This is a genomic window from Variovorax sp. FW301-JW7 (genome assembly GCF_058788795.1).
This window is the reverse complement of sequence record NZ_JBYTBC010000003.1, coordinates 558,065-614,139: the sequence shown is the minus strand read 5'-3', so window position 1 is coordinate 614,139 and position 56,075 is coordinate 558,065. Positions and strand designations below refer to the sequence as shown.

Here is a 56,075-nt window from a genome sequence, read left to right as displayed (position 1 = left end):
CGCGAAGGCCGCCAGGTAGGTCAGGCCGTACCAATGGATGGCCACCGGCCCCAGCTGCAAGGCGATGGGATTGATCTGCGGATACATGAGCATCCGACGATTGTGCCGTGGCGCAATGACGCCGCGGCCGCGGGGGCATTCAGGGCAATGTCAGCGCCCGAACTTCCACCACAGCACCCCCGCCACCAGGGCCGGCACCGCGAAGATGAACAGGAAGATCGGCAGCTCCTCGGCCACCGAGTACCCGGCCTTGAGCACGCCCACGGCCATGTTGATGCCCGCGCCGACGAACCACGCCGGAATGAACCACTTGGCCGCCGCGGCCAGCGCCATCGTCGAGCCGTCGCCCATGAAGCGGCCGGCCAGAAGAAACACCACCAGCAGCGCGAAGCCGCCTCCCATCACCATGACTGTGTGCATCTGCGTTGTCCTCCTGAGCGCATCTTGCCGGATATCGGCGCTTCAGCGCGTGGTGTAGCCACCGTTGGCGAAGATGGTCTGGCCCGTGATCCACCAGCCTTCGGTGACCAGGAAGCGCACGATGGGCGCGATGTCCTCGATGTCGGTGAGGCCCTTCTTCGAGTACTTGCTGAGCGCGGCGGCGCTGCTGTGGTACGCCACGGCCTCGGGGCTTTCCTGGCCGTAGAAGAACGGCGTGTCCATCGGGCCCGGGCCGATGGCGTTCACCGAGATGCCGCGGTCGCCGAACTCCTTGGAGGCCGCGCGCGTGTAGTGCTCCACCGCCGCCTTGGCCGCCGGGTAGATGGCATAGAACGGCGTGTAGGCCGCCAGCAGCGAGCTCACCAGCGTCACGATGCTGCCGCCGTCGGCCATGGTGCGGCCGGCCTGCTGGATGAAGAAGAAGGCCGCCTTGGCGTTGGCGTCGAAGCTCTTGTCGTAGTCGGCTTCGGTGATGTCCAGGATCGGCTTCTTGATCACCACGCCCGCCGTGTTGATCGCCAGGTCGACCTGGCCGAAGTGCTTCACGGCCTGGTCGAACAGCTTCACGTTGTTCTCGACCACCGCGAGGTCGCCCTGCACCAGCAACGTGTCGGCGCCCTTGGCCTTCAGCGCGGCGGCGGTCTGCTCGGCCTCGGCGCGCGAACCGTCGCTGTTGTAGTGGATGGCGATGCCGCGGGCGCCGCCGTCGACCAGCTGGTGGGCGATGAGGGCACCGAGGTTCTTGCCACCGCCGGCGATGACGGCGACCTTGTTCGTGAGCGTGCGTGCGGACATGGATGGATTCCTCTGAATGAGTGAAAGACCCGGGACGGGATGTGTGACGAGCCGCCAGTCTATTGATCGCCAAGTTGCAGATAAATCATTCATTCAAGGCTAGACTGTTCTGAAAACCACGAACAATCAGCCCCGCCGCCATGGACCGCATCGAACTCCTCCAGGTCTTCCTGCGCGTGGCCGAAACCGGCAGCTTCACGCGCGCCGCCGACCGGCTGGCGCTGCCGCGCGCCACCATCTCGACCGCCATCCAGCAGCTCGAGGCGCGCCTGGGCTCGCGCCTGCTGCACCGCACCACGCGCCGCGTCGGCCTCACGCCCGACGGCGAGGTGCTGCTCGAACGGGCGCGCGCTTTGGTGGCCGACATGGAAGACATGGAGCAGCAGTTCCAGCCCGCGCACAGCAGCGTGAGCGGCCGGCTCAAGGTCGACGTGCCCAGCCGCATCGCGCGGCTGCTGATCGCACCGGCGCTGCCGGACTTCTTTGCGCACCACCCGGCGGTCGAACTGGAACTCGGTTCCAGCGACCGCGCGGTCGACCTCGTGCTCGAAGGCGTGGACTGCGCCCTGCGCGTCGGCCCGCTCGCCAGCAGCAGCCTCGTGGCCCGGCCGCTGGGGCACTTCACGCTCATCAACTGCGCCAGCCCCGCCTACCTCGCGCGCCACGGCACGCCGCGCACGACGGCCGACCTGCCGCAGCACATGGCTCTTAACTACGCCTCGCCGACCAGTGGCCGCGCCGCGCCCTGGGAATGGCAGCTGCGCGACGGCGAGACCCAGACGCTGCGCCTGCGCAGCCAGGTGGCGGCGAACAACGCCGAGACCTACATCGCCTGCGCACTGGCGGGGCTGGGGCTGATCCAGATCCCGGCCTACGACGTGCGCGAGCACCTCGCGGCCGGCGAGCTGGTGGAAGTGCTGCCCGACGCACGCGCCGAGCCGCTGCCGGTGCATCTCGTCTACCCGCACCGACGCAATCTGTCGCGGCGGGTGCAGGCCTTCGCGGGCTGGCTCGACGCCCTGCTGGCGGCCTCGCTCGATGCGCCCTCACCCGCCGGCCGGGCGGCACGCAGCGCCTGAGCCTTACGCCGGCACGCGCCCCGCCCGCTCGCGCACGAAGGCCACGAAGCGTGCCAGCGCCGGGTGCGAGGCCTGCGCGGGCCACACGAGGCTGGTCTCGCACACCGGCAGCGTCACGCGCCGGCGCCCCACCCCCTTGAACTCGTGGACCTGCCGGTAGACCACGCCCGCGCGCCGGAACTGCATCACGCTGTGCGGCACCCAGGCCGCGCCGATGCCGCCCGACACGAGGTTGACGATGGTCTGCATCTGGATCGCCTCCTGCGCCACCTGCGGCGTGCGCCCGGCCGCGTGGTAGAGGTCGAAGATCGCGTCGTGCAGCGAGGGCACGATGCGGCGCGGAAAGATCACCAGCGGCTCGTCCAGCACCTCGGCCAGCGGCACGGGCCGCGCCTCGGCCAGCCGGTGCTGGGCGGGCAGCGCGAGCACCAGCGGCTCCACCTCGACCGGCAGGCAGGCCAGCCCCGGCGGCGCGGCGCCCGGCGAATGCAGCATCAGGCCGGCATCGATCTCGCCGCGCGCGAAGGCTTCGAGCTGCACGTCGCCGGTGGCCTCGACCAGTTCGAGCGCCACCTCGGGGCACAGCACGCGGAACTCGCGCACCCAGGCCGGCAGCTGTTCGAAGCCGACCGTCGAAACAAAGGCGATGCGCACGCGCCCCACCTGCCCTGCCGCCGCCGCACGCGCACGCGCCGGCAGCGCCTGGGCGCGCGCCAGCAGCTCGCGCACGTCGGGCAGCAGCGCTTCGCCGGCCGGCGTGAGCGCCACGCGCCTTCGGGTGCGATCGAACAGCACCACGCCCAGCGTCTTTTCGAGCTGGGCAATGGCCTGCGTGACCGGCGGCTGCGTCATGTGCAGGCGCAGGGCGGCGCGACCGAAGTGCAGTTCTTCGGCCACGGCCACGAACTGGCGCCAGGCGCGCAGGTCGATGAGGGCTTCATTCATACGCTGAGCATATCAATCCACGCTTCAAATTGGATTGGAACCAATCAATCAGAAGTCCGATACTTGGCGCTTCCCCTCACGATCTCCCCACGACAGAAGAGACACCATGGACACCAAGACCATCCAGATCAATCGCCGCAGCGCGAACATCACCGAAGGCAAGAGCCGCGCCCCCAACCGCTCGATGTTCTACGCCATGGGCTACGAGGAAGGCGACTTCAAGAAGCCGATGGTCGGCGTCGCCAACGGCCACAGCACCATCACGCCCTGCAACTCGGGCCTGCAGAAGCTGGCCGACGCGGCCATCGCGGGCATCGAGGAAGCCGGCGGCAACGCGCAGGTGTTCGGCACGCCCACCATCTCCGACGGCATGGCCATGGGCACCGAAGGCATGAAGTACTCGCTGGTGAGCCGCGAAGTCATCTCCGACTGCATCGAGACCTGCGTCGGTGGCCAGTGGATGGACGGCGTGCTGGTGGTCGGCGGCTGCGACAAGAACATGCCCGGCGGCCTCATGGGCATGCTGCGCGCCAACGTGCCCGCCATCTACGTGTACGGCGGCACCATCCTGCCGGGCCGCTACAAGGGCCAGGACCTGAACATCGTCAGCGTGTTCGAAGCCGTGGGCCAGAACGCCGCCGGCAACATGAGCGACGAAGACCTGCACGAGATCGAGAAGCGTGCCATTCCCGGCACCGGCTCGTGCGGCGGCATGTACACGGCCAACACCATGTCGAGCGCGTTCGAGGCGCTGGGCATCTCGCTGCCCTACTCGTCGACCATGGCGAACCCGCACGACGAAAAGGCCAACTCGGCCAAGGAATCGGCCAAGGTGCTGATCGAGGCGATCAAGAAGGACCTGAAGCCGCGCGACATCGTGACCAAGAAGGCCATCGAGAACGCCGTGGCGGTCATCATGGCCACCGGCGGTTCGACCAACGCGGTGCTGCACTTCCTGGCCATCGCGCACACGGCCGGTGTGGACTGGACCATCGACGACTTCGAGCGCATGCGCAAGAAGGTGCCCGTGATCTGCGACCTGAAGCCCTCGGGCAAGTACCTCGCGGTCGACCTGCACCAGGCCGGCGGCATTCCGCAAGTGATGAAGGTGCTGCTCAAGGCCGGCCTGCTGCACGGCGACTGCATCACCATCAGCGGTCAGACCATCGAAGAAGTGCTCAAGGACGTGCCCGACGTGCCGCGCGCCGACCAGGACGTGATCCGCCCCATCGACAAGCCGATGTACGACGAAGGCCACCTGGCCATCCTGAAGGGCAACCTGTCGCCCGAAGGCGCAGTCGCCAAGATCACCGGCCTGAAGAACCCGGTCATCACCGGCCCGGCGCGCGTGTTCGACGACGAGCAGTCGGCGCTGCAGGCCATCCTGGCCGGCAAGATCGTGGCCGGCGACGTGATGGTTCTGCGCTACCTCGGTCCCAAGGGCGGCCCGGGCATGCCGGAAATGCTGGCCCCCACGGGCGCACTGATCGGTGCCGGCCTGGGCGAAAGCGTCGGCCTCATCACCGACGGCCGCTTCTCGGGCGGCACCTGGGGCATGGTGGTCGGCCACGTCGCGCCCGAAGCGGCGGCCGGCGGCACCATCGCGTTCGTCAACGAAGGCGACTCGATCACCATCGACGCGCACAAGCTGGTGCTCGAACTGAACGTGCCCGAAGCCGAGCTGGCCAAGCGCCGCGAAGGCTGGACGCCGCCGGCCCCGCGCTACACGCGCGGCGTGCAGGCCAAGTTCGCGTTCAACGCCTCGAGCGCGAGCTCGGGCGCGGTGCTCGACAAGTTCTAAGACGGCATCAGCCCATCATCCACGCGCCGTAGCCGAAGGCGACAAAGCCTAGACCTACGATCGCGAAGATGGCCCGGGCTTCGAAATCCATCGCCGGGGGAAAGCTCTGCACGACGAAGTGCAGCAGCGCCCCCGCGCCGATGGTGAGAAAACCCGCACCGAACTGCTTCATCGCACTGTCGTCGGGATAGAGAAACACCAGCGCGAAGCCGGCCAGGAACACCACGTTCGCCAGCACCGTGCCGCGCGTGCGCCATTTCTTCTGCGTGGGCGTCGGTTCGCGCACCGGCGCCGGCCGGCCCCTGCGGCCTTCCTTGAGCGCCATGCCGGTGAAGAACAGGCCGAACATCGTCGGGAAGCCGCCGAAGAGGCCCAGCCCCCAGACGATGCCCCACATGTTCTGGAAGTCGGCCACCAGGGCCTGGGCCGGGTCGGCGGTGCTGTAGCGCACCTCGACCGCATCGCCCCACTCCTTGTCCGACAGGCTGCCGCCCAGGCCTTTAACGCGGCGCTTCTGCCCGTCGGCGGCGGTGTATTCGACGACAGGCGCGCGCGTGGTGGTGACGTAGCCCTTGCTGTCCTTGCTGCGCTCTTCCACGAACTCGACCAGGCTGCCCTGCGTGCTGACCGTGCCCGCGATCGACTGGTAGCGCTGCCAGCCCACCGTGACCGCGCCGTACAGGCCGGCGCAGCCGATCAGCAAGGCGCCGACGCCGGCGCCCCAGAAGAAGCTCTTGAAACGCCCGACCAGCGCGCCGACGGCCGGCCCGACCAGCAGCGACAGCCCGAAGACGAGCAAGGCGTGGGTGGCGGCTTCGTCGTCCATGGCGCGCGTCCTGTCGGCATGCGGCGCGGGTGACGAGGCCGCGGGGTCAGCGGCGCGGGCGCTGTTGCCCGTTGCTGGTGCGAAGGCCCATGTTGGTCTTATGGCGATCGATGCGCGCCTGCTTGCGCCGCTCTTCGCGCTCGATGACCTTGCGCTTGGTGTAGCCCGACGAATCGGCCCAGGCCCACCATGCCAGCGCCAGCGCGAACGGGCTCAGCACGATCCACCAGCTCCAGCCGGCGACCATGCCCACTTCGAAATATTTGAGGGCTATACCAAGCAGGCCCAAGAGCAGAAACCACATCGCGAATACCCTCCGAGTTGGTCGGTATCGCCGCCGGTGCGTGTGCACCGCGCTACCTACAATCGCGTTGATCGAATGTAACTCAGCCCTTACGAAAACAGCCCCATGAAAAGAACGATGTTGATGGCAGCCCTGGGCCTCGGTCTCGCGGCGCCCGCCTTTGCCGACCTGGCCCTTGCCACGTCGAAGAACTGCATGAGCTGCCACGCGGTCGAACGCAAGGTGCTCGGGCCGTCGTTCAAGGACATCGCGGCCAAGTACAAGGACGACAAGGGTGCGGCCAACACGCTGGCCACCAAGATCATCAAGGGCGGCTCGGGCGTGTGGGGCCCGGTGCCGATGCCGGCCAACAACCAGGTCAGCGAAGCCGATGCGAAGAAGCTCGCGGCCTGGGTGTTGTCGACGAAGTAATCAGAGAAACGAAGCGCGCGACACGCCCGGTCAGATGCTCGGGTTGATGTCGCTGGGCAGCGGGCGGCGCTCGATGCGGTCCTCGAGCTGCCCGATGTGCGCGGCCACCGTGTTGTCGGTCTGGTCCGAACGCAGCTTGACCGCGCTTTCCAGCTGATCCATGCGCGCCAGCAGCGCCGTGTGCCGGTCGGCGTTGTGCGACATGTGCTGCTTCTCCTGCGCTTCCAGGAAGTTGCGCAGCTCGGTGAAGCGCGAGGCCTCGGCCTTGTCGGCGAGGTCGCGCTGGGTCTGCATTTCCTTCGTGTGGCGCTTGGTCTCCAGCAGCACCGAGCTGTGCAGGTACAGCACGTACACGAGGAAGAAGGCCGCGAGCACGGCCGTGAGCCCCAGCATGATCAGCCCCAGCGGCGCCGACACGCTCATGAAGCCGAGCCACACGTCAGTGGGTGCGGACAACGTGCCCCAGTTCAGCGCGGCAAGCCCCGCGATGAGCAGCACGATGACAAAAAGAAAAGCGGATCTCACGCCCATGTGGCGCCTCCTTGCAAACAACCGATCACGATGACAAAGACCGCGCGCCTGTCATGGCACGCGGTGACGACATCGGTTTTACCTCAGCCAGGAGGCCGCTTTGGTGCACATGGCCGCACAAACGGCCATGTCCTACACCTCTGTACAGCGCGTTCGTGACAACTGTTCCGGATTGGCCGGATTCGGCCAACCCAGGGTTCAGTTCGTCTCGGACAACTGGTCGAGGATCGCCGGGTTCTCGAGCGTCGACGTGTCCTGCGTGATCGCCTCGCCCTTGGCAATGCTGCGCAGCAGGCGCCGCATGATCTTGCCGCTGCGCGTCTTGGGCAGGTTGTCGCCGAAGCGGATGTCCTTGGGCTTGGCGATGGGGCCGATTTCCTTGGCGACCCAGGCACGCAGCTCATTCGCGATCTGCTTGGCTTCTTCGCCGGTCGGGCGCGCGCGCTTGAGCACGACGAAGGCGCACACGGCCTCGCCCGTCACGTCGTCGGGACGCCCCACCACCGCGGCTTCGGCCACGAGGTCGGTCTTGGACACCAGCGCCGATTCGATCTCCATCGTGCCCAGGCGGTGGCCCGACACGTTGAGCACGTCGTCAATGCGGCCCGTGATGCGGAAGTAGCCGCGGTCGGCACTGCGCACCGCGCCGTCGCCGGCGAGGTAAATCGTGCCGCCCATCTCTTCGGGGAAGTAGCTCTTCTTGAAGCGCTCGGGGTCGTTCCAGATCGTGCGGATCATCGAGGGCCAGGGTCGCTTGATGACCAGCATGCCGCCCGCGCCGTTGGGCAGGTCCTTGCCCGTCTCGTCGACGATGGCGGCCATGATGCCTGGCAGCGGCAAGGTGCACGAGCCCGGCACCAGCGGCGTGGCGCCCGGCAGCGGCGTGATGACGTGGCCGCCCGTTTCGGTCTGCCAGAAGGTGTCGACGATCGGGCAGCGCTCGCCGCCGATGTTCCGGTGGTACCACATCCACGCTTCGGGATTGATCGGCTCGCCGACCGAGCCGAGGATGCGCAGGCTGGTCAGGTCCCAGTTCTTCGGGTGCACCTTCTCGTCGCCTTCGGCCGCCTTGATGAGCGAGCGGATGGCGGTGGGCGCGGTATAGAAGATCGAGACCTTGTGCTTCTGGATCATTTCCCAGAAGCGGCCCGCATGCGGGAAGGTGGGGATGCCTTCGAACACGACCTGCGTGGCGCCGGCCGCGAGTGGGCCGTAGGCAACGTAGGTGTGGCCGGTGATCCAGCCGATGTCGGCGGTGCACCAGAACAGGTCTTCGGGGCGGATGTCGAAGGTCCAGTCCATCGTGAGCTTGGCCCACAGCAGGTAGCCGCCGGTGGCGTGCTGCACGCCCTTGGGCTTGCCGGTGGAGCCCGAGGTGTAGAGGATGAACAGCGGGTGCTCGGCATTGACCGGCACGGGCGCGCACTCGGTGCTCTGCCCGGCCAGCGCTTCGGTGAAGGTCTTGTCGCGGCCCTCGACGCGGTTCCACGCGCTGGACGTGCGCTCGTACACGAGCACGGTCTTGAGCGTGTCGCAGCCGCCCAGCGCGATGCCGTCGTCCACGATGGCTTTGAGCGGCAGTTCCTTGCCGCCGCGCAGCTGGTAGTTGGCGGTGATGACGGCCACGGCGCCCGCGTCGATGATGCGTTCCTGCAGCGCCTTGGCCGAGAAGCCGCCGAACACCACGCTGTGGGTGGCGCCGATGCGCGCGCAGGCCTGCATGGCGACCACGCCTTCGATGGTCATCGGCATGTAGATGATGACGCGATCGCCCTTTTTAATGCCCTGCGCTTTCAGCGCGTTGGCGAACTGGCTCACGCGGGCCAGCAGTTCCTTGTAGGTGACGCGGGTAACGGTGCCGTCGTCGGCTTCGAAGACGATAGCGGTCTTGTTCTCGACCGGAGTGCCGATGTGCTTGTCCAGGCAGTTGGCGCTGGCGTTGAGTTCACCGTCGCCGAACCATTCGTAGAACGGCGCCTTCGATTCGTCCAGGGTGCGGGTGAAGGGCTTCGTCCACTGCAGGTTGTCCTTGGCCAGCCGGGTCCAGAAGCCTTCGAAGTCCTGTTCGGCTTCCTTGCACAGCGCCTCGTAGGCGGCCATGCCGGCAATGCGGGCGCCTTCGGTGGCGCGGGCGTCGGGCGGGAACACTCGGTTCTCGACCAGGACGGATTCAATGTTCTTCGATGCGCTGCTCATGCTCTTGTCTCCTGATTGAATGCGGCCGTAATGTCGGGGCACGCACTTACGGGCCACTGACGGGGTCGATGTTAGTTCGCAGGGTTATCACGAGTGCGTCACTGGGAGACCTCTAGAATCGCCCGACTTTTTACACCTGTCTTCTTACTCCCCATGTCCGCCCCCGATCCTTTCGACGCCCGGAACGCGCCCGTACCAGCGCGCAGTTCCCCGCTGAAGCCCCTGCCCCGGCTCATCTTCGCGAGCCGCTGGCTGCAGCTGCCGCTGTACCTGGGGCTGATCGTGGCGCAGGGTGTGTACGTGGTGCACTTCCTGGTCGAGCTGCTGCACCTGGTCAAAGCCGCCTTCGGCAACAAGGACGCGCTGCAGGCCCTGATCTCGAGCATCGGCTACAAGACCACCGCCCCCGTCGGCTCGCTCAACGAGACGGTGATCATGCTGGTGGTGCTGGCGCTGATCGACGTGGTGATGATCTCCAACCTGCTGATCATGGTGATCGTGGGCGGCTACGAGACCTTCGTGAGCCGCATGGACCTCGAAGGCCACCAGGACCAGCCCGAGTGGCTGAGCCACGTGAACGCCTCGGTGCTCAAGGTGAAGCTGGCCACCGCCATCATCGGCATCAGCTCGATCCACCTGCTCAAGACCTTCATCAACGCGGACAACTACACCGACAAGGTGCTGATCGCGCAGACCGTGATCCACATCGCGTTCCTGTTCTCGGCCATGGCCATCGCCTACACCGACAAGCTGATGAACGAGGCGGCCGCCGCCAACGCCCACCACTGAGGGCCGGTTAGGCCACATCCCAGGCCGGCACTTCGGTGAAGCGCTCGGCCAGGAAATCGAGCAAGGTGCGCAGCGCAGACGGCATGTGCTTGCGCGAGGCGTACACCGCATACACCCCCAGCACCTGCGGCTCGTGATCGGGAAAGAGCGACACCAGCTCGCCCGATTGCAGCAACCCCGACGTCAGATAGGTGGGCAGCATCGCGATGCCCGCCCCGGCCCGCGCCAGCGCCATCAGGCTGGCCGCGTCGTTGGTCGAGAGGTTGCCGGCCACGGCCACCGAGACCGGCAGGCCGTCGGCCTTGCGCGTGAAGTTCCACAGGCTGCGGCCGAAATACGAATGCGTGAGGCAGTTGCGCTGCGCCAGCTCTTCCACGCGCTGCGGCTGGCCGTGTGCCTTCAGGTAATCGGGCGTTGCGCAGACCACCGAACGGCACACCGAGAGCCGGCGCGCGATGAGGTTCGGATCGATCTCGGACGACACGCGGATGGCGAGGTCGATGCGCTCGTCCACCAGGTTCACCGCGCGATCGAGCAGCACCAGGTCCACCGCCACGCCCGGATAACGCCGCACGTAGTCGGCCACCGCGCCGGCCAGCTGCGCCTGCGCGAACGAGGTGCTGGCGGTGATGCGCAGCTGCCCGCTCGGCGCCTCGGCCGGATGGCGCACCGCCGCCTGCATGTCGCCCGCAAGCTCCAGCACCTGGCGGCAGCGCGGCAGCAGCTCTTCGCCCGCCGCCGTGAGGCTCAGGCGTCGCGTCGTGCGGTGCAGCAGGCGTGCGCCGGTCCATTGCTCCAGTTCGGCCACGTAGCGCGTGACCACCGGGCGCGACAGGTCGAGCTTGTCGGCCGCGGCCGAGAGGCTGCCCGCGTCCACCACGGTCACGAACACCCGCATTGCGTTCAATCGGTCCATTCGAACGATTTTAGGAATAAAGAAGCGCGGAATTCGAGGTATTTCTTTCGAAACCAGAAACCTAAGATGCGGTTCATCCCCTTCCCAACTTTTGACTGGAGTCCCTCATGAGCCACATCGCCATCCTCGGCGCCACCGGACGTGCCGGCGGCCGCCTTCTCGAAGAAGCGCTGCGCCGCGGCCACACCGTGACGGCCATCGCCCGCCATGCCAGCGCGAAGCTGGCCGGCCGTGCCAACGTCAAGACCGTCGATGTCGACGCGCTCGACGCCGCCGCCCTCGAAAAGGCCGTGGCCGGCCATGACGCCGTGTTCAGCGCGGCGCACTTCGCCACCGTGCCGCCCGCGGCCGTCATCGGGCCCGTGAAGCGCGCGGGCGTGAAGCGCCTGCTGGTGGTCGGCGGCGCCGGCAGCCTGTTCGCGGCGCCCGGCCTGAAGGTGATCGACACGCCGAACTTCCCCGATGCCTACCGCGCCGAAGCCACGGCCGGCGGCGTGTTCCTGGACGCACTGCGCAGCGAGAAGGACCTCGACTGGACCTTCCTGTCGCCCTCCGCCGAATTCGTCGAGGGCGAGCGCACCGGCAAGTTCCGCCTCGGCAAGGACGACCTGCTGGTGAGCGCCGAAGGCCGCAGCTGGATCACGTTCGAGGACTACGCGATCGCGTTCATCGACGAACTCGAGAAGCCCGCACACTCGCGCCAGCGCTACACGATCGGCTACTGATCGACCGGCCGGCAACGAAAAAGGACCCTCGCGGGTCCTTTTTTCCATTGGGGGTTGCGGAGCGGATCAGCGACCGGTCATGTTCTCCGGCACCACCCACGCATCGAACTGCTCGGCCGTGAGATGCCCCGACGCAATCGCCGCCTCGCGCAGGCTCGTGCCTTCCTTGTGCGCCTTCTTCGCAATGTAGGCCGACTTGTCGTAGCCGATGTGCGTGTTCAGCGCCGTCACCAGCATCAGCGAGCGCTGCACCAGCTCCGTGATGCGCTCGCGGTTCGGCTCGATGCCCACGGCGCAGTGGTCGTTGAAGCTCACCATGCCATCGGCCAGCAGGCGCGCGCTCTGCAGGAAGTTGTGCGCCACCATCGGGCGGAACACGTTCAGTTCGAAGTTGCCCGACGCGCCGCCGATGTTGATGGCGACATCGTTGCCGAACACCTGCGCGGCCAGCATCGTCACGGCCTCGCTCTGGGTCGGGTTGACCTTGCCCGGCATGATCGACGAGCCCGGCTCGTTCTCGGGAATGCTCAGTTCGCCGATGCCGCTGCGCGGGCCGCTCGCGAGCCAGCGCACGTCGTTGGCGATCTTGTTCATGCTGGCGGCGAGCGTCTTCAGCGCGCCGTGGGCATGCACCAGCGCGTCGACGCTGGCCATGGCTTCGAACTTGTTCGGCGCGGTCACGAACGGCAGGCTCGTGAGCTTCGCGAGTTCGGCCGCGACCTGCTCCGCATAGCCCTTGGGTGCGTTGAGGCCCGTACCGACGGCCGTGCCGCCCAGCGCCAGTTCGCACAGGTGCGGCAGCGCGGCGCGCACGTGCGCCTCGCCGTGCGCCAGCTGCGCCACGTAGCCCGAGAACTCCTGGCCCAGCGTGAGCGGCGTGGCGTCCTGCAGGTGGGTGCGGCCGATCTTCACGATGTCGGCGAAGTCTTCGGCCTTCTTCGCCAGCGTGCCGCGCAGCTTGGCGATGGCGGGCAGCAGCTTGTGCGTGATGGCCTCGACGGCCGCCACGTGCATGGCGGTGGGGAACACGTCATTGCTCGACTGGCTGCGGTTCACGTCGTCGTTCGGGTGCACCAGGCGCCCTTCCCCGCGCTCGCCGCCCAGCAGTTCGCTGGCGCGGTTGGCCAGCACCTCGTTGACGTTCATGTTGCTCTGCGTGCCCGAGCCGGTCTGCCAGACCACCAGCGGGAACTCGCCCGGGTGCTTGCCGGCAATGACCTCGTCGGCCGCGGCCACGATGGCGTGGGTCTTCTTCTCGTCCTGCAGGCCCAGCGCGTGGTTGACCACCGCCGATGCGCGCTTGACCTGGGCCAGTGCCTTGATGATCTCGCGCGGCTGTTGTTCGCCGGAGATGTCGAAGTTCTGCAGCGAGCGCTGCGTTTGCGCGCCCCACAGCTTGTCGGCTGGCACGTCGATCGGGCCGAAGGTGTCGCGCTCGGCACGGGTCTTGGGAGAAGTCGTCATGAGAAAAAGGCTCCGCAGTCTTGGATGGTTGCGCCGCTTATCGGGCGCGATGCCGAGTATGGTCTCGATAAGAATGGCTCGCATCTGAGGAGGCCTTTCGCCCGGGTCCCACAGACACGATACGCCTGCGGGTTGACTCGCGTCATGCCAAAAAGTTATAATTAGCGGCTTCCGACGACCAACAAGTCATGTTGGTCACCCTTGCACTACTCGCGGATCAGCGAATCCCGTCGCGGTGCAAGGCCCTTCACGCCGGGCCCAGCCCGGCAAACCGGCCGGATCTTTTTTCCGGCCCCATTGCCACGTCACGCTCATCCAGGCGGCGCCCCTCGACCAGGCCCGTTGTCTGCGAATGAAGCATCCGGCGGGCACTGGCTTCGTCGCCAAGTCGTCTTCAGTGCCTGTCGGCAGCCCTCGGGGCTCGCCGGGCCATTGCATGCGCATGCGCAATCTTCATGCGCGCTGTCGGGCAGCTCCCTCATCGGGCTGATGGCGTGGCCGTTGCCGCCCTTCGGGGCGGTGCTGTGTCCACCCTTCACTCAAGGAGCCCCGGCATATGGCCAAAGGAATTCTCATCGACCATGTCTTCAAGGTGTTCGGCGATTCGCCCGAACAAGCCCTCGAGCTGGTCCGCCAAGGTTTTTCCAAGAAGGACATCCTGGCGAAGACCGGCCAGTCGATCGGCGTGTTCGATGCCACCTTCGAGATCCAGGCCGGCGAGATCTTCGTGATCATGGGCCTGTCGGGCTCTGGCAAGTCGACGCTGGTGCGCCTTCTGAACCGGCTGATCGAGCCGACCGCCGGGCGCATCGTGATCGACGGCGCCGACATCAACGAGCATTCCGACAGCAAGCTGCGCGCGCTGCGCCGCAAGGACATCAGCATGGTGTTCCAGTCGTTCGCGCTGATGCCGCACATGACGGTGCGCGAGAACACCGCCTTCGGCCTGGAACTGTCGGGCACGCGCAAGAAAGACCGTCTCGCGCAGGCCGACCTGGCGCTCGCGCAGGTGGGCCTTTCGGGCTGGGGCGACAGCTACCCCGACGAGCTCTCGGGCGGCATGCAGCAGCGCGTGGGCCTGGCGCGCGCGCTGGCGTCCGACCCGTCGATCCTGCTGATGGACGAGGCCTTCTCGGCGCTCGACCCGATCATCCGCACCGAGATGCAGTCGGAGCTGCTGCGGCTGCAGCAGGTGCAGCGGCGCACCATCGTCTTCATCTCGCACGACCTGGACGAAGCCATGCGCATCGGCGACCGCATCGCGATCATGAAGGACGGCCACGTGATCCAGGTCGGCACGCCCGACGAAATCTTGCGCACGCCTGCCGACGACTACGTGCGCAGCTTCGTGCGCGGCGTGGACGCGGCGGCGGTGTTCAAGGCGGCCGACATCGCGCGCAAGTCGCTCACCGTGGTGTGCGAGCACCCCGAGCGCGGCGCGCGCGCGGCGCTCAAGCTGCTCGAAGACCAGGACCGCGACTTCGCCTACGTGACCAGCCCGACCAAGCGCTTCCTGGGCGTGGTCTCGGCCGACACGCTGCGCGGTGCGCTCGACGGGCATTCGGGTCCGCTCGGCTTGCAGCACGCCTTCCTCGAGGACCTGCCGCGCATCGACGCCGAAGCCCCCGTGGCCGGTCTCATCGGCCAGCTCGCGCAGGCGCCGTGCGCCCTGCCGGTCGTGGCCGGCGACGGCCGCTTCTGCGGCGCGATCAGCAAGACGACGCTGCTCAAGTTCCTCGACCGCGACACGCCGCCGATCGAACCCGTCTCGCCGCACGCCGCCCCCGCACTCGCCGCCGAGCCGCACTGAATCCACGAAGGACCTTGAACGATGAACGACACCACATTGCCTTCCGACCTGAACGCGCCCCTGCTGGACACCCCCGTCCTGGACACGCCCGCCGCGCCCCCTGTTGCCCTCGATCCGTGGGAAGCGATCTCGGCCGCACCTGACACCTCGACCGCCAGCGCCTGGCTCGACGCGCCGGCGAACGCCGCGCACGCCCTCGCGGGGCAGGCCGACACCGCCACCAATGGCTTCGCGCTGCACCGCCTGTGGGACGGCTCGCTGCCCGTCGAGGCCTGGATCAACCAGGGCCTGGGCTGGGTGGTGGAGCACTTCCGCCCCTTCTTCCAGACCGTGCGCCTGCCGATCGACAGCACGCTCAACTCGGTGCAGGGCCTGCTCACTGCCCTGCCCGCGCTGCCGATGATTGCGCTCATCGGCCTGCTCGCCTGGCAGTTTGCCGGCCGCGCGCTGGCCGTCGGCACCGTCGTGTCGCTGATGCTCGTGACCATGCTGGGCATCTGGCCCGAGGCCATGGTCACGCTGTCGCTGGTGCTGACCTCGCTGGTGTTCTGCATGGTCATCGGCCTGCCGCTGGGCGTGCTGCTGGCCAGCAGCGACCGGGCCCAGCGCGTGATGCGCCCGGTGCTCGACGCGATGCAGACCACGCCGGCCTTCGTCTACCTCGTGCCGGTGGTGATGCTGTTCGGCATCGGCAACGTGCCGGGCGTGATCGTGACCATCGTCTTCGCGCTCGCCCCGCTGGTGCGCCTGACCAACCTGGGCCTGCGCCAGGTGCGCCCCGACCTCATCGAGGCCGCGCGCGCCTACGGCGCCTCGCCCTGGCAGATGCTCGTGAAGGTGAAGCTGCCGCTGGCCATGCCCTCGATCATGGCGGGCATCAACCAGGCGCTGATGCTGTCGCTGTCGATGGTGGTGATCGCTTCGATGATCGCCGTGGGCGGCCTGGGCCAGATGGTGCTGCGCGGCATCGGCCGGCTCGACATGGGCCTGGCCACCGTCGGCGGCCTGGGCATCGTGCTGCTGGCGATCACGCTGGACCGCCTGACGCAGGCCATGGGCAAGTCGCGCCGCAGCGCCGGCCATCGCTGGTGGTACACGGGACCGGCCGGCCTTGCGCTGCGCACGCTGCAGCGTCTTCTCGGCACACCCTCGCGCGACTCGCACGCCGACGACGCCGTGCCCGCCCTTTCCACGCCAGCGCACTGACCGCCCCGGAGGACATCCACGCATGAAGACCACCCGCCTCTTCCTTGCCCGCGGCCTCCTGGCGCTGGGCTTCGTCGCCTTCGGTGCGACCGCGCAGGCCGCCAACGACCTGCCCGGTCAGGGCATCACCGTGCAGCCGCTGAAAAGCTCGCTTGCCGAGGAAGCCTTCCAGACGCTGCTGGTGATGCGCGCGCTCGAGAAGCTCGGCTACACGGTCGAGCCGATGAAGGACCTGGAGCCCGCCACCGAGCACCTGGCCATTGCCAACGGCGACGCCACCTTCATGGCCAATCACTGGAGCCTGCTGCACGCCGACTTCTACAAGAACAGCGGCGGCGACGCCAAGCTGTGGCACCAGGGCGTGTACTCCGACGGCGCGGTGCAGGGCTACCTGATCGACCGCAAGACCGCCGAGCAGTACAACATCACCAACCTCGCGCAGCTGAAGGACCCGGCGATTGCCAAGCTGTTCGACGCCGACGGCGACGGCAAGGCCGACCTCACCGGCTGCAACCCCGGCTGGGGCTGCGAACTGGCCATCGAAGGCCACCTGGCCGCCTACCAGCTGCGCGACAGCGTGACCCACAAGCAGGGCAGCTACGCGGCGCTCATGGCCGACACCATCGCGCGCTTCAAGCAGGACAAGCCGATCCTCTACTACACCTGGACGCCCTACTGGGTCAGCGCCGTGCTGCGCCCTGGTGCCGACGTGGTCTGGCTGCAGGTGCCGTTCTCGTCCGCGCAGGCCGGCGCGCAGGTCGACACCCGCTTGCCCAATGGCCGCAACTACGGCTTTCTGGCCAACGAGCAGCGCATCGTCGCCAACCGGGCCTTCATCGAGAAGAACCCCGCCGCCGGCCGCCTGTTCGAGGTGATGAAGCTGCCGATCAGCGACATCAACGCGCAGAACCTGCGCATGAGCGAAGGCGCGAACAGCATGCAGGACGTGACGCGCCACACCGACGGGTGGATTCGGGTGCATCAGGCGACGTTCGATGGGTGGATTGCGCAGGCGCGCGCCGCCGCCCGGTAACACCGACTCACCCCCGCGCCGGCGCCCTTTCGCCCGGCGCCGGCCTGCGGTACCGGTGGCTGAGATAATCGAGGGCGTTCCCCCTCCAAGAAGACTCCCCACCATGACGACCACGATCCAGCAGGCCGACCTGATCGAATCGATCAGCGCCGCGCTCCAGTACATCAGCTACTACCACCCCGCGGACTACATTGCCCACTTGGCCAAGGCCTACGAGCGCGAGCAGAGCCCCGCCGCCAAGGACGCCATTGCGCAGATCCTGACCAACAGCAAGATGAGCGCCACGGGCCACCGCCCGATCTGCCAGGACACCGGCATCGTCAACGTGTTCCTCAAGGTGGGCATGGACGTGCGCTGGGGCGGCTTCACCGGCTCGCTGGACGACGCCATCAACGAAGGCGTGCGCCGCGGCTACAACCACCCCGACAACACGCTGCGCGCCTCGGTCGTGGGCGACCCGCAGTTCGATCGCAAGAACACCAAGGACAACACGCCCGCGGTGATCTTCACCGAGATCGTGCCCGGCAACACCGTCGAAGTGACGGTGGCCGCCAAGGGCGGCGGCAGCGAGAACAAGAGCAAGCTGGTCATGCTGAACCCCGGTGACAGCGTGGTCGACTGGGTGCTCAAGACGGTGCCGACCATGGGCGCCGGCTGGTGCCCGCCGGGCATGCTGGGCATCGGCATCGGCGGCACGGCCGAGAAGGCCGCGTTGATGGCCAAGGAAAGCCTGATGGACGACCTGGACATGCACGAGCTGCAGGCCAAGGCCGCCTCGGGCGCCGAGCTCAGCAAGGTCGAGGCACTGCGCCTCGAACTGTTCGAGAAGGTCAATGCCCTGGGCATCGGCGCGCAGGGCCTGGGCGGCCTGGCCACCGTGCTCGACGTCAAGATCCAGATGTACCCCACGCACGCGGCCAGCAAGCCCGTGGCGATGATCCCCAACTGCGCGGCCACGCGCCACGCGCACTTCGTGATGGACGGTAGCGGCCCGGTCTACCTCGACCCGCCGTCGCTCGACCTGTGGCCCGACGTGAACTGGGCACCCGACGAAAAGAAGAGCAAGCGCGTCGACCTGAACAAGCTCACGCCCGCCGAAGTGGCCAGCTGGAAGCCGGGCGACACGATCCTGCTGAACGGCAAGATGCTCACGGGCCGCGACGCGGCGCACAAGCGCATCCAGGACATGCTGGCCAAGGGCGAGAAGTTGCCGGTCGATTTCACGAACCGCGTCATCTACTACGTCGGCCCGGTCGACCCAGTTGGCAACGAAGCCGTGGGCCCCGCCGGCCCGACCACCGCCACGCGCATGGACGGCTTCACCGAGATGATGCTGGCCGAAACCGGCCTGATCGCCATGATCGGCAAGGCCGAGCGCGGCCCGGTCGCCATCGAGGCCATCAAGAAGCACAAGAGCGCCTACCTCATGGCCGTGGGCGGCGCCGCCTACCTCGTGAGCAAGGCCATCAAGACCGCCAAGGTGGTGGGCTTTGCGGACCTGGGCATGGAAGCCATCTACGAATTCGACGTGGTCGACATGCCCGTGACGGTGGCGGTCGATGCCGGCGGCACCAGCGCGCACATCACCGGCCCGGCCGAGTGGCAAAAGCGCATCGCCAGCGGCGAGTTCAAGACCATTCCGCTGGAAGTCGCTTGAGCCCGGTCGGCGTGTTCGACAGCGGCGTCGGGGGGCTGAGCACGCTCGCCGCGCTGCAGGCCGAGCTGCCGACGGAACGCTTCGTCTACTTCGCCGACACCGCGAATGCGCCGTATGGCGAGCGCGGCGACGCCTACGTCATCGCGCACTCGCGCCAGGTGGTCGAACACCTGCTGCGTGCGCACGGCATCAAGGCGCTGGTGGTGGCCTGCAACACGGCCACCACGGCGGCGATCCACGTGCTGCGCGCCGAATTTCCCTCGCTGCCCATTGTGGGCCTGGAGCCGGCGCTCAAGCCCGCCGTGGCGACGAGCCGCACGGGCCACATCGCGGTGCTGGCCACGCGCGGCACGCTGGCCAGCGCCCGGTATGCAGCGCTGCGCGATTCCTTCGCAGGCGCGACGACCGTGCGGCCCGTGCCGTGCGACGGCCTCGTGAAGGCCATCGAAGGCTTCGACAACCCCGGCATCGCCGCGCTGTGCGAGCGCTACATGGCGGAAGCAGGCCCCTTCGGCGACGGGCCAGGCGAGGTCGACACCGTGGTGCTCGGTTGCACGCACTATCCGCTCGTGAAAGACGAACTGCAGCGCCACGCACCGTCGACGCTGCGCTTCATCGACACCGGCGCACCGGTCGCGCAGCAGACGCGTCGCGTGCTGACATCGCTCGGCCGGCTGGCAGATGACAACGGCGAAGGCGGGCTGCTGCTCGAGAGCAGCGGCGCCCTGGCGGTGCTCGAAGCCGCCGCGGCGCGCTGGTTGCCCGCGCGCGTGCAAGGCGCTTCGGTGCCGGCAGCGAACGCAGCCTGACATCCACTCACCAGCAAATGCGCGCCCTCTTCTTTCTGCGTCATGCACTGGTCCTGCTGGGCCTGGCCTCGGCCGCCGGCCTGGGCCACGCCGCCTGCGAAAGCGGGCTGGCCGAGCGCATGCACGCCAAGCTTTATCCGAAGCAGCCGCTCGATGAGCGGCTGGCCGCCTGCAAGGTCTGGCCGGCGTTTCCCGGCCGCAGCATCGTGGTGCTGCCCATGCCGCGCGAGACCACGGACAAGGGCGCCAAGGTCTTCGACCTGGCGCTGCTGCTGATCCAGCGGCCCGACAACGGCAACACCGACCGCGACACGGTGATCGGGCGGATCTTCCTGCCCGAGGCGCTCGATGAAGACGCCACCACCTCGATCCAGGAAATCCGCGTCGACACCTCGCGCTATGTGCTGTCGCCCGACACGCGCGCCTTCGGCCTGCGCGTGCGCTACCGCGGCAACAGCACGACCTCGGGCCCGCAGGCCAGCGAGACCGTGCGCCTGTACGTGCAGCACGGCAACAAGCTGCGCCAGGTGCTGCAGGAGATCGAGCTCGACCACGACAACGGCGGCTGGGACGCCACCTGCACCGGCCACTTCGAGAAGCTGCGCACCATGCTGTCGGTCGCGCGCACCACGAGCAACGGCCTGGCCGACCTGCAGCTGTCGCGCACGCTGGTGCAAAGCCGCGCGCAGGAACAGGAAGACCAGGGCTGCGTCGAAAAAGCGCTGCCCGCCAAGTTCAGCACCGTGACGCTGCGTTACGACGGCGAGCGCTACAAGGCGTCCAAGTCGCTGCAGCAGACGCCCTGAGGCGCACTTGAAACCCGGCGGGTCATTCACGGACCCGTCATACGAAAGCAACAGCATGCGCGGTTTGTTTCAAAGAACGGCCACGCACCATGAGTTCGCTTTCCCACCCGACCCGCATCCCCTTCCGCCCCATGCTGCTCGCCGGCACCCTCTCGATCCTGCTGGCTGCCTGCGGCGGCGGTGACGGCGGCGGCTTCAGCGGGTTCTTCCCGCCGGTCGCCAACCCGCCGCCGACCACGCCGCCCGCCGTGGTGCAGCCCGAGCCCGACCAGCTCGTGTCGAAGGCGCAGTTCACGCCCAACGCAGGCACCACCGAAGGCTCGTCCGACGCATCGACCGCCCTCGCCCTGCCCGGCGACTTCATGCTGGTGGCGGACGACGAAGCAAACGTGCTGCGCGTGTACCCGCGCGCCGGCGGCGCCGCGGTGAAGGAATGGAGCTACAAGCTCGAAGGCCCCAAGCTCGCCAAGGAGCTCGACCTCGAAGCCGGCACGCGCATCGGCGACACGCTGTACTTCACCGGCTCCAACAGCAACAAGAAAGACGGCGGCGACGCAGCGGCCGACCGTTCGCACCTCTTCGCGGTGAAGGTCGGCGGCACGGGCGCGGCCACCACGTTCGACTACGTGGGCCAGTTCTCGCTGCTCGAAGCGCAGCTCATCGCCTGGGACAAAGGCAACGCCCACGGGCTCGGCGCCGACCACTTCGGCTTTGCCGTGTCGGCCGCCGCCGGCGTCGTGCCGGAGCGCGTCGACGGCTTCTCGATCGAAGGCCTGACCAGCGCGCCGGGCGACACCGCCCTGTGGCTGGGCTTCCGTGCGCCGCAGACCGGCGCCTCGGTGCGCGCCAAGGCGCTGATCGTGCCGCTGCAGAACCACGCCGCGCTGATGGCCGGCACCGCCACCCAGGCCGTCTTCGGCGCGCCCATCGAACTGGAGCTGGGCGGTCGCGGCATCCGCTCGATCGACAAGGGCACCGACGGCAACTACCTGATCGTCGCGGGCCCGGCGGGCGCCGCGGTGCCGGAGGTCGACCGCAACTTCGCCCTGTTCGCCTGGGACGGCAATCCGAACAGCGCGCCGGTTGAGCTGTCGAACGACCTCGACGCGCTGCGCAAGGCCACGGGCGGCAGCTTCGAATCGGTCGTCGAGGTGCCGGGCCCGGTGAAGGCCGGTACGCAGGTGCAGCTGCTGCTGGACAACGGCGACACCAAGTGGGACGGCAAGACGGCCTCGAAGGACCTGCCCGCCGCCGAGCAGAAGTTCGACGGCTTCGTCGTGCGCCTGGGCGCGCCGTGGGTCGACACGGCCGCACCGAAGCTGCAGAAGGCGTCGCCGCCTGCCGGCCGCGTGGGCGTCAACCTCGACACCTCGATCATCCTGTCGTTCAACGAGGCGGTGCGCCTCGGGTCCGGGCGCATCGTGCTGCATGCGGCTGACGGCACGGTGGTCGAGACCTTCCACGCCAACAGCCCCGCCGCGCGCGTGCAGGTGGCGTTCAACGTGCTGACGCTGGTGCCCACGGCCAGGCTCGCGATGAACGCCGGCTACTACGTCACGGTCGATGTCAACGCCATCACCGACGCCGCCGGCAACGCCTTCGCGGGCATCAACGACACGGCGACGCTGGGCTTCACGACGGCCGGCACGCCCACGCCACTGGCGGCCGGCGACCTGCTCTTCATGGCCGCCAACGCCGAGGCGCCCGACGCCTATGCCTTCGTGCTGCTGAAGGCGGTGAACGGCGGGACGCAGGTGCTGTTCACCGACCGCGACCGCGGCGACGGCACGGCCGAATTCACCGGCAACACCAAGGAAACGGCCTACTTCTGGACCGCGAACCAGAACCTGCCGGCCGGCACCATCGTGACCATCCAGACCGACGTCGTGGGCAGCCCGATCGCGGACATCGGCTACACGCTCGGCTCGCCTGGCGGCATCGGCAAGTCGGAAACCATCTACGCCATCGCGGGCGGCACCATCAAGGGCCTGGGCGAAGGCAAGGCTGGAGAGATCACATCGGTCGGCAACTACCTCGCGAGCATCACGCTCGGCGGCAAGGCAGGCAGCATTCCCGATGCACTCACGACGGCCGGCACGGCGTTCAGCTTCACGGTCGATCCGCTCAACCAGACCAACTCGATCTACATCGGCTCGCTCGACCGCTCGAACCTGGCGGCCTTCGCGGCGCGTGTGAAGAACCCGGCGAACTGGGTCCAGTGTTACGCGCCGGAAGCGGGCTACCCGCTCACGCGCGACAGCCTGTTCGGCGACAAGCTGCCCTGAGCGTCGTTGACTAGCGCGCCTGCAGCGCGGCCTTGCGGCCGCGTTGCATGTCGATCGGCAGCAGCAGCAACAGCCCGCCGATGAACAGCACGGCCGTCGAGAGGATCGCGATGCGCTGGTTGCCGCCCGTGGCCCAGGTGATGGCGCCGAAGCTCAGCGGGCCGATGATGCTGGCCAGGCGCGTGGCGAAGGTCCAGAGGCCGAAGAATTCGGCGAGCTGCTGCGGCGGCGCCAGATAGCCCGTCATCGCGCGCCCGGCCGACTGGCTCGAGCCCATCGCCAGCCCCGCGATGGCGGCGGCCCACCAGAAGCCGCCCTTGGTCGTGACCCATGCGGCGATCACGCACACCGCAATCCACGCGAGCAGCGTCGCGGCCAGCGACACCTTGTGGCCGATGCGGTCCTGCACGTAGCCGAAGGCGAAGGCGCCGAGCGCGGCCGCGATGTTGAGCACGAAGATCAGCACCATCGTCTCGCTCGCGACGAAGCCGATCACCTGCTCGGCGTAGATCGCGGCCAGCGTGATCGCGACCGCCACGCCGCCCTGGTAGCAGACGGTGCAGACCAGCAGCCACATGAAGTCGCGGTAGGCGCGCGCCTGCTGGAACGTGGCGCGCAGCTGCTTCCAGGCGCTGTCCTGGCCGCGACTCGCCTGCGGCACGGCGCGTTCGGGCAGCAGCGCGAAGGTGACGCAGGCGGCCACGCCGTAGATCGCCGCGGTGATCAGCATCGTGACCGGCACGAAGTGCGCCGCCGGCAACCCGCGCGCCTGCGACCACAGCACGTAGGCCAGGCACAGCCCCAACGCCAGCATGCCGCCGACATAGCCGAAGGCCCAGCCCCAGCCGCTCACCTTGCCCATGCCTTCGGCCGTTGCCAGCTCGGGCAGGAAGGCGCCGGTCAGCGACTCGCCGTAGGAATAGAACGCGTTGGAGACGATCACCAGCGCCACCGCGAACGCGACGCCCATCGCCCCGCCCGCGAAGCCCGGCGTGAGTGCGAGCGCCGCGGTGGCGAGCACGCAGCCCGCGGTCGTCATGACCAGCACGCGCTTCTTGGCGGCGTGCAGGTCGGCCCAGGCACCAATGGCGGGCATCGTGAGCATCACGATGGCGTACGAGGTGCTGAGGGCCGCGGTCCACGCAAAGGTGGCCCATGGCGCGCCCTTGGCGATGCCGCCGACGAAGTAGGCGGCGAACACCGCCGTGATCACGACCGTGGTGTAGCCCGAGTTCGCGAAGTCGTACATCGCCCAGCCGAACACCTCGCGCTTGCGCACGCCGGGGCGCAACGCGGAGGCTGGGAACAGGGCCATGCGGCCTGGAACCGGGCGGGGTGAAGGATCAGTGCAGGTGGCGCGGGCGACGGCCACCGCCGTGACCACCACCGCTGCCGCCGCCGGCACCGCCGGTGCCGCGCGGGCGCTTGCCGATTTCGAGCGAGTTCACGAGGGCATCGAAACGGTCGCTGAAGAGGCGATCGATCTCGGCGACCACGCCGCCCAGCTCGGCGCCGTCGAAGTGGCGTTCCATGAGGTTGACCACGTCTTCGACCAGCAGGTCGCGCTGCACCTGCATGATCGCGGCCGGATTGGGGCCCACGAACAACATCAGGAAGTCGTCGCGCGACTCTTCGTCGGGGTCGCCCTCTTCTTCGTCGAAATCGGTGTCGTAGAAGGTGACCTCGATGGCGGCGCCGCGCTCGGAGAGTTCGTTCAGGGCCATGCACATCTCGTCGAGCGCCTGGCGGAAGTCTTCGTCGCCCGGCACGGTCCAGCAGATCTGCAGGGTGTGATCCTTTTGCTCGAAGCGAATGCCCGGTTCTTCTTCGTAGGTGCTGGTGGCACCGTCGGCCAGCGATTTGGCGCCCGCGTATTTCCAGAGCGGCTTCAGCGCCTCCTGGATTTGCTCGAAGCTCGCGTCCGCGCGCAGCGGCACATCGCCATGCACATGGATCTCAAATGGAGCGTTGTAGCGAGGCATCAAATACTCCCTTGTAAATATGGTGGTACCCGGAACGGGGGTCGAACCCGTATGCCCCGATCAAGGAAGCGGCGGATTTTAAGTCCGATGTGTCTACCAATTTCACCATCCGGGCCACAGGTTGAACATCGACGATAACCCAAATGAAACAAGCCCCGGCAACGTCGGTTGGCGGGGCTTGCGTATCGGAGCCGATCGGTCTTGATGAGAGAGTGGAGGCGCGACCCGGAGTCGAACCGGGCTAGACGGATTTGCAATCCGTTGCATAACCGCTTTGCTATCGCGCCACGCTGAATAACGAAATCGAACTGCGAAAAAAAGGGAAGCTGCTTGCTTCCCTTTTTCAAAACTGGAGCGGGAAAAGAGTCTCGAACTCTCGACCTCAACCTTGGCAAGGTTGCGCTCTACCAACTGAGCTATTCCCGCGTTTCGAGCCTCAAATTATATACCAGTTTTTTGAGGCTTCACAAGTTCTGCAATCAATCGATCAATGCTTGACCGAGCCTTCGGAAGCCGGCGCGCCCGCCCGCTGCTTGGCCAGTTCGGCCACCGCAGCAGCCGATGCGGCCACCTCTTCGTCGGACAGCGGCTCAGGCATCTTCTCGAGCGCGATCTCGAGCACCTTGTCGATCCACTTCACCGGCACGATCTCGAGGCCGTTCTTCACGTTCTCGGGAATGTCCTGCAGATCCTTGGCGTTCTCTTCGGGGATCAGCACGGTCTTGATGCCGCCGCGCAGTGCGGCCAGCAGCTTTTCCTTCAGGCCGCCGATGGCCGTGACCTCGCCGCGCAGCGTGATCTCGCCGGTCATCGCGACGTCGGCACGCACCGGGATGCCCGTGAGTGCCGACACGAAGGCCGTCGTCATCGCCGCACCAGCGCTCGGGCCGTCCTTGGGCGTCGCGCCGTCGGGCACGTGGATGTGGATGTCGCGCTTCTCGAACACCTCGTCCTTGATGCCCAGTCGGCGCGAGCGGCTGCGCACCACGGTGCGTGCGGCCTCGACCGATTCCTTCATCACGTCGCCCAGCGAACCCGTGCGGCTGATCACGCCCTTGCCGGGCATGGTGACCGCTTCGATCGTCAGCAGATCGCCGCCGACCTCGGTCCAGGCAAGGCCGACCACCTGGCCGACCTGGTTCTGCTTCTCGGCCAGGCCGAAGCTGTACTTGCGCACGCCGAGGAACTCGTTGAGGTTCTCGCTGTCGACCGTGACCTTGGGCGTCAGTTGCTTGAGCAGCAGGCCCTTCACCACCTTGCGGCAGATCTTGGACAGCTCGCGCTCCAGCGAACGCACGCCGGCTTCACGCGTGTAGTAGCGAACGATGTCGCGCACGGCGGATTCGGTGACGGCCAGTTCGTCGTCCTTCACGCCGTTGTTCTTCAACTGCTTGGGCAGCAGGTACTTGATCGCGATGTTGGTCTTCTCGTCCTCGGTGTAGCCCGAGAGACGGATGACTTCCATGCGGTCCAGCAGCGCCGGCGGGATGTTCATCGAGTTCGAGGTGGCGACGAACATGACGTCGCTCAGGTCGAAGTCGACTTCCACGTAGTGGTCGCCGAAGGTGTGGTTCTGCTCCGGGTCGAGCACTTCGAGCAGCGCGCTCGACGGGTCGCCACGGAAGTCGGTGCCCAGCTTGTCGATCTCGTCGAGCAGGAACAGCGGATTGCGCGTGCCGATCTTGCTCAGCCCCTGCAGCACCTTGCCCGGCAGTGCGCCGATGTAGGTGCGGCGGTGGCCGCGAATTTCAGCTTCGTCGCGCATGCCGCCCAGCGCCATGCGGGTGTACTTGCGGCCGGTCGCTTTCGCGATCGACTGCCCCAGCGAGGTCTTGCCGACACCCGGCGGGCCCACGAGGCACAGGATGGGCGCCTTCACCTTGTCGACGCGTTGCTGCACCGCAAGATATTCAAGGATGCGGTCCTTGACCTTCTCGAGGCCGTAATGGTCGGCATTGAGCACGGCCTCGGCATTGGCCAGGTCGTGCTTGATCTTGGTCTTCTTGCTCCACGGCAGGGCGATGAGCACGTCGATGTAGTTGCGCACCACCGTGGCTTCGGCCGACATGGGCGACATGAGCTTGAGCTTCTTGAGCTCGCCCTCGGCCTTCTTCAGGCCTTCCTTGGACATCTTGGCGAGCTTGATCTTCTTTTCGATCTCCTCGATGTCCGCGCCCTCTTCGCCTTCGCCGAGCTCCTTCTGGATGGCCTTGACCTGCTCGTTGAGGTAGAAGTCGCGCTGGTTCTTCTCCATCTGGCGCTTCACGCGGCCGCGGATCTTCTTGTCGACATTCAGGATGTCGACTTCGCGCTCGAGCTGGCCGAACAGGTTTTCCAGTCGCGCCTTGACGTCGTCGAGGTCGAGCACGGCCTGCTTGTTGTCCAGCTTGAGCGGCAGGTGGGCGGCGATGGTGTCGGCCAGGCGGCCAGCGTCGTCGATGCTCGAGATCGAGGTGAGGATCTCGGGCGGGATCTTCTTGTTCAGTTTGACGTACTGGTCGAACTGCTGCATCACGGCGCGACGCAGGGCCTCGACCTCGGTACCCTTCTCGCCGCCTTCGGGCGCCTCGACGGGCGTCACGTTGGCCGAGAAATGGGTTTCGCCGTCATCGATGCGGTTCACGCGGGCGCGCTGCTGGCCTTCGACCAGCACCTTCACGGTGCCGTCGGGCAGCTTGAGCATCTGCAGGATCGTCGAGACGCAGCCGACCTCGAACATGTCCTCGACCGAGGGCTCGTCCTTGGCGGCGGCCTTCTGGGCCACCAGCATGATGCGGCGCTCGGCCTCCATCGCCAGCTCGAGCGCCTTGATGCTCTTCGGGCGACCCACGAAGAGCGGGATCACCATGTGGGGAAACACCACGACGTCCCGCAGCGGCAGCAGCGGCAGGTCGAGGGCTTCGGGGGGCAATGGGGTATGACCAGACATGAGCGTCCTTGTCCTTTAGGCCTTTTTCGCCGTTTCGCGGTACACGAGCAGCGGGGGCTTGTTTTCGTCGATGGTCGATTCCTCGACCACCACCTTGTCGACATTGGTCGCGTTCGGCAATTCGAACATGGTGTCGATCAGCGACTGTTCAAGGATCGAGCGCAGGCCGCGCGCGCCGGTCTTGCGGGCCAGGGCCTTGCGTGCGATCGCCTTGAGCGCCGCGGGACGGATTTCGAGGTCCACGCCTTCCATCTGCAGCAGCTTGGTGAACTGCTTCACCACCGCATTCTTGGGCTCGGTCAGGATCTGCACCAGCGCGTCTTCGCTCAGTTCGGCCAGCGAGGCGACCACGGGCATGCGACCCACGAGTTCGGGGATCAGGCCGAACTTGATCAGGTCTTCGGGCTCGACTTCGCGGAACACCTCGGTGATGCTGCGCTGAGCCTTGCTCTTGACCGCGGCGCCGAAGCCGATACCCGAGGCCTCGGTGCGGTTTTCGATGACCTTCTCGAGGCCGGCAAAGGCACCGCCGCAGATGAACAGGATGTTGGTCGTGTCGATCTGCAGAAAGTCCTGGTTCGGGTGCTTGCGCCCGCCCTGGGGCGGCACGCTGGCCATGGTGCCTTCGATGAGCTTGAGCAGCGCCTGCTGCACGCCCTCGCCCGACACGTCGCGCGTGATCGAGGGGTTGTCGGATTTGCGCGAGATCTTGTCGATTTCGTCGATGTAGACGATGCCGCGCTGGGCGCGCTCCACCTCGTAGTTGCAGCTTTGCAGCAGCTTCTGGATGATGTTCTCGACGTCTTCGCCCACGTAGCCGGCTTCGGTCAGCGTGGTGGCGTCGGCCATCACGAAGGGCACGTCGAGCATGCGCGCCAGCGTTTGCGCCAGCAGCGTCTTGCCCGAACCCGTAGGGCCGATCAAGAGGATGTTGCTCTTGCTGAGCTCGACCTCGTCGCCCTTGGTGTTCTTTTCCTTGTGGCGCAGGCGCTTGTAGTGGTTGTAGACGGCCACCGACAGCATGCGCTTGGCCGGCTCCTGGCCGATCACGTAGTTGTCGAGGTTGGTCTTGATCTCCAGCGGCGTGGGCAGGTCGCTGCGCGCGTCGCGCGCTTCCTCACCGGCCGGCAGCTCGTCACGGATGATCTCGTTGCACAGGTCGATGCATTCGTCGCAGATGAAGACCGAAGGGCCCGCGATCAGCTTCTTGACCTCATGCTGGCTCTTGCCGCAGAACGAGCAATAAAGCGTTTTTTCGCTGGAGGTGCCTTTTTTTTCGGCCATGGACTTTTGCCTCGTGACAGGGTATGGACAATGATAACTAAACAAAAACGGCGTTTCCCGTGTGGGAAACGCCGTTTTTGCCATTCTGGCGCCCGCGGCGCCGGGCGGCTTTAACCGCGCTGGGAGACGACCTGGTCGACCAGGCCGTAATCCTTGGCCTCGTCGGCGGTCAGGAAGTAGTCGCGCTCGGTGTCCGACTTGACCTTTTCCAGCGGCTGGCCAGTGCGTTCGGCCAGGATGCGGTTCATCTGGTCCTTGGTGCGCAGGATGTCGCGCGCATGGATTTCGATGTCGGTGGCCTGGCCGCGAGCGCCGCCGAGCACCTGGTGGATCATGATCTTCGAGTTGGGCAGCGAGAAACGCTTGCCCTTCTCGCCGGCTGCCAGCAGGAAGGCGCCCATGCTGGCCGCGAAGCCCAGGCACATGGTCGACACCGACGGCTTGATGAACTGCATGGTGTCGTAGATCGCCATGCCGGCGCTCACGCTGCCGCCCGGGGAGTTGATGTAGAACGAAATGTCCTTGTCCGGGTTCTCGCTCTCGAGGAACAGCAGCTGGGCCACCACGAGGTTGGCGGTCTGGTCGTTGACCTCGCCCACCAGGAAGATGATGCGTTCCTTGAGGAGACGCGAGTAGATGTCGTACGACCGCTCGCCGCGGCCCGACTGCTCGACGACCATCGGGATCATGCCGAGGCCTTGAATTTCCTGTGCGCTCATGAATTTGCTCTCCGGAAAATGGATTCGTTCGCTCTGATTGAACTGTACGCCTGAGTGAAATGGGGCTCGTGCCGCAAAGCACAAGCCCCATCGGCGTTGCTGCATGCAGCGACGGAAACCAGCTTACTGCTGCTGTGCCATCAGTTCGTCGAACGACACCGACTTTTCGTTGACCTTGGCCTTGCCCAGCACGAAGTCGGTCACGTTGTTCTCGATGACCACGGCTTCGACTTCCGCCAGGCGGTTGTTGTCGCTGAAGTACCAACGCACGACGTCTTGCGGCTTCTCGTAGCTGGCGGCCAGCTCGTCGATGTGGGCCTTGATCTGCTCGGGCTTGGCCTGCAGTTCGTTGGCACGCACCAGCTCGGCCACGACCAGGCCCAGGCGCACGCGGCGCTCGGCTTGCGGGCGGAACACTTCTTCGGGGATCGGGGCCTTGTCGGCGTCCTTGATGCCGCGCTGCTTGAGCTCGGCGCGGGCGCCGTCGATCATGCGGGCGACTTCCGACTGCACGCTGGCGTTCGGCAGGTCGAGTTCGGCGTTGGCCACCAGGGCGTCCATCACGGCGTTCTTGTTGCGGGCCAGCAGGCGGAACTTCACTTCGCGCTCGAGGTTGCGCTTGATGTCGGCGCGCAGGCCTTCCACGGTGGCTTCGGCGATGCCGAGCGACTTGGCCAGCTGCTCGTTGACTTCGGGCAGGTGCGAGGCTTCGATCTTCTTCACGGTGACCATGAAGTCGGCTTGCTTGCCGGCCACGTCCTTGCCGTGGTAGTCGGCCGGGAACGACAGCGGGAAGGTGCGGCTGTCGCCGGACTTCATGCCGCGCACGGCGTCTTCGAATTCCTTGAGCATCTGGCCTTCGCCGACGACGAACTGGAAGTCTTCGGCCTTGCCGCCCTGGAAGGGCTCGCCGTCGATCTTGCCTTCGAAGTCGACCGTCACGCGGTCGTTGTCTTCGGCCACGGCGTCTTGCGCGCGCTGGGCGAAGGTACGGCGCTGCTTGCGCAGGATGTCCAGGGTCTTGTCGATGGCTTCGTCGCCGACTTCGGCCGACAGCTTCTCGACTTCAGCGCCCGACAGGTCGTTGATCTTGACTTCGGGGAACACTTCGAAGACCGCGTCGAAGGCGAGCTGGCCTTCGGGCGACTCTTCCTTCTCGGTGATGCGGGGCTGGCCGGCGACACGCAGCTTGGCTTCGTTCGCGGCTTGCGAGAAGGCCTCGCCGACCTTGTCGTTCATGACTTCGTAGTGCACCGAGTAGCCGTAGCGCTGGGCCACGACGTTCATCGGCACCTTGCCGGGACGGAAGCCGTCCATCTTGACGGTGCGCGCGAGCTTCTTGAGGCGCGAATCGACTTCGTTCTGGATGGTGCCGACCGGCAGGGTCAGCGTGATCTTGCGTTCGAGCTTCTCGAGAGTTTCAACGTTCACGGTCATGATGTCTTCCTGGTAAGGGGGCTGGTGCGCGGGCCTGCATCTTTTAATCAATACAGATCAAGGACTTACACGCGCTCGCGGGATTTATGCGGAGGCACACACGTGCCGCCTGCAAAACTGGGCAACCCGCGATTCTAATCGGCGGAAAACACCCGCTCTCGCCGATGCGAACGCCCGTGCGCGCGGATTGCGCCCTGCCCCTGGCCCCGGGGACGAATTCCCCTTTACAGTGGCGGGCGATTCGCCACCGCCCACAGGGACCTTTCCATGCTTCAGCGACTGTTCGCCGCCCTCGCCTTCACACTGGTTCTTGCGTTCGGCACTGCCTCGCCTTCGCAGGCCAAGACGGCCGCACCAGCAGCGAAGGAGCCGACGATCCAGCAGATTCACCAGGCTGCGAGCAACGGCCGGATGGCGGAAGCCAACGCGATGATCGCCAAGGTGCTCAAGAGCCACCCCAACAGCGCGAAGGCCCACTACGTCCACGCGGAACTCCTCGCCATGGAGAACCAACTCGACGACGCGCGCGAGGCGCTGGACCGGGCCAAGGACATCTCGCCGGGGCTGTCGTTCGCAAAAGCCGAGTCGGTCGCCAAGCTCGAACGCAAGCTCGAAAGGCCGGTGGAGATCAAGCCTGACCCGTTGCCCACGCCGAGCCCGGTCAGCGCGCCGGCGCCCGCCATGTCGCCTGCGCCGGTCGACTCCTTTGCGCCCACCGGGTCGATCCCCTGGAGTCCCATCGGCGTCGTCGCGCTGATCGTTGCGGCCTACGTCTTCTTCCAGCGGCGTTCGCGCGCCGCCAGCTTCCCCGTGCCAGCCGCCGCGCCGGCGCCCCGGTTCTCCCGGCCCACGAGCGACTCGTCGATGGGCTACGCCGCAGCGAACAGCGACGGAGGATTTCCGCCCGCGCCGCCGCCCAGCCAGGACTTGGGCATCGGCAGCGCGCTGGCGACCGGCGCCGCAGTCGGCGTCGGCGCGGCGGTCGCGGGCGAACTGCTGCACCACCTGCTGCGCGACCGGTCGGACGACCACCGCGGCGGCACGATCAACATCTTCAACCACCACCACGGCAGCCGCAGCCACAACGCCGACATCGGCCGCAGCCTCTGGCCTTCTTCCGCCTCCGAGCCCGACCGCAGCTTCGTCGACGACAACTTCGGCATCAAGGACACGAGCTCGTGGGACGACTCAAGCAGCAGCAGCTCGGACAGTTCAAGCAGCGACAGCAGCAGTAGCAGCAGCAGCGACTGGTGAAACGAACGACGGCCAAAGAAAAAGCCCCGTTCCTTGCGAAACGGGGCTTCGTCACTGCTCGATAGAACGGGCTACATAGCAGGGCTGGTGCGCGGGGCCGGACTCGAACCGGCACGTTCTTGCGAACGTCAGGACCTAAACCTGGTGCGTCTACCAATTTCGCCACCCGCGCGATGCCAATCTTTCAGGTGAATGCAAAAGCGGACGGCCTTCCGGCACCTCGGGAATCCCTCGGGCCAAAGACCATCCGCTTGAAATCGGTCAGCTTTCGATTTTAAACATGAATGGGGGTGCCTTTCGGCGCCTCCGACTCCGTCGGCTCCCGCTTGATGCGGAAGGCCGCGGCGTACATCGCCGGCAGCGCCAGCAGCGTCAGCACGGTGGCCACGATCAGCCCACCCATGATGGCCACGGCCATCGGTCCCCAGAACACGCTGCGCGACAGCGGAATCATCGCCAGCACCGCCGCCGCGGCGGTCAGCACGATGGGGCGCAGGCGCCGCACGGCCGACTCGACGATCGCGTCCCAGGCCGGCACGCCGGCCGCGCGGTCGCTCTCGATCTGGTCGATCAGGATCACGGCGTTGCGCTGGATCATGCCCATCAGCGCGATCACGCCGAGCAGCGCGACGAAACCGAAGGGCCGGTTCAGCAGCAGCAGCGCGGCGGCCACGCCGGCGATGCCCATGGGGCCGGTGATGAACACCAGCAGCGAGCGGCTGAAGCTGTGCAGCTGCAGCATCAGCAGCGTGAACACCAGGAACAGCATGATCGGCACGCCCGCCACGATGGAGGCCGAGCCCTTGGAGCTTTCCTCCACGGCACCGGCCACCTCGATGCGGTAGCCGCCCTGCCCGGCCGCGTGCCAGCCGGCTTCGAGCTCGCGCAGTTTCGGCAGCAGTTGCTCGGTCACAGTGGCACCCTGCAGGCCTTCCACCACGTCGCCCTGCACGGTGATGGCGTAGTCGCGGTTCTCGCGCCACATCACGCCGGGCTCCCAGGTGAACACCGGACGGGCGATCTGCGTGAGCGGGATCGAACGGCCCGTGGTCGTCGGGATGTAGGCGTTGCCGATGTCCGAGATGGCCTCGCGCTCGTCGGCCGACTGGCGCAGCACGATGTCGATCAGCAGGTCGTTCTCGCGGTACTGGCCGACCGTGGTGCCGCTGAACATGGTGCGCGAGGCCTGGGCGATGGCCTGGCTCGTCACGCCGAGCGCGCGCGCCTTGGCCTGGTCGATTTCGAGGCGGATCACCTTGACCGACTCGTTCCAGTTGTCGTTCACGCCGCGCATGTTGGTGCTCTCGCGCAGCACGGCCTTCACCTCGTCGGCGCGGGCGCGCAGCTGGGCGGGCTCGGTGCCGATCACGCGGAACTGCACCGGGTACGGCACCGGCGGGCCGTTGGGCAGCAGCTTGACGCGGCCGCGCACCTCGGGGAATTCCTCGGCCAGCAAGGCGGGCAGCCGCAGGCGCAGCGTTTCGCGCACCTTCAGGTCCTTGGCCAGCACGATGAGCTGCGACACGTTGGTCTGCGGGAACACCTGGTCCAGCGGCAGGTAGAAGCGCGGCACGCCGGAGCCGATCCAGGTGCTGACGGTCTTCACGCCCTCCTCCTTCATCACGCGCTGCTCGACGCGCTTGGCCACCTCTTCGTTCGCGGCGAACGAGGTGCCTTCGGGGAACCAGATGTCCACCATGATCTCGGGCCGGCTCGAATCCGGGAAAAACTGCTGCTGCACCTTGCCCATGCCGACGATGCCCAGCGCGAAGATCAGCACGGTGGCGCCGATGGTCAGCCAGCGGTGCTGCACGCACCAGTTCACCGCGCGACGGAAGCCGTTGTAGAACGGCGTGTCGAACAGCTCGTGCGGCGGCGCATCGGGGTCGTGCGGCTTCACCTTGAGCAGCAGCGTGCCCAGGTACGGCACGAAGTACACCGACACGATCCACGACAGCACCAGCGCAATCACCGTCACCGCGAAGATCGCGAAGGTGTATTCGCCCGTCACCGACTTGGCGATGCCGATGGGCAAAAAGCCCGCCGCCGTGATGAGCGTGCCCGTCAGCATCGGCTTGGCCGTGACGTCGTAGGCGAAGGTGGCGGCGCGGACCTTGTCGTAGCCCTCTTCCATCTTCCGCACCATCATCTCCACGGCAATGATCGCGTCGTCCACCAGGAGGCCCAGCGCGATGATCAGCGACCCCAGCGATATCTTGTGCAGCCCGATGCCGAAGTAGTTCATGGCCAGGAAGGTCACGGCCAGCACCAGCGGAATGGTGATGGCCACCACCAGCCCCGGGCGCATGTCGATGTACCAGCCGAAGCGCCCACCCTTGTGCAGGCCGAGCGCGATGATGCTCACGGCCAGCACGATGGCCACGGCCTCGATGAGCACGCCGACGAATTCGTTGACCGAGCTGGCCACCGACACCGGCTGGTCCTGCACCTGCGCCAGCTTCACGCCGGCCGGCAGGCGCTGGTCGATGGTGGCGGTCGTGGCCTTGAGCGCCTTGCCCAGCGCAATGATGTCGCCGCCCTTGGCCATCGACACACCGAGCGCGATCACTTCCTTGCCCTGGTGGTGCACCTTGACGGCCGGCGGATCGACGTACCCGCGGCGGATCTCGGCGATGTCGCCGAGCTTGATCTGGTTGCCCGAGCTGCCGCGGATCGGCATCTCGCGCAGCTGTTCGACGCTGGTGAACTGGCCGCCCACGCGCACTTGCACCACGTCCAGCGGCGACTGGATCGTGCCGGCGCTTTCGACCGCGTTCTGCGAGCCGAGCTGCGCCAGCACGGCGTTGAAGTCGAGCCCCAGCTGGGCCAGGCGCTTCTGCGAGATCTCGATGAAGACTTTTTCGTCCTGCACGCCGAACTGGTCGACCTTGGCCACGTCCTTCACGCGCAGCAGCTGCTGGCGCACGTCGTCGGCCAGCGTCTTGAGCTCGGCGTAGCTGAAGCCTTCGCTTTCCAGCGCGTAGATCACGCCGTAGACGTCGCCGAAGTCGTCATTGAAGAACGGCCCCTGCACACCCGCGGGCAAGGTCCCGCGCATGTCGCCGATCTTCTTGCGCACCGTGTACCAGACGTTGGCCACCTCGGCGGCCTTCGACGAATCCTTGATCTGGAAAATGATCTGCGACTCGCCCGGCTTCGAATAGCTGCGGATCTTGTCGGCGTACGGCGCTTCCTGCAGCGTGCGCTCGAGCTTGTCGGTGACCTGCTCGGCCACCTGCTGCGCGGTCGCGCCGGGCCAGTAGGTGCGCACCACCATCGCACGGAAGGTGAACGGCGGGTCTTCGTCCTGGCCGAGCTGGAAGTACGCAAACGCGCCCAGCACCATCAGCACCACCATCAGGTAGCGCGTGAGGGGCGCGTGGTCCAGCGCCCATTTGGAAAGATTGAAGCCGGCGGGTTTGTGTCCAGGCGTCGAGGGAGTCTCAGGGGTTGCAGGGCCTTCCGTCATTTGGCGGCACCCGTTGCGATCTCCTTCTTCGTCGCAGCCACGGCCTCGACGGCCTGCTGCTTCGCCTGCGCCTGTTGCTGGCCATTGGCGGCGGCCGCCATGGCCTCCTTCGACTGGTAGATGGTGACCTTCTGCCCCGGCGACAGCACGTGCACGCCCGCGGCCACGACCATCATGCCGGGCGCCAGGCCCGAACCGATCACCGCTTCATTGCCGTCGGCCGTGACCACCTGCACCGGCTGCGAGCGCACGGTCATGCTGTCCTTGTCGAGCACCCAGACCGCCGAGCCCTTGCCTTCCTGGCGCAGCGCGCTGGTCGGCAGCTTGATCACCGCAACGTCGGTGCGCGCCAGGGCCTGCGGCCTGGCGTAGACCGTGGCGCCGAGCGCCGGCGAAGTCGCGGCGTCGATCGACACCTTGACCGAGTAGGTGCGCGTGACCGCATCGGCACTGGCGGCCACCTCGCGCACCTTGCCCTGCAGCACCTCGCCACCGGACCAGCCGCGCACCGCGACCGGCGAGCCAGGCTTGATCAGCGCGGCGCGGTCTTCAGGCACCGCGAACACCACGTCGCGCGCACCGTCCTGGGCGATGCGCACGACCGGCGTGCCGGCCTGCACCACCTGCCCCGGCTCGGCCTCGATGGCGGTGATGATGCCCGCCACGTCGGCCACCAGCGTCGTGTAGCTGGCCTGGTTGCCTTGCGAGGCCAGTTGCGCCTGCGCCTGTTCGAGCTGCGCCTGCGCGGCCTTCCAGGTGGTTTCGCGGCGCTCCAGTTCGGCGCCGCTGATGAAGTTCTGCGAGCGCAGCTCGGTGTAGCGCTTCAGGTCGGCGGCTGCGAGGTCGCGGTTGGTCTGCGCGGCGGCCTGCTGGGCGCGGGCGGCCTCGGCGGCCAGGCGGTAGTCCTGTGGATCGAGCTGCGCCAGCACCTGGCCGGCCTGCACGTGCTGGCCGAGTTCGGCCTGGCGTTTGGTGATCTTGCCCGCCACCCGGAAGCCCAGGCGCGATTCGACCCGGGCCCGCACCTCGGCCGAGAACTCGGGCTGGGCGTCGTAGTCGCTGGTGCCGACGGTCACGAACTTGACCGCCCTCACAGGCTCCTGGGCAGGTGGTTTCGGCGAACAGCCGGCCAGAAAGATGGCAGGAAGCAGCAGCCAGGCGGCGCTGCGGGCACGGAGTGAGGCGGCGGAGGCGGTCATGAGACACCCAAGAAGAGAGGAACCGGGTCATTAATGACCCACCGGTTAGTAATCTAGGGTAAACGTTAAACAGTGTCAATGACCCGCCGGTCAGTTGACCCTGTTTGCGCTAAGTTCTCTGCCCCATCTCTACCAGCCGGTTGTCGGGGAGCTCGAAGTAATCGGATGCCCGGCCCGCGTTGCGCTGCAGCCAGCCGAACAGCACCCGTCGCACCGGGTTCATGCCCGGCAGGTTCTCCTCGCCCACCGAGGCGCGGGAGACAAAGTACGAGGTCTTCATCGAGTCGATGGCCAGGGTCTTCTGGTAGGCCAGGATGCGGATGAACTCGGGCACGTCGGGCCGCTCCATGAAGCCGTGCCGCGCGGTGACCACCCAGATGCCGTCCATCAACTGCTCTGCCTCGATGCGCAGGCGCGCGTCCACGCGCGGCGTGTCGCACGAGAGCACGCGCAGCACGATCACCTGCTCGTGCAGCACCTGGTTGTGCTTGAGGTTGTGCAGCAGCGCATGCGGCACCGCCGTGGCGTCGGGGTTCAGGAACACGGCCGTGCCGCTCACCCGGTGCGGCATGTTCAGCGCCAGCGACTCGACGAAAGGCCGCAGCGGCAGGCTGTCGGCCTCGGCCGCTTCCAGGCCCAGGCGCCGGCCCTTGGCCCAGGTGGTGAACAGCACCATCACCCCGGCCGCCACCGCCAGCGTGAGCCAGCCGCCCTCGCCCACCTTCAGGCTGTTGGACACCACGAAGGTCAGGTCGACCGCCGCGAAGGCCAGCACGCCGACCACCACCGCCACCTTGTTCCAGCGCCACAGGCCCCAGGCCACGATGCCGGCCAGGAGCGTGGTCGTCACCATCGTGATCGACACCGCGATGCCATACGCCGCCGACAGCGCGCCCGAGCTGCGGAAGCCCAGCACCAGCAGCAGCACCCCGACCATCAGCAGCCAGTTGACCGCGGGCACGTAGATCTGCCCGATGGCCGTGCCCGAGGTCTGCACCACGCGCATGCGCGGCAGGTAGCCCATGCGCATCGCCTGCGCGGTGAGCGAGAAGGCGCCCGAGATCACCGCCTGCGACGCGATCACCGTGGCCATGGCGGCCAGCACCACCATCGGCAGCACGCCCCATGACGGAAAGAGCCGGAAGAACGGGTTGTCGATGGCCGCCGGGTTCGCCAGCACCAGCGCGCCCTGCCCGAAATAGTTGAGCACCAGCCCCGGCAGCGCAATGAAGATCCACGCCAACCGGATCGGCTTGGCGCCGAAGTGCCCCATATCGGCATACAGCGCCTCGCCGCCCGTAAACGCCAGGAACACCGCGCCCAGCACGGCCAGCGACTGCGCCCGGTGCACGACCAGGAAGCTCACCGCCCGGCGCGGGTCGAGCGCCGCCAGCACCTGCGGCTGCTGCAGCACCTGCCACAGCCCCGCCACGCCCAGCACCAGGAACCACAGCAGCATCACCGGCCCGAAGATCTTGCCGACCACGCCGGTGCCTTTCTTCTGCACCATGAACAGTCCGACGAGGATCGCCAGCGTGATCGGGATCACCGCGCGCTGCAGCACCGGCGCCTGCACCTCCAGGCCCTCGACCGCCGACAGCACCGAGATCGCCGGCGTGATCAGGCTGTCGCCGTAGAACATGGCCGCGCCCACCAGGCCCAAAAGCCCGATCCCGCGCCACACCCAGGGTTTGGTCTTCGGCCCCGAGACCGCGTTGCGCGCCAGCGCCTGCAGCGCCAGGATGCCGCCCTCGCCGTCGTGGTCGGCGCGCAGCACGAACACCACGTACTTGAGCGTCACCACGAACATCAGGCCCCAGAAGATCAGCGACAGCAGGCCCAGCACTGCGTCGGGCGAGAACGGCACGCCGTGCTCGGGGTTCATCGTCTCCTTGAAGGCGTACAGCGGCGAGGTGCCGATGTCGCCGAAGACGACGCCCAGCGCCGCGATCATCAAACCGGGCCCGGCCGCGTGTGCCGTGTCGCCCGAAGCGGGAAGCGAGGTCCCGGAAGCCGCGGCAGTTGCTTTCATCGTCATGGGCGAAAGAAAGAGAGATGGAAAGTGGCGACGCCACGAGCATAGTGCCCGGACATGACGTCGCCGACAATCGTGGCGTGTCCGCCACTCCTCCTGCCAATCCTCGTCACGCCGCCGCGCCGGCCCATTACGAAAACTTTCCCGTGGCCTCCTGGCTGTGCCCGCCGCACCTGCGTCCGCCCATCGCCGCGATCTACCACTTCGCGCGCACCGCCGACGACATCGCCGACGAGGGCGACGCCTCGCCCGATGCGCGCCTGGCCGAGCTGCGCGCCTACCGCGAGGAACTGGCCGCCGCCGCACGCGGCGAAGCGCTGCCCGACTCGCGCTGGCCCCACGTGTTCGGCCCGCTGGCCTGGGCCATCACCGAGTACCGCCTGCCCGAAGACCTGCTCGCCGACCTGCTCAGCGCCTTCATGCAGGACATCGAGAAGACCCGCGACCGCGGCACCTACGCCGACCGCGCCGAGCTGCTCGACTACTGCCGCCGCTCCGCCAACCCGGTCGGCCGGCTGCTGCTGCACCTGTACGGCGTGACCGATGCGCAGGCGCTGGCCCAGAGCGACGCCATCTGCAGCGCGCTGCAGCTCATCAATTTCTGGCAGGACCCGAGCGTCGACCTGCCGCGCGGGCGCTTCTACTTTCCGCGCACCGACTGCGCGCGGCGCGGCCTGACGTCGGAGCATTTCAAGGTCTTCGAACCGCTGTCGCCGGCACCGCCGCCGCAGGAAGCTATCAATCTGATAGCAGTGGTGGCCTTCTGGGCGCGCGAGCTCATGACCGAAGGCGCCCCGCTCGTGCACCGCCTGCCGGGCCGCGTGGGCTGGGAGCTGCGCCTGGTCGTGCAGGGCGGCCTGCGCATCCTCGACAAGATCGAGGACCTGGGCTTCGACACCTTCTCGCAGCGTCCCACCGTCGGCAAGGCCGACGCGCCCGTGCTGCTCTGGAAGGCATGGCGGATGCGGAGACAATCACGCCCCATGAAAGCAGCGCCTCCCCGATGAATCCCGAGCAATACGTGCAAGACAAGGCCGCCGCTTCGGGCAGCAGTTTCTATTACGCCTTCCTGTTCCTGCCCAAGCCGCGGCGCGCCGCGATCACGGCTTTTTATGCCTTCTGCCGCGAGGTCGACGATGTGGTCGACGAGGTCTCCGACCCCGGCGTGGCCGCCACCAAGCTCGCCTGGTGGCGCACCGAGGTCGCCCAGGCCTTTGCCGGCACGCCGCGCCACCCGGTCATGCAGGCGCTCATGCCGCATGCCGCGGCCTACGGCATCGAGGCGCGCCAGCTCCACGAGGTGATCGACGGCTGCCAGATGGACCTGGACCAGACCCGCTACCTCGACTTTCCCGGCCTCGCGCGCTACTGCCACCTGGTGGCCGGCGTGGTCGGCGAAGTCGCCGCGCGCATCTTCGGCCAGACCGATCCGCAGACCACCGCCTACGCCCACAAGCTCGGCCTTGCGCTGCAGCTGACCAACATCCTGCGCGACGTCGGCGAAGACGCGCTGCGCGGTCGCATCTACCTGCCGGTCAATGAGCTGCAGCAGTTCGACGTGAAGGCGCACGAGATCCTGAACCGCGTGCACTCCGACCGTTTTGTGGCGCTCATGAAGTTCCAGGCCCAGCGCGCCCACGCCGCCTACGACGAGGCGCTGGCCCTGCTGCCGCTGGCCGACCGCCGCACGCAGAAGCCCGGCCTGATGATGGCCAGCATCTACCGCACGCTGCTGCGCGAGATCGAGCGCGACGACTTCCAGGTGCTGAACCAGCGCGTCAGCCTCACCCCCGTGCGCAAGCTGTGGCTGGCATGGAAAGTCCAGGCCCTAGGCCGGATATGACGCCCCACCCTTCGTGCCCATGAGGCTCGCCGTCATCGGCGCCGGCTGGGCCGGCCTCGCCTGCGCCGTCGAGGCCACGCGCCTCGGCCACGCCGTCACCCTCTTCGAAGCCGCGCCGATGGCCGGCGGGCGCGCGCGGCGGGTCGATCACATGCACGGCATGGCGCTCGACAACGGCCAGCACATCCTGATCGGCGCCTACACCGCCACGCTGGCGCTCATGCGCGACGTGGGCGTGGATGTCGACACCGCCCTGCAGCGCCTGCCGCTGTCGCTGCGCTTTGCCGACGGCGGCGGGCTGCAGCTGCCCGCGGGCCGGCCGCCGCCGCTCGACCTGCTGATCGGCATCTTCACCGCGCGCGGCTGGAGTTGGCGCGACAAGGCCGCACTGCTGGCCACCGCCGTGCGCTGGCGCCTCGCGGGCTTTCGCTGCGCGCCCGGTACCAGCGTTGCCACGCTGTGCGCCGGCCTCACGCCGCGCGTGATGCACGAACTCATCGAGCCGCTGTGCGTCTCGGCGCTGAACACGCCCGTGTCGCAATCCAGCGGCCAGGTATTCCTGCGCGTGCTGCACGACGCGCTGTTCAGTGGACGCGGCAGTGCCGACCTGCTGCTGCCGCGTGTCGACCTTGGCGCGCTACTGCCCGACGCCGCGCTGGCGTGGCTCGCCCGGCATGGCGCCACCACGCGCATCGGGCACCGCGTGCGCACCATCGCACCTGAAGGCGACCAGTGGCGCGTCGACGACGAGGTCTTCGACCAGGCTGTGCTCGCCGGTGCGCCCTGGGACGCCGCACGGCTCGCCCGCGCCACAGGTCTGCCGGCCGCTTCGCGCTGGTGCAACGTCACCGAATCGCTGCGCTTCGAGGCGATCGCCACGGTCTACGTGCGCGGCGCTGCGCCGTTGGCCGAACCGATGCTCGCGCTGCGCAGCCAGCCAGGCAGCGCACCGGCCCAGTTCGTGTTCGATCGCGGCCAGCTCGGTGGACCAGAAGGCGTGCTCGCCTTCGTCGTGAGCGCCAACGAAACGCCGCGCGAGACGCTCGAGAAACAGGTGCTCATCCAAGCCGGCGCGCAGCTCGGGCAACCGGGGCTCACGCCGATCCAGACCGTCGTCGAGAAGCGCGCCACCTTCGCCTGCACGCCCGGCCTGGCCCGCCCGCCGGCCGCCATCGCGCCGGGGCTGCTGGCCTGCGGCGACTACACCGACGGCCCTTATCCCGCCACGCTCGAAGGCGCGGTCCTCAACGGACTGGCCGTCGCACGCGCGCTTGCCACCCCATGACCACGACCCTGCGTTACCTCGATTTCGACTACAGCGAAGACACCGAAGACCACGGCACCTTCGACGCCATGGCCTCGACCCCGCCCGAGCGCACGCCCGAGGTGGAAGCCGAGATCGCGCTGGTGCTGGCCTGGGCCGAGGCCAGCTTCCCGGGCATGCGCGGCGCGCTCGACGACGGTGCGATGTGGGATTGCGACGTGCAGCGCACGCGGGAAGACAACCCGCGCCTGGACACCCTCACGCTCTCGCTCAGCGGCACCGCCGATTTCTGCGCGGCGCTGCGCGAGCGCTTCGGGCTCGACTGAAGAAAGTCGGCGGCCTTCTCAGGCCGTCTTGTTGCGCAGGCGCAGCAGGCTCAACCCCAGCAGCACGAAGGCGCCGCCCGACACGCGGTTGAACAGCTGCGCACGCTTGGGGTTCGCGAACTGCTTCTTCAGCAGGCGCGCCAGCAGCACGTACGAGCCAGGCGCCAGCACCGAGCCGGCCGCAAAGGTCGTGGTGAGCACGGCGAACTGCGTGAGGATCGGCGCGTCGTGCGTGAGGAACTGCGGGAACAGCGCCGAGAAGAACAGGATGCCCTTGGGATTCGTCAGCGCCACCGTCACGCCGTGCCCGAACAGCCGGCGCGCGGAACGCGAAGGCGCCGGCGCGGCCGAAGGCTGCAGCTCGGCGAACACGCTCGTGCGGCTGCGCCACTGCCGGATGCCCAGGTACACGAGGTAGCCCGCGCCCGCCACCTTCAGCACCATGAAGGCCGTGGCCGAGGTGTTGAGCACCACGCCCAGCCCGCCCATCGCGGCGGCCGAGACCAGGAAGAGCCCGCAGGCGTTGCCCAGTGAACTGATCATCGCGCGGCGCGGGCCGACGGTGATGGCGTTGGAGACCGCGAGCAGCACGGCCGGACCGGGCGTGAAGACGACGAGCAGGGTCACGCCGCAAAAGAGGAGCCAGGTGGAAAGATGCATGGGAGGAAATTCGCGCGAAAGCAGTGAAAGGAGGCCGTCGCAAAACTATAGTCCGGGCAGCCGCGCGCCGCTCGGGCCGCGCCGATAGTCCCCTAACGCTCCTCACCCATGATCACCTGCTACCTGCGCTACATCGTCGATCCCTTCAAGCTCAAGGAATTCGAGCACTACGGCAAGCTCTGGATTCCGCTGGTCGAGAAGTTCGGCGGCCAGCACCACGGCTACTTCCTGCCGTCCGAAGGCGCGAACAACGTGGCGCTGGCGATGTTCAGCTTCCCCAGCCTGGCCGCGTACGAAACCTACCGGGCCGATTCCATGCAGGACGCCGACTGCCAGGCCGCCTTCCGCTACGCCGAAGAGACGCGCTGCATCGTCAGCTACGAACGCAGCTTCTTCCGACCCGTGTTCCGCTGACCTTCAGGCGCCCAGCGCAACGCAGAGCGCGTGCAGGTTGGGCACGATCAGCTGCGGACGCGCGCCGTGCTCCCACGGGCGCTCGTCGCGCACCAGCCACGCGGCCTGCATGCCGGCGTTGAGCGCGCCCACCACGTCGAGCGCGGCGTCGTCGCCCACGTGCAGCACGTCCTTGGGCAGCAGGCCGACCGAGGCCGCCGCGGCGCGGAAGATCGGCGCGTGCGGCTTGCCGCTGCCGAAGGCGCGCGCATTGAAGGCGGTGCGGAACCACCGGCCGACGCCGGTCTTGTGGACATCGGCGTTGCCGTTCGACAGCGCCACCAGCGGGTAGCGCTCGCTGAGCCATTTGAGCGCCGGCAGTGCGTCGTCGTACAGCGTGACGCGCTGGCGCTCTTCGAAGAAAGCGTCGAAGGCCGGGTCGGCCAGCGCCGGGTCTTCGCCCGCGCGCACGAGCGCCGTGCGGATCGACTCGCGGCGCAGCGCGCTCAGGTCGTGCGCGAGGTCGGAGCGCTCCTTGGCGGTGGCTTCGCGCAGCTCGCGCAGCACGCCCGGCGTGAGCAGCAGCGAGGCCGTCTTGGGCGCCTCGCGCAGCAGCCATTCGTGCAGCACGCGCTCGGCACGCTCGATGGTCGGCCAGATTGGCCACAGGGTGTCGTCCAGGTCGAGCGTGATCGCCGAGATGCGCGAGATGTCGAGTGGCGTGGCGCCGCCGGGCGCCGGGGAAGCGGAAGTCATGCCCGAGAATATCGCATGCCTCTCGCCTCCGATGACCGCAAGAACGAACGCACCGCCGTGCTCTGGTGCAACCTGGGTTCGCCCGATGCCCCCACCGCCGCCGCGGTGCGCCCCTACCTCGCCGACTTCCTGGGCGACCCGCGCGTGGTCGAGATTCCCAGAGCACTGTGGGCGCTGATCCTGCACGGCATCATCCTGCGCACGCGGCCCGCGAAGTCGGCCGCGAAGTACGCCAGCATCTGGCTGCCCGAGGGCTCGCCGCTCAAGGTCTGGACGCAGAAGCAGGCCACCCTGCTGGCCGGCTGGCTCGGCGAACGCGGCCACCGCGTGACGGTGCGCGACGCGATGCGCTACGCCAACCCGTCGATCGCCTCGCGGCTCGATGCGCTGCTGGCCGAGGGCGCCACGCGCGTGCTGGTGCTGCAGGCCTACCCGCAGTACTCGGCCACCACCACGGCCAGCGTGATCGACGCCGTGAACGCCTGGAGCCGCCGCCAGCGCCGCATGCCCGAGTTCCGCTTCGTCAACCAGTACCACGACGACCCCGCCTACATCGAGGCGCTCGCGCAAGGCATCGAGAAGCACTGGAAGACCGAAGGCCGCGGCGAGCTGCTGGTGATGAGCTTCCACGGCATTCCCGCGCGCAACATCGCGCTGGGCGATCCCTACGAGGCGCAGTGCCTCGAGACCGCGCGCCTGCTCGCGGCGCGGCTGGGCCTGGCGCCCACGCAGTACCGCACGACCTTCCAGTCGCGCTTCGGCCGCGCCAAATGGCTGGAGCCCTACACCGAGCCGACGCTGCGCGAACTCGGCGCCAGCGGCGTGAAGCACGTCGACGTGGTGTGCCCGGGCTTTCCGGCCGACTGCCTCGAAACGCTCGAAGAAATCGCCATGGAAGGCCGCGAAGCCTTCCTGCACGCGGGCGGCGAGCGCTTCGGCTACATCCCCTGCCTCAACGACAGCCCGGCGTGGATCACCGCGCTCACGGGCATCGCCGAACGCCACCTGGCGGGCTGGCCGACCCGACAAGACACGACGACACCATGAAAAAAGACCTGCACGAAGCCAACCGCCAGTCGTGGAACGCCGCCACGGTCGCGCACAACAGCCACAAGGGCGACCAGGCCGCCTTCTTCCGCGCGGGCGGCTCCACGCTGTTCCCCGAGGAAAGCGCCCTGCTCGGTGACGTGAACGGCCTGTCGGTGCTGCACCTGCAGTGCAACGCGGGCCAGGACAGCCTGAGCATCGCGCGCCGCGGCGCACGCGTGACGGGCGTCGACATCTCCGACGAGGCCATCGACTTCGCCACCCGGCTCTCGGCCGAGTCGGGCATTGCGGCGCGCTTCGAGCGCTCGGACGTCTACGACTACTTCGAGGCCGCCGCCGCACGCGGCGAGCGCCACGACCTCGTGTTCTGTTCGTACGGCACGCTGTGCTGGCTGTCCGACATCGGCGCCTGGGCGCGCGGCGTGGCGCAGCTGCTCAAGCCCGGCGGTCGCTTCGTGATCGTCGAGTTCCACCCGTTCGCGCTGGTGTTCGACCCGCAGTGGAAGTTCCACTACGACTACTTCAACGACGCGCCCGTGCCCGAGGAAGGCGTGGGCGACTACGTGGCCGAATCGGGCGACGGCCTCGTGCCCGACGACCGGCCGATGCCCGGCGTACAAGGCTTTCGCAACCCGCACCCGAGCTTCGAGTTCACCTGGGGCGTGGGCCAGGTGACGACCGCGCTCGCGCAGGCGGGCCTGGCCATCGAGCGCTTCGAGGAGTACCCGTACACCAACGGCTGGAAGCCCTTCGAGGGCATGCGCGAGCTGGGCGGACGGCGCATGGCGCCGCCCGAAGGCATGCCGCGCATTCCGCTCATGTACGCGCTGGCGGCACGCCGCGCCTGAACGGACTCAGAAGCGGCCGAGGTAGTCCAGCTTGCCGATGGGCACGCCCTTGTGGCGCAGCACGTCGTAGGCGGTGGTCACGTGGAAGAAGAAATTCGGCAGCGCGAACTGCAGCAGGTAGCGCTGCGCCGTGAAGTGCGCCTCGCCTTCGCGCGCCTTGATGGTCACGGGGCGTTCTTCGTGGCCGTCGATGAGCGCGCGGTCCACGCCGGCCAGGAAATCCTGCGTCTTCACGATGCGCGCCAGCAGGTCGTCCCAGGTCTTTTCCTCGTCGGGAAAGCTCGGCGCCGTGATGCCGGCGATGCGCGCCGTGCCCAGCTTGGAGGCGTCGCTCGCGCGTTGGATCTGGCCGGCCAGCGTGAGCATGTCGGGCGCCAGCCGCGCCTCGACCAGCGTCGCCGGATCGATGCCCTGGACCTTGGCGTGCGCGAGGCCCTTGTCGAGCAGGTGGGTGAGTTGCCCGAGTCCGCGGGTGAAAACCGGCACGGACAGGTCGTACATCGAGAGGGCCATGGCGAGGTGATCTTGGAGTTGAAGTCGGCCGGATTGTGATCCGGCCGTGCCTTCAACGACCGGCCGCACGGATAAACCCTTCGATCGGGTCCAGTTGTTCCGGCACGTTGAGCGCGGGCGCATGGCCGCAGCCCTGCACCTCGATCACCTGCAGGCGCCCGGCCGCGCCCGGCCCGCGCCGGTGCATCTCGTCGATCACCTCGGGCAGCACCAGATCGGACTCGGCGCCGCGCAGGCACAGCACCGGCGCCTCGATCACGTCGTAGTGCGGCCAGATCAGGTAGTCGTTGTCGTGCGCGCTGAACTGCCTGACCATGGCAGGGTCGTAGTGCGGCGTGACGCGGCCGTCGGCTAGGCGGCGCGTGGAGCTTTCGGTCAGCCGGCGCCACTGCGCGTCGCTGAGCCAGCCGTAGGGCTTGTAGACCGTGCGGAAGAAGGCCTCCAGCTCGGCCACGGTGTCGAAGGCCGGCGGGTCGCCGGCGTAGGCGCGGATGCGCTCGATGGCGGCCTGCGCGAGCTGCGGCGCGTTGTCGTTGAGCGTGAGGCTGGCGATGCGCGCCTTCATGCGCGGCTCGAACAGGCCCGACGCGCACACCGTGCCGATCGCGCCGCCCATCGAGGTGCCCACCCAGTGCACGCGGCCCAGCCGCAACTCGTCGCACAGCGCATTGGCCAGGCGCGCGTAGAACGCGAGCGTGTATTCGTCGTCGGGTGCCGGGCTCCACTGGCTCAGGCCGCGCCCGAGGGTGTCGGGACAGATCACGCGGAAGCCGCGCGCCGCGAAGTGCTGCGCCAGCTCGTCCATGTCGCGGCTGGTGCGCGCCAGGCCGTGCCAGGCGATGACGACGGGAGCGTTGGCGGCGCCCCAATCGAGCCAGTGGATCTCACGGCCTGCGAGTTGTGCGTAGTGCGAAGTGGGGGTGCTCATGATTGGAGGTCTCGCTCAGACGTGCCACAGAACCGGCTTTGCCGGGCTGTAGGCACGGCCCCCTGCAAGGGGGTTGGAGTAGCGACACGAAGTGCGCGAAGCCTGGGGGTGTGCTTCATCTTGCCGCCCTCGCCCTCAGCTTGCCGACGATGCCCGTGGGGAAGTAGTAGACCGAGAGCACGAACAGCACGCCCAGCCACAGCAGCCAGCGGTCGGGCGACAGCAGCGCCGCGAGCCACGGCAGGCCGCTGGCGGCCTCGTTGCCCAGGCGCAGCAGGTCCTGCAGGTAGCTCTGCGCCACCACGAACAGCACTGCGCCGATGGCCGCGCCGTAGATCGTGCCCATGCCGCCGATCACCACGATGAGCAGCACGTCGATCATGATCTCGAAGCTCAGCGAGGTGTCCGGCCCGTTGTAGCGCAGCCAGATGGCCAGCATTGCGCCGGCCAGCGTGGCGAACAGTGCCGACAGCACGGCGGCCGTGGTGCGGTACACCACCACGCGGTAGCCGATGGCCTCGGCGCGGAACTCGTTCTCGCGGATGGCCTGCAGCACGCGGCCGAAGGGCGAGTTCACGATGCGCAGCATTGCCAGCACCAGCACCACCGCCGCCACGAACAGCAGGTAGTAGCACAGCAGGCGCCCGTCGAGCGAGACGCCGAGGAACGGCTCTTCGGCGAACTCGAAGCTCGGCGAGATCAGCTCTGGCAGCTTGAAGGTCAGGCCGTCTTCGCCGCCGGTGAAGTCCGACAGCTGCGAGGCCAGCGTCTGGAACGCCGAGGCCACGGCCAGCGTGATCATCGCGAAGAAGATCGCGCGCACCCGCAGCGAAAAGAGGCCGATGGCCAGCGAAAGCACCAGCGAGATCGCGAGCGACGCGCCCAGCCCCACCAGCACCGCGCCCCAGTTGGGCCCGAGCCGCGAGGCCGAGATGGCGATGCCGTAGGCGCCGATGCCGAAGAACATCGTGTGCGCGAAGCTCACGATGCCGGTGTAGCCCAGCAGCAGGTCGAAGCTCGCGACCAGCACCACGAACACCAGGATCTTGGCCGCGACGCTGAGCGCCTTGACGCCCGGGAACAGGAACGGCGCGAAGGCCAGCGCCAGGAACAGGGCCAGCAGCAGCAGCGCCAGCAGGCGGCTGCGCGGCATGTCGTTGGACAGAAGTCGTTTCAGGAACATGACGGCTTTCTCCTCAACGGTTCGCCACGGGGTACACGCCCTGCGGGCGCCACAGCAGCACGGCCACCATAAGGAAGATGCTCGCGAACTGCGTGAGCGTGGGCAGCAAAAAGCCGATGTAGTTGGTCATGAGCCCCACCAGCAGCGCGCCGAGCAGTGCCCCGCCGGTCGAGCCCAGCCCGCCGATGATGATCACGATGAAGATCAGCACGTTGACCTGCGCGCCCATCTGCGGCACCAGGTTCTGCTGGAACAGGCCCCACATCACGCCGCCCAGGCCGGCCAGCGCGCTGCCCACCACGAACACGCCCACGAACAGGCGACCGATGCGGTAGCCCAGCGACTCGACCATCTCGCGGTCCTGCACGCCGGCGCGGATCAAGAGGCCGATCTTGGTGCGGCCCAGCGTCCAGGCGAGCACGCCGAACACCACCACGCCCACGGCCACCGCGAGCAGGCGGTACTTGCTGATGGCGGCGTCGCCCACCAGCAGCGAGCCGCGCAGCGCCTCGGGCAGCGGCAGCGGAATCTGCGCCGGGCCCCAGATCACCTTGATGAGCTCCTCGCCGATGATCATGCCGCCCATCGTGATGAGGATCTGCTTCAGGTGCTGGCCGTACACCGGCCGCACGATGAAGCGCTCGAAGGCCAGGCCGATGGCGCCGGCCACCGCCATCGCGGCGAGCATGGCCGGGAACACGGCCACGAGGTTGCGCCACAGCTCGCCCGAGCCGGTCCAGTCGCCCATGAGGCCGAGCACGCTGCTGGCCACGAAGGCGCCCAGCGCAATGAACACGCCATGGCCGAAGTTCAGCACGTCCATCAGGCCGAACACCAGCGTGAGGCCCGAGGCGATGATGAAGATGATCATGCCCATCGCCAGCCCCGCCACCGTGAGCGTGAGCCAGGTCGAGACCGAGCCCGTGAGCGGCAGCGCGACGAGCGCGAGGATGGGGGCAAGAAGCAGTGGCTTCCAGTCGAAGTCGAGTTTCATAGGGCGAGTCCGAGCAGCGATTGCTGCAGTTGCGCATCGGCGGAGAACGCGGCCATCGAGCCGCTGTGCACCACGCGGCCGTTGTCCATCACCGCGACGGTGTCGCCCAGGCGCTGGGCGAAGTGGATGTTCTGTTCGACCAGCAGGATCGTCACGCCGCTGCGTTTGAGCTCGCCGAAGGCCTCGATCATGTTGTTGATCATCACGGGCGCCAGGCCCTTGCTGGGCTCGTCGATGATGAGCAGCTGGCGCGGCTCGACGATGGCGCGCGACACGGCCAGCATCTGCTTCTGTCCGCCCGACAGCTTGCCGGCCGGGTGGTTCCAGAATTTCTCGACCGCGGGGAAGAGCTTGAAGATCCACTTCAGCCGCGTGTCGTCGATGGCGTCGGCGTTCTTGGCGCCGCGCGCGGCCAGCACCATGTTCTCCTTCACCGTGAGGTCGGAAAAGATGCCCATGTTCTCGGGCACGTAGGCCACGCCGAGCTCGGCGATCTGCGGCGTGTGCAGCGCCGTGATGTCCTTGCCGGCGAACTGCACCCTGCCCTGCGACGCATGCCACAGGCCCATGATGGTGCGCAGCGTGGTGGTCTTGCCCGCGCCGTTGCGGCCCAGCAGCATGGTGAGCTGGCCCTTGGGCACGGCCAGGTCGACGCCGTGCAGGATGTGGTACGCCCCGATGTGCGTCTGCACGCCTTCGAGGGTCAGCAAATTTTCGGTGCTCATGCGGCCTCCTTCGCGATGCCCAGGTAGGCCTCCTGCACCACCGGCGAGGCGATCACCTCGGCCGGTTCGCCGTCTGCCACGAGCGTGCCGTTGTGCAGCACGATGATGCGGTCCGCGAGTTCGCGCACCACGTCCATCTTGTGTTCGACCAGCAGGATGGTCTTGGTCTTGTCCTGCTTGAGCTTGCGGATCAGGTCGAGGATGACGGGCGCCTCGGCCGCGTGCATGCCGGCCGTGGGCTCGTCGAACATGAAGACCTTGGGTTCGAGCGCCATCAGCAGCGCCACCTCGAGCTTGCGCTGGTCGCCGTGCGGCAGGCTGGCCACCGTGGCGTGGGCGCGCGGCTCCAGGGCCACGTCGGCCAGGATCTGCTCGGCGCGTTCGGTCAGTGCCTTGTGGTCGCTCCAGATGCTCCACAGGTTGAGCCCGTGGCGGTGCGCGCCGGCGCGCGTGGCCTGCACCGCGAGCCGCACGTTTTCCAGCACCGTGAGGTTCGGGAACAGGTTGGTGAGCTGGAACGCGCGCCCCAGCCCGGCGTGCGTGCGCGCCGACGGCGACAGGTGCGACAACGGTTGCCCGTCGAGCGACACCGTGCCGGCCGTGGCCTTGAGCTGCCCGGAGATCAGGTTGAAGTAAGTGGTCTTGCCCGCCCCGTTGGGGCCGACGATGGCCGTCAGCGTGCCTGGCGCGAATGCGCAGCTCACGCTGTTGACGGCCACGTGCCCTCCGAAGCGGATGGTCAGATCCCGGGTCTCAAGCATTGTGGAAAGGTCCTTGCGAATCGAAAAATCAGTGCAGGGTGAACGGCCTCAACAGGTGCCGATCACGTAGTAGTTGGCGCCCGTCTGCTTCAGCGTGGTCATGGCGTAGATGTTCCACAGGCCCATCGACTGGCCCGAGCCGTTGGCATAGGTCAGGCCCCACAGCGCATAGGCGCGTCCGGCGATGGTGTGGGTGTAGTTGCTCGCGGTGTAGCAGGTTCCGCCGCCGCCCGGGCCCGCCGTGGTCGCGCCCGTGGCGGCCGCCGACATCGCGCCTTCGACGTTGCTCGCGTTCAGGGCGGCCACGGTCCAGCTGTAGGTGGTCGACGCGGCCAGGCCGGTGTCGGTGTAGCTGGTGCCCGCCACCGGCGAGGCGTTGACCTTGCTGCCGCCGCGGTACACGTTGTAGCCACTGGCGCCCGACACGCCGGCCCAGCCGATCACCATGCTGCTGCTGGTCGCGCCCGAGGTGCCCACGCCGGTGGGCGCCGGCAGCCCGCCGCCGCCGGCCGAGCCGGTGACGCGGTCGATCATGGCCTTCATGGCGGCCATCTGCGGGCCCGACTTCTTGGCGTAGTTGGCGCTGTCGTAGCCCCACCAGTCCCAGCAGCTGTTGGTGGCCGCGGTGCTGGTCTGCGGGTAGATCAGGATGATGTTGTTGGTGTCGGCCCAGCGGTTGTAGCCGGTCTTCTTGACGTACTGGTCGCTCACGTCGGTGTAGTTCTGCTTGCAGCCGTGCAGCACCAGGTGCACGCGGCACGAGGTGGTGGTGCAGGCCTGCGGCACGTAGAGCCAGCCGGTGGCGGCCACGCCGTGGCCGGAGACGAACTCCGACTGGTTGAACTCGGTGAAGGTGCCGCCCAGCGCGCCGTTGTTGCGCGGGTTCAGCGGACCGTACAGCTGCGTGAGGATCTCGCCCGCGAGGTCGAAGCCGCAGTTGTTGATGTACGGCGCGGCCGTGGTGCTGCAGGCGCCGCCGTAGTCGTCGGTGACCATCGCGTGACCGGCACCGAGGTTGTTCTTGTAGACCGTGTTGGCGGCCGGCACGAAGCTCTGGTAGTAGGTCTTCAGGTCGTCCATCACCGGCTGCTTGACGGTGTTGTCCGAAGTGCCCGAGAACAGGTAGACCTTGGAGTTCGTGAGGTTCGACACCGGGTCGATCGCACCGCTGGCGGCCCAGCTGTTGGTGGTGCTCACGAGCGTCGAGACCGGGATGCTGGTGCTGTGCGTCATGCAGCGCCCGGTGGCATTGACCACCGAGCCTTCGGCGCAGTAGTACGGACCGCCGGCGACCACGCCCGCGCCGCGCGTGAAAGTGGCCGAGTAGGCCACGTGCAGCTGCACCGCCATGAAGCCGCCGGCCGACAGGCCGGACACGCTCACCTCCGCCGGGTTGGCGCCGAGTGCCGGCAGCGGCACGGCCGCTGTGGCGGCCTGCACCGCCGCCGTGATCACCGCTGCTGCGGCAAACCCCTTCCAGTTGTTCCATCGCATCGCTGGCATCGCTGTCTCCTTCTGTTATGTTTGATCGAACGCTTGCTTGCAGACTGACGAATTGACCGTGGCACACGACAGCTGGCGCGGACGCAGGCTGGCGCTTCGCCCGGCGGCCATCCGGGGCGAAAAGGGGGCGGCGCCTGCATGCGCGCCGCGGGTTCAGGGGGCGATCAGCGCCGTGTTCAGCGCTTGTTTTTGATCGGGATGTCCATCTCTTCGGGCTTGATCTCGTGCACCAGCTCGGGCACGCCCCATGCGAACGCGGGGTCGGCCTTGATCTTGAAGTGGTACATCGACTGCATCGCCTGGTGGTCTTCCTTGCGGAAGGTCATCTTGCCCTTGGGCGTGTCGAAGCTCATGCCTTCCATGGTGCTGATGAGCTTGTTGGTGCCGGTGTCGCCGTTGGTCTTCTTCAGCGCCGTCACCACCGCCATCGCGGCCGAGAAACCGCCGGCCGTGAAGAAGTCCGGCGGCGTCTTGAATTCCTTGTAGTGGGCCGCGACCATCGCCTCGTTCACCGGGTTCTTCGGGATGCCGAAGTAGTAGTAGGCCGCGCCTTCCATGCCCGGCAGCGACTTGTAGGCCGCCATGGCCGGCAGGATGTTGCCGCCGGTGGCGATCTCGATGCCGTAGCGCTTCAGGTCGAGGTCGACGATCTTGAACGGGTTGCCCGCGCCGGCCCAGACGATCCAGATGATCTTGCGGCCCGGCTGGTCCTTGAGCTTGTCGATCAGGCGCTGCGCACCGGCCGTGAAGTCGGTGGTGGCGGGCGGCAGGTACTCCTCGTGCGCGAGCTTGGCTTTCTTCAGCGCGGCGCCGAAGGCCTTCACGCCGTCGCGGCCGAAGGCGTTGTCCTGGGCGAGCGTGGCGACGGTGACGCCGGCCTTGTCGATGGCCACGGCGTTGGAGATGGCGTCCTGGCTCGAGTTGCGGCCGGTGCGGAAGATGTACTTGTTCCACTTGTCGCCGGTGATCGAGTCGGCCACGGCGGGCTCGACGATCAGGATCTTCTTGTACTCCTCGGCCACCGGCAGCATGGCCAGCGCCACGCCCGAAGCGGTCGGGCCGACCGCGAGCGCAGCCTTGTCGTCGGAGTACGCGGCGGCCAGCAGCGACTTGCCCAGGTCGGGCTTGCCCTGGTCGTCCTTCTCGATGACCACGAGCTTCTTGCCGTTGACCATCATCGTGCCGCCGGTGGCGTAGTTCAGGCCCATCATCAGGCCGGTCTGCGTCTGCTTGCCGTAGGCCTCCAGCGCGCCGGTCTTGCTGTAGACGTGGGCGATGCGAATCTCGTTCGATTGGGCCCAGGCGGGCATGGTGGCGGCGGTGGCGCCCAGGGCGGCCAGGGCGATGAGGTGGCGACGGTGCATGTCTTGTCTCCTGATAAAGGTGACTGAATATTGCACAGTTCGTGCCACCCGCCTAAGCCATTGATAACAAAGGCTTCCTCATTCGGGCGCAACCGGTTTCGCCTGATTTCAGTGCATTCGAGTTGTCTTTTTTTCAGACAACTGTCTGTTGATCAGTCAGGGTTTCCCAGCAGAGTCGCGGCGCGCCGCGAGCCAGCTTTCGAACTCGCGCTCGGCCCGCATCCGCAGCTCGTTGCGCGTGTGGTTGCACACCGCATGCGCGAGGCGCCGGTGCTTCTGCTGGCGCACGCCGCCCAGCGTGGCGTCGAGCAGGTGCTCGATGGTGGCCGACTCGGGGCGACCGTGCGGCTCGTCGAAGTCCATCGGCAGCCCGCACCAGTGGCAGTTCGGGCCGAAGGTGGAACGCAGTGCCTTCACGCTCATGACAAGCCCATCCCCGTCATGCGCTCGTACAGCGTGGCGCGTGAGATGCCCAGCAGCCGCGAGGTCGCGAGCTTGTTGCCGCCGGTACTTTCGAGCGCGGCCGCGATCGCCTTGCGCTCCAGCTCGGCCACCTGCTGCGACAGCGGGCGCAGCAGCGCGGCTTCCTGGTCGACGTCGCGCAGGCTGTGCGAGGTGTCGGGCGCCTCGATCTGCTCCAGCCCCGCCTCGCGCAGGATGCGTTCGAGCTGCGCGGCGTCGATGCGCTGCGAGTCGCTGCGCATCGTCACCTGCTCCAGCACGTTGCGCAGCTCGCGGATGTTGCCGCGCCAGTGCTGGCCGGCCAGCAGTGCGAGCGCGTCGGGCGTGAGCTCGGGCGGCGCCTCGCCGCTGCGCAGCGCCATGTCCTCGCCCAGCGCCTCGACCAGCGCCGGGATGTCGCTGCGCCGTTCGCGCAGCGGCGGCACGCGCAGCGGCAGCACGTTGAGGCGGTAATACAGGTCTTCACGGAACAGGCCGCGGCGCACCAGCTCGGGCAGGTCGCGCGAGGTGGCAGCGATCACGCGGGCATCGAAGGGAATCAGCTTGTTGGAGCCCAGCGGTTCGATCTCGCCTTCCTGCAGCGCGCGCAGCAGCTTGGCCTGCAGGCCCAGCGGCATGTCGCCGATTTCGTCGAGGAACAGGCTGCCGCCGTCGGCCAGCTTGAACTTGCCTTCGCGCCCGCGCTTGTCGGCGCCGGTGAAGGCGCCGGGGGCGAAACCGAAGAACTCGGCCTCGAGCAGCGTGTCGGGCACGGCCGCGATATTGACGCTGACGAACTGGCCCTTGGCGCGCGTGGACGACGCATGGATCGCATGCGCCAGCAGCTCCTTGCCGGTGCCCGTCTCGCCCAGCAACAGCACCGGGCTGGTGGACTGCGCGGCGCGGCGCGCGTGGCGCTTCACCTCCACAGCCGCCGGGCTGCTGCCGATGAAGCTCGCGAAGGTGTACTTGGAGCGGCGCTGGCCGTCGGGCGCGTGCTGGTACAGCGGGTTGTTGCGCTGGCTGGCCAGCTCGCGGCGCGCGTCGTCGAGGTCGCGCTGCAGCAGCGCGAACTTGCTGATGAGCGGCTGCAGCGTGGTCTCGGGCTGGTCGAACAGCACGATGCCGATGGCGCCGATGACCTTGCCCAGGCCCTCCCCGTCTTCGCGCTCCTCGCGCAGCGGGATGCGGCTGACCACGAAGGTGCCGGCCTTGTTGGTCAGCAGGTCGATGAGGATCGGCTCGCCGGTTTCGAGCACGCGGCGCATCATGGTGTTGGGAATCACGTCCTCGACCATGTGGCCCATGAATTCGTCGATGGACGAAAAGCCCAGCGCCGGCAGGAAGCGCCGGTAGCCCTCGTTCACCCAGACGATGCGCCCGCTGCGG

At 67.6% G+C, this 56,075-nt stretch carries 51 protein-coding genes and 4 tRNA genes (2 of these 55 running past the window's edge); 20 read left to right on the top strand and 35 right to left on the bottom strand.

What is annotated here, in order from left to right:
- The 3 genes in view from lgt to AC3WQM_RS11285 are tightly spaced (at most 57 nt apart) and all read right to left on the bottom strand, a layout consistent with a single transcriptional unit that may run on beyond the window.
- A protein-coding gene (gene lgt, locus AC3WQM_RS11295) for a prolipoprotein diacylglyceryl transferase (protein ID WP_492678733.1) crosses the window boundary here: on the bottom strand, positions 1-93 show its 5' end (the start). It extends 738 nt beyond the left edge of the window; the window shows 93 of its 831 coding nt (coding positions 1-93); the start codon lies at positions 91-93; its stop codon lies off the left edge, out of view.
- Between the two features lie 57 nt (positions 94-150).
- Entirely contained in the window at positions 151-420 is a 270-nt protein-coding gene (locus AC3WQM_RS11290; RefSeq protein WP_492678731.1) for a hypothetical protein, read from the bottom strand.
- 42 nt (positions 421-462) lie between these two features.
- Complete coding sequence (locus AC3WQM_RS11285; protein ID WP_390344244.1) at positions 463-1,236, bottom strand: SDR family oxidoreductase; 774 nt, start codon at positions 1,234-1,236, stop codon at positions 463-465.
- A gap of 140 nt (positions 1,237-1,376) precedes the next feature.
- Here AC3WQM_RS11285 and AC3WQM_RS11280 point away from each other — a divergent pair, with 140 nt between their 5' ends.
- Positions 1,377-2,315, top strand: coding sequence for a LysR family transcriptional regulator (locus AC3WQM_RS11280; protein WP_492678729.1), 939 nt, complete (start codon positions 1,377-1,379; stop codon positions 2,313-2,315).
- Between the two features lie 3 nt (positions 2,316-2,318).
- Here the strand turns inward: AC3WQM_RS11280 and AC3WQM_RS11275 are convergent, their stop codons facing one another.
- The gene (locus AC3WQM_RS11275) at positions 2,319-3,260 is read right to left on the bottom strand and encodes a LysR family transcriptional regulator (RefSeq protein ID WP_101492949.1); all 942 of its coding nucleotides are present in this window, start codon (positions 3,258-3,260) and stop codon (positions 2,319-2,321) included.
- Positions 3,261-3,366: 106 nt separating this feature from the next.
- Here AC3WQM_RS11275 and ilvD point away from each other — a divergent pair, with 106 nt between their 5' ends.
- Entirely contained in the window at positions 3,367-5,061 is a 1,695-nt protein-coding gene (gene ilvD, locus AC3WQM_RS11270) for a dihydroxy-acid dehydratase (RefSeq protein ID WP_492678727.1), read from the top strand.
- A gap of 7 nt (positions 5,062-5,068) precedes the next feature.
- On the opposite strand, the gene AC3WQM_RS11265 is transcribed toward ilvD, so the two are convergent.
- Together AC3WQM_RS11265 and AC3WQM_RS11260 are read right to left on the bottom strand one after the other, a co-directional pair.
- Positions 5,069-5,887 carry a DUF3592 domain-containing protein gene (locus AC3WQM_RS11265; RefSeq protein ID WP_492678725.1) on the bottom strand — a complete coding sequence of 273 codons (819 nt, stop codon included), beginning with the start codon at positions 5,885-5,887 and terminating at the stop codon, positions 5,069-5,071.
- Positions 5,888-5,933: 46 nt separating this feature from the next.
- Complete coding sequence (locus AC3WQM_RS11260; protein ID WP_492678723.1) at positions 5,934-6,191, bottom strand: TIGR04438 family Trp-rich protein; 258 nt, start codon at positions 6,189-6,191, stop codon at positions 5,934-5,936.
- A 105-nt stretch (positions 6,192-6,296) separates the two neighbouring features.
- Between AC3WQM_RS11260 and AC3WQM_RS11255 the strand changes: the two genes are divergently transcribed.
- Positions 6,297-6,602 carry a c-type cytochrome gene (locus tag AC3WQM_RS11255; protein WP_062482639.1) on the top strand — a complete coding sequence of 102 codons (306 nt, stop codon included), beginning with the start codon at positions 6,297-6,299 and terminating at the stop codon, positions 6,600-6,602.
- A 30-nt stretch (positions 6,603-6,632) separates the two neighbouring features.
- Here the strand turns inward: AC3WQM_RS11255 and AC3WQM_RS11250 are convergent, their stop codons facing one another.
- Both AC3WQM_RS11250 and acs read right to left on the bottom strand, forming a co-directional pair.
- Entirely contained in the window at positions 6,633-7,133 is a 501-nt protein-coding gene (locus tag AC3WQM_RS11250) for a Signal transduction histidine kinase (RefSeq protein ID WP_070060479.1), read from the bottom strand.
- A gap of 198 nt (positions 7,134-7,331) precedes the next feature.
- The gene (acs, locus tag AC3WQM_RS11245; RefSeq protein ID WP_492678721.1) at positions 7,332-9,329 is read right to left on the bottom strand and encodes an acetate--CoA ligase; all 1,998 of its coding nucleotides are present in this window, start codon (positions 9,327-9,329) and stop codon (positions 7,332-7,334) included.
- A gap of 153 nt (positions 9,330-9,482) precedes the next feature.
- Between acs and AC3WQM_RS11240 the strand changes: the two genes are divergently transcribed.
- Entirely contained in the window at positions 9,483-10,118 is a 636-nt protein-coding gene (locus tag AC3WQM_RS11240) for a YqhA family protein (protein ID WP_492678719.1), read from the top strand.
- Between the two features lie 7 nt (positions 10,119-10,125).
- Here the strand turns inward: AC3WQM_RS11240 and AC3WQM_RS11235 are convergent, their stop codons facing one another.
- A complete protein-coding gene (locus AC3WQM_RS11235) occupies positions 10,126-11,034 on the bottom strand; it encodes a LysR family transcriptional regulator (protein WP_307693783.1) in 909 nt (302 codons plus the stop codon).
- Between the two features lie 107 nt (positions 11,035-11,141).
- Between AC3WQM_RS11235 and AC3WQM_RS11230 the strand changes: the two genes are divergently transcribed.
- Entirely contained in the window at positions 11,142-11,759 is a 618-nt protein-coding gene (locus AC3WQM_RS11230) for an NAD(P)-dependent oxidoreductase (protein ID WP_492678717.1), read from the top strand.
- Between the two features lie 66 nt (positions 11,760-11,825).
- Here AC3WQM_RS11230 and fumC read toward each other — a convergent pair whose 3' ends face one another.
- Positions 11,826-13,223, bottom strand: a complete 1,398-nt coding sequence (gene fumC / locus AC3WQM_RS11225; protein ID WP_492678715.1) for a class II fumarate hydratase — start codon at positions 13,221-13,223, stop codon at positions 11,826-11,828.
- Between the two features lie 556 nt (positions 13,224-13,779).
- On the opposite strand from fumC, the gene proV reads away from it, so the two are divergent.
- From proV to AC3WQM_RS11190, 7 genes are all read left to right on the top strand, one after another.
- Complete coding sequence (gene proV, locus AC3WQM_RS11220) at positions 13,780-15,033, top strand: glycine betaine/L-proline ABC transporter ATP-binding protein ProV (RefSeq protein ID WP_354343532.1); 1,254 nt, start codon at positions 13,780-13,782, stop codon at positions 15,031-15,033.
- Between the two features lie 21 nt (positions 15,034-15,054).
- Positions 15,055-16,239 (top strand): glycine betaine/L-proline ABC transporter permease ProW, encoded by a 1,185-nt coding sequence (gene proW / locus AC3WQM_RS11215; protein ID WP_492678713.1) that lies wholly within the window; start codon positions 15,055-15,057, stop codon positions 16,237-16,239.
- Between the two features lie 22 nt (positions 16,240-16,261).
- Positions 16,262-17,272 carry a glycine betaine/L-proline ABC transporter substrate-binding protein ProX gene (gene proX / locus AC3WQM_RS11210; RefSeq protein WP_492678711.1) on the top strand — a complete coding sequence of 337 codons (1,011 nt, stop codon included), beginning with the start codon at positions 16,262-16,264 and terminating at the stop codon, positions 17,270-17,272.
- A 103-nt stretch (positions 17,273-17,375) separates the two neighbouring features.
- Positions 17,376-18,929: a fumarate hydratase gene (locus tag AC3WQM_RS11205; protein ID WP_492678709.1), complete on the top strand. Its 1,554-nt coding sequence runs from the start codon at positions 17,376-17,378 to the stop codon at positions 18,927-18,929.
- Positions 18,926-19,738 (top strand): glutamate racemase, encoded by an 813-nt coding sequence (murI, locus tag AC3WQM_RS11200; RefSeq protein WP_492678707.1) that lies wholly within the window; start codon positions 18,926-18,928, stop codon positions 19,736-19,738. The genes AC3WQM_RS11205 and murI overlap by 4 nt, the downstream gene beginning before the upstream one ends.
- A gap of 17 nt (positions 19,739-19,755) precedes the next feature.
- Positions 19,756-20,544: a PA3715 family protein gene (locus tag AC3WQM_RS11195; RefSeq protein ID WP_492678705.1), complete on the top strand. Its 789-nt coding sequence runs from the start codon at positions 19,756-19,758 to the stop codon at positions 20,542-20,544.
- Between the two features lie 89 nt (positions 20,545-20,633).
- A complete protein-coding gene (locus tag AC3WQM_RS11190; RefSeq protein WP_492678703.1) occupies positions 20,634-22,829 on the top strand; it encodes an Ig-like domain-containing domain in 2,196 nt (731 codons plus the stop codon).
- 10 nt (positions 22,830-22,839) lie between these two features.
- Here AC3WQM_RS11190 and AC3WQM_RS11185 read toward each other — a convergent pair whose 3' ends face one another.
- From AC3WQM_RS11185 to tig, 9 genes are all read right to left on the bottom strand, one after another.
- Entirely contained in the window at positions 22,840-24,144 is a 1,305-nt protein-coding gene (locus tag AC3WQM_RS11185; RefSeq protein WP_492678701.1) for an MFS transporter, read from the bottom strand.
- Between the two features lie 28 nt (positions 24,145-24,172).
- Complete coding sequence (locus tag AC3WQM_RS11180; protein WP_492678699.1) at positions 24,173-24,811, bottom strand: DUF6806 family protein; 639 nt, start codon at positions 24,809-24,811, stop codon at positions 24,173-24,175.
- Positions 24,812-24,834: 23 nt separating this feature from the next.
- A tRNA-Leu gene (locus tag AC3WQM_RS11175) sits at positions 24,835-24,926 on the bottom strand.
- A 98-nt stretch (positions 24,927-25,024) separates the two neighbouring features.
- Positions 25,025-25,098: transfer RNA gene (locus AC3WQM_RS11170), tRNA-Cys, on the bottom strand.
- Between the two features lie 63 nt (positions 25,099-25,161).
- Positions 25,162-25,237 (bottom strand) — tRNA-Gly (locus AC3WQM_RS11165).
- A gap of 61 nt (positions 25,238-25,298) precedes the next feature.
- A complete protein-coding gene (lon, locus tag AC3WQM_RS11160) occupies positions 25,299-27,740 on the bottom strand; it encodes an endopeptidase La (RefSeq protein ID WP_489056975.1) in 2,442 nt (813 codons plus the stop codon).
- Positions 27,741-27,755: 15 nt separating this feature from the next.
- Positions 27,756-29,024 (bottom strand): ATP-dependent Clp protease ATP-binding subunit ClpX, encoded by a 1,269-nt coding sequence (gene clpX / locus AC3WQM_RS11155; RefSeq protein WP_062475840.1) that lies wholly within the window; start codon positions 29,022-29,024, stop codon positions 27,756-27,758.
- 110 nt (positions 29,025-29,134) lie between these two features.
- Positions 29,135-29,743 carry an ATP-dependent Clp endopeptidase proteolytic subunit ClpP gene (gene clpP / locus AC3WQM_RS11150; protein ID WP_062475843.1) on the bottom strand — a complete coding sequence of 203 codons (609 nt, stop codon included), beginning with the start codon at positions 29,741-29,743 and terminating at the stop codon, positions 29,135-29,137.
- A gap of 123 nt (positions 29,744-29,866) precedes the next feature.
- Complete coding sequence (tig, locus tag AC3WQM_RS11145; RefSeq protein WP_062475844.1) at positions 29,867-31,180, bottom strand: trigger factor; 1,314 nt, start codon at positions 31,178-31,180, stop codon at positions 29,867-29,869.
- 267 nt (positions 31,181-31,447) lie between these two features.
- On the opposite strand from tig, the gene AC3WQM_RS11140 reads away from it, so the two are divergent.
- Positions 31,448-32,434 carry a tetratricopeptide repeat protein gene (locus AC3WQM_RS11140; protein WP_492678697.1) on the top strand — a complete coding sequence of 329 codons (987 nt, stop codon included), beginning with the start codon at positions 31,448-31,450 and terminating at the stop codon, positions 32,432-32,434.
- Positions 32,435-32,519: 85 nt separating this feature from the next.
- Here the strand turns inward: AC3WQM_RS11140 and AC3WQM_RS11135 are convergent.
- The 4 genes from AC3WQM_RS11135 to AC3WQM_RS11120 form a co-directional block, all read right to left on the bottom strand.
- A tRNA-Leu gene (locus AC3WQM_RS11135) sits at positions 32,520-32,606 on the bottom strand.
- A 102-nt stretch (positions 32,607-32,708) separates the two neighbouring features.
- Positions 32,709-35,903 (bottom strand): efflux RND transporter permease subunit, encoded by a 3,195-nt coding sequence (locus tag AC3WQM_RS11130; RefSeq protein WP_492678695.1) that lies wholly within the window; start codon positions 35,901-35,903, stop codon positions 32,709-32,711.
- Complete coding sequence (locus tag AC3WQM_RS11125) at positions 35,900-37,102, bottom strand: efflux RND transporter periplasmic adaptor subunit (RefSeq protein WP_489056978.1); 1,203 nt, start codon at positions 37,100-37,102, stop codon at positions 35,900-35,902. The genes AC3WQM_RS11130 and AC3WQM_RS11125 overlap by 4 nt, the downstream gene beginning before the upstream one ends.
- 109 nt (positions 37,103-37,211) lie before the next feature.
- Entirely contained in the window at positions 37,212-39,056 is a 1,845-nt protein-coding gene (locus tag AC3WQM_RS11120) for a potassium transporter Kup (RefSeq protein ID WP_492678877.1), read from the bottom strand.
- A 227-nt stretch (positions 39,057-39,283) separates the two neighbouring features.
- On the opposite strand from AC3WQM_RS11120, the gene hpnC reads away from it, so the two are divergent.
- From hpnC to AC3WQM_RS11100, 4 genes are read left to right on the top strand one after another with little or no spacing between them, the layout of a single operon-like run.
- Entirely contained in the window at positions 39,284-40,144 is an 861-nt protein-coding gene (gene hpnC / locus AC3WQM_RS11115; protein WP_492678693.1) for a squalene synthase HpnC, read from the top strand.
- Positions 40,141-40,980, top strand: a complete 840-nt coding sequence (gene hpnD / locus AC3WQM_RS11110; RefSeq protein ID WP_492678691.1) for a presqualene diphosphate synthase HpnD — start codon at positions 40,141-40,143, stop codon at positions 40,978-40,980. The genes hpnC and hpnD overlap by 4 nt, the downstream gene beginning before the upstream one ends.
- 19 nt (positions 40,981-40,999) lie before the next feature.
- Positions 41,000-42,265, top strand: a complete 1,266-nt coding sequence (gene hpnE / locus AC3WQM_RS11105; RefSeq protein WP_492678689.1) for a hydroxysqualene dehydroxylase HpnE — start codon at positions 41,000-41,002, stop codon at positions 42,263-42,265.
- The gene (locus tag AC3WQM_RS11100) at positions 42,262-42,570 is read left to right on the top strand and encodes a hypothetical protein (RefSeq protein ID WP_492678687.1); all 309 of its coding nucleotides are present in this window, start codon (positions 42,262-42,264) and stop codon (positions 42,568-42,570) included. The genes hpnE and AC3WQM_RS11100 overlap by 4 nt, the downstream gene beginning before the upstream one ends.
- Positions 42,571-42,588: 18 nt before the next feature.
- On the opposite strand, the gene AC3WQM_RS11095 is transcribed toward AC3WQM_RS11100, so the two are convergent.
- Entirely contained in the window at positions 42,589-43,230 is a 642-nt protein-coding gene (locus AC3WQM_RS11095; protein ID WP_492678685.1) for a LysE family translocator, read from the bottom strand.
- Between the two features lie 108 nt (positions 43,231-43,338).
- Here AC3WQM_RS11095 and AC3WQM_RS11090 point away from each other — a divergent pair, with 108 nt between their 5' ends.
- On the top strand, positions 43,339-43,644 hold the full coding sequence (locus tag AC3WQM_RS11090) for an NIPSNAP family protein (protein WP_062475864.1): 306 nt from the start codon (positions 43,339-43,341) through the stop codon (positions 43,642-43,644).
- 3 nt (positions 43,645-43,647) lie between these two features.
- On the opposite strand, the gene AC3WQM_RS11085 is transcribed toward AC3WQM_RS11090, so the two are convergent.
- A complete protein-coding gene (locus AC3WQM_RS11085) occupies positions 43,648-44,379 on the bottom strand; it encodes an HAD family hydrolase (protein WP_492678683.1) in 732 nt (243 codons plus the stop codon).
- Between the two features lie 15 nt (positions 44,380-44,394).
- On the opposite strand from AC3WQM_RS11085, the gene hemH reads away from it, so the two are divergent.
- Both hemH and AC3WQM_RS11075 read left to right on the top strand, forming a co-directional pair.
- A complete protein-coding gene (gene hemH / locus AC3WQM_RS11080; RefSeq protein WP_492678681.1) occupies positions 44,395-45,426 on the top strand; it encodes a ferrochelatase in 1,032 nt (343 codons plus the stop codon).
- Positions 45,423-46,274: a class I SAM-dependent methyltransferase gene (locus AC3WQM_RS11075; protein WP_492678679.1), complete on the top strand. Its 852-nt coding sequence runs from the start codon at positions 45,423-45,425 to the stop codon at positions 46,272-46,274. Before hemH ends, AC3WQM_RS11075 begins: the two co-directional genes overlap by 4 nt.
- A 6-nt stretch (positions 46,275-46,280) precedes the next feature.
- On the opposite strand, the gene AC3WQM_RS11070 is transcribed toward AC3WQM_RS11075, so the two are convergent.
- From AC3WQM_RS11070 to AC3WQM_RS11025, 10 genes are all read right to left on the bottom strand, one after another.
- Entirely contained in the window at positions 46,281-46,787 is a 507-nt protein-coding gene (locus AC3WQM_RS11070; RefSeq protein WP_492678677.1) for a DUF1993 domain-containing protein, read from the bottom strand.
- A 52-nt stretch (positions 46,788-46,839) separates the two neighbouring features.
- Positions 46,840-47,715, bottom strand: a complete 876-nt coding sequence (locus AC3WQM_RS11065) for an alpha/beta fold hydrolase (protein WP_492678675.1) — start codon at positions 47,713-47,715, stop codon at positions 46,840-46,842.
- A gap of 115 nt (positions 47,716-47,830) precedes the next feature.
- Entirely contained in the window at positions 47,831-48,898 is a 1,068-nt protein-coding gene (locus AC3WQM_RS11060) for a branched-chain amino acid ABC transporter permease (protein ID WP_369632624.1), read from the bottom strand.
- A 13-nt stretch (positions 48,899-48,911) separates the two neighbouring features.
- On the bottom strand, positions 48,912-49,892 hold the full coding sequence (locus AC3WQM_RS11055; RefSeq protein ID WP_070060451.1) for a branched-chain amino acid ABC transporter permease: 981 nt from the start codon (positions 49,890-49,892) through the stop codon (positions 48,912-48,914).
- Positions 49,889-50,617 carry an ABC transporter ATP-binding protein gene (locus tag AC3WQM_RS11050; RefSeq protein WP_159277159.1) on the bottom strand — a complete coding sequence of 243 codons (729 nt, stop codon included), beginning with the start codon at positions 50,615-50,617 and terminating at the stop codon, positions 49,889-49,891. Before AC3WQM_RS11050 ends, AC3WQM_RS11055 begins: the two co-directional genes overlap by 4 nt.
- On the bottom strand, positions 50,614-51,378 hold the full coding sequence (locus AC3WQM_RS11045) for an ABC transporter ATP-binding protein (RefSeq protein WP_062475886.1): 765 nt from the start codon (positions 51,376-51,378) through the stop codon (positions 50,614-50,616). The genes AC3WQM_RS11050 and AC3WQM_RS11045 overlap by 4 nt, the downstream gene beginning before the upstream one ends.
- Positions 51,379-51,426: 48 nt before the next feature.
- Positions 51,427-52,881 carry an extracellular catalytic domain type 2 short-chain-length polyhydroxyalkanoate depolymerase gene (locus AC3WQM_RS11040; RefSeq protein ID WP_492678673.1) on the bottom strand — a complete coding sequence of 485 codons (1,455 nt, stop codon included), beginning with the start codon at positions 52,879-52,881 and terminating at the stop codon, positions 51,427-51,429.
- Between the two features lie 176 nt (positions 52,882-53,057).
- Entirely contained in the window at positions 53,058-54,245 is a 1,188-nt protein-coding gene (locus AC3WQM_RS11035; protein ID WP_159272056.1) for a substrate-binding domain-containing protein, read from the bottom strand.
- A gap of 156 nt (positions 54,246-54,401) precedes the next feature.
- Positions 54,402-54,668 (bottom strand): hypothetical protein, encoded by a 267-nt coding sequence (locus AC3WQM_RS11030; protein ID WP_070060447.1) that lies wholly within the window; start codon positions 54,666-54,668, stop codon positions 54,402-54,404.
- Positions 54,665-56,075, bottom strand: partial view of a sigma-54 interaction domain-containing protein gene (locus tag AC3WQM_RS11025; RefSeq protein WP_489056989.1) — the 3' portion only. 131 nt of this gene lie beyond the right edge of the window; 1,411 of the gene's 1,542 nt are visible here — the last part of the coding sequence; the start codon falls outside the window, past its right edge; the stop codon is at positions 54,665-54,667. The genes AC3WQM_RS11030 and AC3WQM_RS11025 overlap by 4 nt, the downstream gene beginning before the upstream one ends.

Coding starts and splice junctions, on each gene's coding strand:
- tig (WP_062475844.1), bottom strand. CDS start 31,180: ATGACCGTGAACGTTGAAACTCTCGAGAAGCTCGAACGCAAGATCACG.
- AC3WQM_RS11205 (WP_492678709.1), top strand. CDS start 17,376: ATGACGACCACGATCCAGCAGGCCGACCTGATCGAATCGATCAGCGCC.
- AC3WQM_RS11120 (WP_492678877.1), bottom strand. CDS start 39,056: ATGATCGCGGCGCTGGGCGTCGTCTTCGGCGACATCGGCACCTCGCCG.
- AC3WQM_RS11050 (WP_159277159.1), bottom strand. CDS start 50,617: ATGAGCACCGAAAATTTGCTGACCCTCGAAGGCGTGCAGACGCACATC.
- AC3WQM_RS11195 (WP_492678705.1), top strand. CDS start 19,756: ATGCGCGCCCTCTTCTTTCTGCGTCATGCACTGGTCCTGCTGGGCCTG.
- clpX (WP_062475840.1), bottom strand. CDS start 29,024: ATGGCCGAAAAAAAAGGCACCTCCAGCGAAAAAACGCTTTATTGCTCG.
- AC3WQM_RS11085 (WP_492678683.1), bottom strand. CDS start 44,379: ATGACTTCCGCTTCCCCGGCGCCCGGCGGCGCCACGCCACTCGACATC.
- AC3WQM_RS11075 (WP_492678679.1), top strand. CDS start 45,423: ATGAAAAAAGACCTGCACGAAGCCAACCGCCAGTCGTGGAACGCCGCC.
- AC3WQM_RS11285 (WP_390344244.1), bottom strand. CDS start 1,236: ATGTCCGCACGCACGCTCACGAACAAGGTCGCCGTCATCGCCGGCGGT.
- AC3WQM_RS11130 (WP_492678695.1), bottom strand. CDS start 35,903: ATGACGGAAGGCCCTGCAACCCCTGAGACTCCCTCGACGCCTGGACAC.
- AC3WQM_RS11190 (WP_492678703.1), top strand. CDS start 20,634: ATGAGTTCGCTTTCCCACCCGACCCGCATCCCCTTCCGCCCCATGCTG.
- hpnE (WP_492678689.1), top strand. CDS start 41,000: ATGAGGCTCGCCGTCATCGGCGCCGGCTGGGCCGGCCTCGCCTGCGCC.
- AC3WQM_RS11045 (WP_062475886.1), bottom strand. CDS start 51,378: ATGCTTGAGACCCGGGATCTGACCATCCGCTTCGGAGGGCACGTGGCC.
- acs (WP_492678721.1), bottom strand. CDS start 9,329: ATGAGCAGCGCATCGAAGAACATTGAATCCGTCCTGGTCGAGAACCGA.
- AC3WQM_RS11240 (WP_492678719.1), top strand. CDS start 9,483: ATGTCCGCCCCCGATCCTTTCGACGCCCGGAACGCGCCCGTACCAGCG.
- proW (WP_492678713.1), top strand. CDS start 15,055: ATGAACGACACCACATTGCCTTCCGACCTGAACGCGCCCCTGCTGGAC.
- AC3WQM_RS11140 (WP_492678697.1), top strand. CDS start 31,448: ATGCTTCAGCGACTGTTCGCCGCCCTCGCCTTCACACTGGTTCTTGCG.
- AC3WQM_RS11180 (WP_492678699.1), bottom strand. CDS start 24,811: ATGCCTCGCTACAACGCTCCATTTGAGATCCATGTGCATGGCGATGTG.
- AC3WQM_RS11260 (WP_492678723.1), bottom strand. CDS start 6,191: ATGTGGTTTCTGCTCTTGGGCCTGCTTGGTATAGCCCTCAAATATTTC.
- AC3WQM_RS11090 (WP_062475864.1), top strand. CDS start 43,339: ATGATCACCTGCTACCTGCGCTACATCGTCGATCCCTTCAAGCTCAAG.
- AC3WQM_RS11280 (WP_492678729.1), top strand. CDS start 1,377: ATGGACCGCATCGAACTCCTCCAGGTCTTCCTGCGCGTGGCCGAAACC.
- lon (WP_489056975.1), bottom strand. CDS start 27,740: ATGTCTGGTCATACCCCATTGCCCCCCGAAGCCCTCGACCTGCCGCTG.
- AC3WQM_RS11250 (WP_070060479.1), bottom strand. CDS start 7,133: ATGGGCGTGAGATCCGCTTTTCTTTTTGTCATCGTGCTGCTCATCGCG.
- AC3WQM_RS11235 (WP_307693783.1), bottom strand. CDS start 11,034: ATGGACCGATTGAACGCAATGCGGGTGTTCGTGACCGTGGTGGACGCG.
- AC3WQM_RS11255 (WP_062482639.1), top strand. CDS start 6,297: ATGAAAAGAACGATGTTGATGGCAGCCCTGGGCCTCGGTCTCGCGGCG.
- fumC (WP_492678715.1), bottom strand. CDS start 13,223: ATGACGACTTCTCCCAAGACCCGTGCCGAGCGCGACACCTTCGGCCCG.
- AC3WQM_RS11060 (WP_369632624.1), bottom strand. CDS start 48,898: ATGTTCCTGAAACGACTTCTGTCCAACGACATGCCGCGCAGCCGCCTG.
- hemH (WP_492678681.1), top strand. CDS start 44,395: ATGCCTCTCGCCTCCGATGACCGCAAGAACGAACGCACCGCCGTGCTC.
- AC3WQM_RS11070 (WP_492678677.1), bottom strand. CDS start 46,787: ATGGCCCTCTCGATGTACGACCTGTCCGTGCCGGTTTTCACCCGCGGA.
- AC3WQM_RS11035 (WP_159272056.1), bottom strand. CDS start 54,245: ATGCACCGTCGCCACCTCATCGCCCTGGCCGCCCTGGGCGCCACCGCC.
- AC3WQM_RS11185 (WP_492678701.1), bottom strand. CDS start 24,144: ATGGCCCTGTTCCCAGCCTCCGCGTTGCGCCCCGGCGTGCGCAAGCGC.
- AC3WQM_RS11055 (WP_070060451.1), bottom strand. CDS start 49,892: ATGAAACTCGACTTCGACTGGAAGCCACTGCTTCTTGCCCCCATCCTC.
- AC3WQM_RS11030 (WP_070060447.1), bottom strand. CDS start 54,668: ATGAGCGTGAAGGCACTGCGTTCCACCTTCGGCCCGAACTGCCACTGG.
- AC3WQM_RS11065 (WP_492678675.1), bottom strand. CDS start 47,715: ATGAGCACCCCCACTTCGCACTACGCACAACTCGCAGGCCGTGAGATC.
- AC3WQM_RS11040 (WP_492678673.1), bottom strand. CDS start 52,881: ATGCCAGCGATGCGATGGAACAACTGGAAGGGGTTTGCCGCAGCAGCG.
- AC3WQM_RS11275 (WP_101492949.1), bottom strand. CDS start 3,260: ATGAATGAAGCCCTCATCGACCTGCGCGCCTGGCGCCAGTTCGTGGCC.
- proX (WP_492678711.1), top strand. CDS start 16,262: ATGAAGACCACCCGCCTCTTCCTTGCCCGCGGCCTCCTGGCGCTGGGC.
- AC3WQM_RS11290 (WP_492678731.1), bottom strand. CDS start 420: ATGCACACAGTCATGGTGATGGGAGGCGGCTTCGCGCTGCTGGTGGTG.
- AC3WQM_RS11265 (WP_492678725.1), bottom strand. CDS start 5,887: ATGGACGACGAAGCCGCCACCCACGCCTTGCTCGTCTTCGGGCTGTCG.
- AC3WQM_RS11100 (WP_492678687.1), top strand. CDS start 42,262: ATGACCACGACCCTGCGTTACCTCGATTTCGACTACAGCGAAGACACC.
- clpP (WP_062475843.1), bottom strand. CDS start 29,743: ATGAGCGCACAGGAAATTCAAGGCCTCGGCATGATCCCGATGGTCGTC.
- AC3WQM_RS11125 (WP_489056978.1), bottom strand. CDS start 37,102: ATGACCGCCTCCGCCGCCTCACTCCGTGCCCGCAGCGCCGCCTGGCTG.
- AC3WQM_RS11095 (WP_492678685.1), bottom strand. CDS start 43,230: ATGCATCTTTCCACCTGGCTCCTCTTTTGCGGCGTGACCCTGCTCGTC.
- hpnD (WP_492678691.1), top strand. CDS start 40,141: ATGAATCCCGAGCAATACGTGCAAGACAAGGCCGCCGCTTCGGGCAGC.
- proV (WP_354343532.1), top strand. CDS start 13,780: ATGGCCAAAGGAATTCTCATCGACCATGTCTTCAAGGTGTTCGGCGAT.
- AC3WQM_RS11230 (WP_492678717.1), top strand. CDS start 11,142: ATGAGCCACATCGCCATCCTCGGCGCCACCGGACGTGCCGGCGGCCGC.
- ilvD (WP_492678727.1), top strand. CDS start 3,367: ATGGACACCAAGACCATCCAGATCAATCGCCGCAGCGCGAACATCACC.